The sequence below is a fragment of the Veillonella magna genome, assembly GCF_959600285.1.
GTDB classification, from domain to species: Bacteria; Bacillota; Negativicutes; order Veillonellales; family Veillonellaceae; genus Veillonella_A; species Veillonella_A magna.
In genome coordinates, this window is the sequence record NZ_CAUGKU010000014.1 from 1 (window position 1) to 54,765 (window position 54,765).

Here is a 54,765-nt window from a genome sequence, read left to right on the forward strand (position 1 = left end):
CTCTTCCTTCGCTTTCAAAAACCGTCTGTCGTAAGCGACTTGTATATAATACATGGTCTTCAAATATTCGTCAACTACTTTTTTAAAAATTTTTAATTTTTGGTTAATTGTAAAATGAAACTGAACACATAAAAAATCCATAGTGACTACGCCGTGTTATGATTAAAGTGACAAAACTAGACCAACACACGAGGTATCACTATGGACTACACTAATCATAACACATCATTGCGTACAAACAAACACCTTTCGTATGAAGAACGTTTCTACATTGAAAAGCAGCTGCAGGCTAATGTCTCGAAATCAGCCATTGCCAAAGCACTTGGTCGTTCTAGAACAACGATTCATACTGAAATCAAACGTGGCACCGTAGTACAAATTAAGCAAGGTACATCAGTACTCATGTACTTGGCCGATCGTGGTCAGGGCAGTTACGAAGCATCTAGAAAAGGTTCTTTCAATACCTTGAAGGCCGGTGCTATTGAAGCATTCTTGGCTTGGATAGAAAGTAAAATTGTAAAGGATAGATGGTCATTGGATGCAGCTGTTGGCTATGCTATACGCAATCACCTGTTTGCACGTGATGCAATGGTATCCGCTAAAACGCTATATAACTATGTGCACCAAGGAATACTTCCAATAGCTCCTATTGATTTACCACTTATGGTGCGCCGTTCGACCCGTAAGGATAGAATACGTAAGCACAAAAAGCACTTGGGAAAGTCCATTGATTTACGAGATACGTCTATCTTACGCCGTGAAGAATTTGGTCATTGGGAGTTAGATACGGTACGAGGCAGCAAAGACAAGCAAGATGAGGTAATCGTTTCTTTACTTGAACGCAAAACACGAGCCTATGTAACGCTTAGGTCTCCTTCAGCTAAGGCAGCAGATATTACAACTACCTTACAGAGTTGGTTAAGTCGGTGTAGTGACGTCTTAGATAGCAAGAGTTTATGTAAAACGATTACGTCAAATAACGGGCTTGAATTCGCCTCCATTACCAACCTAGAAAATGAGGGACTCCAAATCTTTTTTGCTCATCCCTATGCCGCATGGGAGCGAGGGTCTAATGAAAGACACAATGGATTGTTGCGCCGTTTCATTCCCAAAGGTATTCCTATACATACTGTGTCTGAAGCCGCTCTTAAACGGGCAACAAATTGGTGTAACACATTACCCAGAAAAATTCTTGGCTACCGTACACCACGAGAGGCATTCCTTGACGAAATTAGAAAGCTAACGGATGTAACGAGTGTTCAATTTCATATTGCAATTTAGAAAAAATTTTTAATTTTATTTTTAGTTTTATTAACTTATAGCTTCCACCATCTCCAAAGCTCTCTGTCATGTAAAGTTCCATGTACGTAAAATTACTACTTGAAAAAATAAACTATCAACTCCTTTTCTCCCTGCTATTTTATTAAGATACTTATAAAACAGCGGCCCCCTCTGATATCTTTTACAGATTCAGAGTAGAGCCGCTCTTTTTATAAGCTTACTAACTATCAAACCCTACTTTACGTATTTAAGTATGCTTCCTCTACGTAACGAACCGCACTGAGCGCTGCAATCTGTCCTTCGCCTACCGCCTTCGCTACCTGTAGTGGCTGTCCAGTCATGTCACCTACCGCATACAGTCCCACAATATTTGTTTCCATGCCACGGCCTACCGACACTGCTCCATTAGACATACCCAAGCCCTCTACTAATTTATCAGGAGGATCTGCTTCGCGGAGAATAAATACTCCATCAACAGATAAACGCCCCTTCTTTGTTTCAATAGCTTCTACTTTTTTCTCGCCTATAATAGCATGCCATGGATCGCCAAGATGAAGTGTACAATTTACCGGAATAATGATTTCCTGCAAAGCTCGCTCTGTCGCTACATCAAATGTATACTTCTTTGTACCTACTCCAGTACCTCCATTTTGATTCTCTAATTTTTTACGAACTAGTACAGCCACTTCACCTACAGGGTATATATGTATAGTGCTAGCTAGTTCTGATAGATATTGCACACTACTCCATTCAGCTTTTGAACTTATATGAATAGCAATTTCTTTGTCTTTAAAAAAATTACCATCACAAACGGCGCAATAACTGACACCGCGCCCCAACAGCCGGCTCTCTCCGGCAATCGGTCTGCTCACCGGCACGCCCGTAGCTAAAATGACAGACTTTGCTTGATACACTTCGTCAGCGGCCATCAGGACAAAAGGACGACCTGGAAATACACTTTGAATGCGCTTCTTTACAATCACCGGTTCAAGATTACACACCTGCGCTTGTAAATTATCCATAAATACTTCACCGCTCACCGTTGGCAAACCCGGATAATTATCTATGCGCGGGGCACGCCGTAATTTATCACTAAAATTTGCTCCTTCAAAAACGACGACGGACTGTCCTCTTACTCTGGCTGTCAGTGCGGCCGACAATCCTGCCGGACCTCCTCCTACAATTGCTACATCATAAATCATATAATTCTTTTACTCTTGTATACCTTCTAACTATTACAAACTGCATTTACAAAATTACACTATTTCTGTGGCAAATGAAATTTGAAACCTTGTGCTTCTGCTTGCTCGATAAGATGTTGACGGCTTAATTGCGGATTCTGTAATTTCTTTGCAATTTGTAATGTAAAGGAATCCATCCGACGATTAGCATCACGCAAATCATAATACTCAGTCATCTCTTCATCGTAATCTTCCATCAATTCTAAATAATTATCAAACACGTGATATGTGTCGTCAAACACATTGGCTTCTCGTGCCATACGCGGTTTAAGCTGAGGCTTTTGATCCGATACACCCAAACCAAGACCTACTACTGGGAAAGTAAACTCCGGCAAATCTAACAGTTCAATCATCTTTGGCACATCATTAAGAATACTGCCTAAATACACGGTACCAAAGCCGGCCAACTCAGCAGCACCTACCATATTTTGAGCCGCTAAACAAGCATCGGTCCACCCCTGGAAAAAGCGATCGCTATCACATTCCGCATCATTAAATACACCTTGTTCGCGAGCAATGCGTGAATTTCGATATACGTCAACAATAAAAATAAATAATTCAGGCATACGCGCTACATATGGCTGTGTACAAACTTCTGCAATTTTAGCCTTAAGCTCCGGATTCACAATACGAATAATGCTAAAGCTTTGCATTCCTTGGCTACTAGCGGTTCGCTTCGCTACATCCAACAATATACTTAATTGCTGCGGAGGAACCGGGCTCGACTTAAATTCACGGATACTTTTATGATTTAATAAAATGTCAATAGGATTCATAGAATGACCTCCCAAATCTGTTATATAGACAATTTCTAAATTATATAGACAATTTTTAATCTAAGAGTATTGTAACACAGACCTAAATAAATGCAAAAGTTATCCTACAAGTGTACATTTTCTTATATATTCTGATTCATACAGGCATTTTTAATTAATTTGTTTCCTATGCAAGGAAAAATTATTCATGTGTCCTTCACAGAATGATGATATACTACTATTACAATATGTAATGTATATCAGTTGTGAGGAGGAATTGTAATGACAATCACAAAAAAATTAGCAGCCAAAGCACTTCTTGTTGCCACATTAGCTACAACAACTTTTGGCGGTGCTTCGTTAGCCGCCGCTCCAGCCGGACAGGACGTACCTGAAATCCAAGTGAGCGGTACAGCAACCCGCTCGCTGGCTCCTAGCTATGCAATGCTCACATTGGGAATTACTTCGCAAGACGCTTCGGTGAATACGGCCAAAAATGCCAACGACCGTGTCATGAGTGACTTGATTTCTCGCCTAACTGCCATGGGTATTACTAAAAATAACATTCAAACTTCCAACATTTCTATTAATCCCAATTACGACTATAACGCCAACAATACCCGTAACCGCAATACTATTACCGGCTATACTGTATCCAACACGGTAAATGTAAAAATTACGGACATCAACAAAGTAGGCAAAGTGATTGATGCCGCTGTAGCTAGCGGTGCTACCAATGTCAACTCTCTCAATTTTGAAAATGATATAACCCAAGCATTAAACGATCAGCTTACTACGGAAGCCATCAAGAATGCGCGCCATCAAGCCGAAATTATTGCTGCCGCTCTTGGACGTTCTGTAGGTGGAGTAAAAAACGTATCTATCAGTGGCACACAAAGCTATGAAATGGACAACCTTCCGCGCATGTATAAACTAGCTGCCTCGATGAGTACCGCAACTCCTGTTGAAGGCGGATCTACGACCGTAACCAAAAATGCATCAATTACGTTCTATCTTCAGTAACACTATAAATTAAAAGGCCCTTCTGAACTGAACCCCTTTCGTTAGACACATTTGGGGTTCAGTTCATCGGGGCCTTTTTTATTATAAAAAGATGGCTCCCATCACAGGAACCATCTTAAATACCTCTATACTTCTTCCGGTACAACACCTACATGGACTGCCACAATCCCGCCGGTCAGTTCATAATAGGTGGCTTCTTTATATCCGGCTTCTTCAAACATAGTCAAAACCTGCGACTGGTGAGGATATCTTCGCAACGATTCCGGTAACCACGCATACGATGAATTATCCTTACTCAATTTACCCAATACAGGCAGAATATGTTCAAAATATAGATAATACAGTTGCTTGAATCCAAACGCAGTTGGCTTTGCCAATTCCAACGTGACAACACGCCCGCCCGGCTTAACCACACGTCTCATTTCTTTTAGTGCTTGCATAACATCCGGTACATTACGCAAAGCAAATGCGCTCATAGCACAATCGAAGGAATCTTTATGGTAAGGCAAATTCATCGCATCACCTTCTACCAAATTTACACGATCCAAAAGCCCTGCTTTTGCTAAACGCTGCTCGCCATGTTGTAACATTTCCGGACTAAAATCCAGTGCTTCCACCGATAGCATCGGCTCTTGACGCAGCGCTTCCTTGGTCAGCATGCCCGTGCCGCAAGCCACATCAAGCAAGCGGTTTCCCGGCTGTAGCCCCAACTGCTTCACCGCAAAACGGCGCCAGTATGCATCTTGATGAAAACTTAAAATTGTATTCATTATATCGTAATGTTTCGCAACATTTGAAAAAACACCCTGCACAAAAGCTTCCTTATCCGAATAAGAAGTAAACTTACGTGCCGATAGTTCTCGTTCCACCTTCATAGTAAACCTGCTTTCCAATCAACCTAACCATGTTTACAAAGGACAGGCTTGTTTCCTCACGACAAGCTGTCCCTCGTTCTGTTCCCTATATTATAATTCATGACCATTATTTCTGCTAGTATTCATACAAAAAAATTTTTATATTTTAAAAATTCAATTTTTTCAAATTCCCCCTTGCCAATATTTCTTATCCGTTTTATAATGACATATGTCCTCACAGAGTAGAAACTCAATAATGTATTGTATTCATGTAGTATGTGTAGAACAGAGGAGTGATTAGTATGAAAGCATTCTTACAAAAGCTCAATCGCATGAGCTTGATTAAGCAAATTATCATCGGCTTAATCATAGGTATCGCAGCCGCATTATTTGCACCGGAGGTGGCTGTTGAGTTATCACTGTTAGGTGTTATCTTTGTAGGTGCTTTAAAAGGGATTGCACCTGTATTAGTCTTTTTCTTGGTTGTCGCTGCTGTAAGTAAACATCGCGCCGGACAAAAAACGGGGATGCGACACATTTTATTCATGTATGTATTGGGCACATTCTTATCTGCCGCCGTAGCCGTAATCGCAAGCTTTGCCTTCCCCACCATATTACATTTGGCAGAAGCAGCAGGTGATGCGAAACCTCCGGAAGGGATTGCCGAAGTATTGATAACCGTATTGAAGAACGTAGTCGATAATCCGGTTCATGCCTTAATGACAGGTAATTACATCGGTATTCTCGGTTGGGCCGTGCTCTTTGGTCTAGCTTTACGCGGTGTTGCCGATGATACTAAAGAAATGGTATCCCATATTTCCGAAGCTGTTACTAAAGTAGTTCAATGGGTAATTCGTTTAGCTCCTTTTGGTATTATGGGACTCGTGGCCGAATCTATTGCTACCAATGGTATTGAAGCTTTAATCGGTTATGCTAAACTGTTGGGTGTACTCTTAGGTAGTATGTTCTTTGTAGCTTTAATCGTAAATCCTATTATTGTATTCACTTATTTAAAACGCAATCCATATCCACTGGTATTCAAATGTCTGCGTGAATCCGGTATTACCGCCTTCTTCACTCGCAGCTCTGCCGCTAATATTCCTGTAAATATGGACCTTGCCAAACGGCTCGGTGTTAACCCTGATACATATTCTATTTCTATTCCGTTGGGTGCCACGATTAATATGGGCGGCGCGGCTATTACTATTACGATTATGACGTTAGCCGCTGTAAATACGTTACATATCCAAGTGGATATTGCCACCGCAATTTTATTAAGCGTTATTGCTACTATCGGTGCTTGCGGAGCATCCGGTGTTGCCGGAGGATCCTTGCTACTAATCCCGCTCGCTTGCAGCTTATTCGGCATTAATAATGATATTGCCATGCAAGTAGTTGGCGTTGGTTTCATTATCGGTGTATTGCAAGACTCTACCGAAACAGCACTTAACTCCTCCACCGATATTCTCTTCACGGCCGCTGCCGACTTTTCTCGCAACGGATATCCGGAAGATATCAATGCTGTAAAAATGAATGTATCCCGTAATGCATAAGCGTACATCAATATATACGCTCTCATTACAAAACTATCTACTTAAGATTTAATACACAATAAAAAAATTCACATATTACATACGAAAAGACCTTGTAACGATAATTACATATCGTTACAAGGTCTTCTTTTTTAGACATCTCAGTTATTACTCATGAATTCGCTCTTCGCCAATATAACTATGTTCGGCATTAATCGTTACATGATAGTACGGATTCATTGCTTCTAATATTCTCTTAATGGATTGACTTATTTCATCCTTACGTTGCTTTTCCGTATATGGCACAACCATATCAAATAACACATTCAGATGATCATCCGATTCAATAGCACGTAAGTCATGAATACTGATACGATCGTCATACGCCTTCACCACACTGCGAATTTGTTCATAAATAGCCATAGTTTGTTCATCACGTAACAGAGGATCCATATGAATAGTTAATTTTAAATGTAATTCTTCCAATGCCTTTCGTTCTATATGATCAATCATATTATGGCTCTTAATGATATCTTGATTAGCATCCACTTCTACATGAATACTGGCAAATTCATGCCCCGGACCATAATCATGAATCATCAAATCATGAACGCCTAATACTCCATCAAAGCTTTGTACAAAATCAGCAATTTCACGAACTCGTTCCGGTGTCGGTTCATTACCGAGCAAACGACTTGTAGATTCTTTAAATACATGATAGCCGGCACGACCAATCATCAATGCTACGATAGCTCCCAGATATCCATCAATAGGATATTCTAGAAAACTGCCTGCCAGCAAACCGATCGTAATCCCCGCTGTAGCCCATACATCGGATAAGCATTCCAATGCATTAGCCCGTAAGATTGGGGAATCAATTCTGTTTCCCATATACTTAAGAAAAGAAGCCAACCATATTTTTAATCCCATAGCTACAAGCATAACAATAATGGCTACTGCCGATACATCAACAATTTCCGGATGCATAATACGATTGACGGCTTCAATCATCAACTGAATGGCTAATACAAACAGAATGATAGAAAATCCGATAGAGAATAAATACTCCATCCTGCCATGCCCGTACGGATGCTCTTGATCCGGCTTTTTCGCAGCCAAGCGAAAGCTTAAAAACGATATAGCCGAACCACCGGCATCCGCCACATTATGAATACCATCGCTAATCATAGCTATAGAGCCAATGAGCCAGCCAACAATCAACTCACCTAGGCACACTAATAAATTAACAATCACCCCGGTGATACTGGCTACATTACCATACTGAGTGCGAACACTTGGCACCTTTATCATATCGTGATTCTTTATAAACTGCTCAATCAAAAATTCTCTCATAGATACCTCTCCCTATTTGTTGTTCATTATTCTCAATAGATTATCATTATTTTATTGATTAGTTTATTGTACTCTTTTTATCGACAAACTGCAAGTAGTGAGAATAAAAAAATATACGCTTACTATCAGCTCCTTCGCTAACCGTAAGCGTATATATCAATTTACATAAGCAATACCACTTCAAGGTATCTGTCACGAACAACGTACCCGGTATTCATCCTAAATTATCTATTAGATAACGACTTACCAGCGATGTTCGTAGTATACCTGTGTCCACATAATGATTTCCGATAATGTCGGGTGTGGTGTCATAGTTTCTCCTACGGTAATAACCGAATGCGGATCCATTTTACGTACCAACCCTTTAGCGCGCAACTTCTTCGTTAACGCGGAACCTATTTCTTCATTAATTGCCTGCAATGGCGTATCACCACTATTCAACAAATTAACAAACGGTTGGAACAAAATGGATGCTTGCGGCCCGATAACATGAACCCCGAGAATATAATTGGTTTCTTTATCCACCACAATTTTTACAAAGCCATCATGCTCATCACCCGGATCAAATCCCATGGCAAACCCTTTTGCCGAGGCGGAATAAAAATTCTTCCCCGTACCTACATCATAGCCCTTTTCTATTGCCTCTGCTTCCGTCAATCCTACATGTCCCACCTGTGGGTACGTAAAAGTAACGGCCGGAACAAGATCGTAACGAGCCCATCTAAAATCCTCCGGAGACGATGCATGATATAAATTATGGGCCAAAATATCAGCTTCATAATTTGCCTTATGACGGAACGGTGCTTCCCCATTGACGTCACCTAACGCATACACTCCGTCAACGGAGGTTTCCAAAAATTCATTGGTCATAATCCAACCGCCACGCTTTGTCTTAATTGACGTATTTTCTAAGTGAAGTTCTTCTGTTGCCGGAACAATACCGGAAGCCATCAGAATTTCCTCACCCCGTATTTCCTGAAGCTCTCCGGTGGCTCGATCACGAATAACAACTACTTTTTCACCGTTTTCCACGCGCACTTCTTCAGGTTCCTGATTCAGGATAACACGTATACCCAATTTAGTAATGTCTTTATAAATTTGTGCCGAAATCTCTTCATCTTCTTTGGGTAACAATCGACGATTATGCTGAATCAATGTTACCTCTGTTCCTGCCGCAGCAAATACATGGGCAAACTCGGTTCCGATAGGACCGCCCCCCATAACGATAAGTCGTTTAAAAGGTGCCTTCGGATATTTTTCACCGAATAAACTTTCACTGCTCATATAACCGGCCTCTTCCAAACCGGGAATAGTGTTGATTTTAGTGTGTCCTCCCACACCCAAAACAATAATCGGTGCCGTCAATTCATCAGTGACCGTACCATCCTTCATCGTTACCATAATTACTTTATCACGTACGAAGGACGCCGCGCCGCGATACACATCTACATTTTCAAAACCATCATAATAAGATTCAACGCCTTTGCTCTCGTCAATTTTATGCCATACACGTTTACTCATTATATCCCAATCAATGGTAGCCGGAGTTACCTTTACACCAATTTTAGGCAATTCCTCTATCTCACGAACTGCATCGGCTACGGTAACCATTACCTTTGTAGGAATGCATCCGCGAGTAAGACATGTACCACCGAATTTTCCTTTTTCTATAATGGCTACTTTTTTACCTTTAGCAATAGCCGCGTCAGCTACAATAGTAGCACCGCCGGTACCTACTACGATAATATCATAGGTCTTCATAGTTACATCCTTTCTTGAAACTATAATAGTCTGCGTTTGTAATACACCCTTTTTCCCGCATATATTATACCATATCGAAAATGATAAATATAGTAAATATGCTATTGCTGATTGTGCAACTCCCCCATCATACATAGTCCTATGTATCAATTATGCATTACTCTGCCTACTTAGATCCCTTTTTTCTTGAGGTCTATACGAGCATAGGTTATAATGGCTACATGTATATATAGTATACGTACCAAATAAACGCATACTCCATTACATAAGTCTTTCTACAGCAAAGGAGGGTCACCTATGAAGGTTTCCCCACATTTAGCACAAAACATCGTCGAAAGTATGAAGTCTATTATTAAACAAGATATCAACTTCATCGATTCCGATGGCACTATAATAGCCAGTACAGATCCGGCCCGTATCGGTACTTTCCATGAAGCCGGTCGTACCGTATACCAATTAAAACGTGTCTTGGTCATCTCCGAAAGCGATAGTTACGAAGGTACCCGCCCGGGAATTAACCTTCCCGTCCATATAAATGGCGAAGTCATTGCCGTAATTGGTATTACAGGCACACCGGAACAAGTAATTACCTTTGGCAATATTATTCGTAAAATGACAGAAATTCTAATTTTGGAAGAAGAATTTAGAAATGTCAAACAACGCGAAGTCGATCGCAATCGTATGCTACTGGAGGATTTAATTTTCTATCCGCAAAACTTTGCCGAACGTTGGGACGAGGCAACTCTTTCCTTTTGGCGGTCCGATGACGATTACAAACGCATCGTACTCATTCGTTCCGATACATCTCAATTCAATTTTCTCAAAGATGTTCGTCGTCTGCTAGAACAGTATATAGAACAACTCCCTCCATTAGTAAAAAGTAGTATTCTTTGGACTGAGCACGAACAAATGATGGTTCTTCTCTATAAAGAAAAAACTACCTCTCAGCTCCTACCTTGTTTGCAACAAATCGAAGAACTAAAGTTTAACTATCCCTCTATGGTTGTTGCCATCGGAAGTCGCGTTCACCGTGATTTCCGTACCTCTTATCGCGATGCTCAACTAGTACAAGATACCTACACAGCACGACCGGAAGTTTCATGCATCGTTAACTATGATGACTTAACGATAGAACTTTTATTTAATCCGGAAAATACATATCGCCAACAACAACTACAAGAAAAGGTACTCGGACAATTAACCGATAAAGAGTTAGAAGAGTTCTACCACATCTTACAACTCTTTGAAACTCATAACGGATCTATTTCCAGTATTGCCGATGAACTCTTTATTCACAAAAATACATTGCAATACCAAATTCAAAAGCTCCGTCGCATTACCGGTTATGACTTGCGAAACTACCATGATTTTATGGTTCTGCGCTTAGCGTTTACGTTATATCATCACACAACACAACATGTATCCGAAACTAAAGCTAGTGATTCAGATACCGATGAGCAATAATCTATATTCGGTGCTTTGTTTTCCTGTTAAAGAACTATAAAATAAAAAGGCTGTAACGCCTTGAGGTTATCCCTCATGACGTTACAGCCTTTTTTATTTCTATACATCCATTATCACAGCGTTTTCTACTGCTTCAAGCAAAGTACCGTCTTCCAAAATGCCCGTAATCTTTTCTAATTCCTTAAACATTTCAATATCCTTATCGTAATCGATAAATGCATTGCTCTTGCGAATAGCATCATAAGCGGCTTTAGTGCCTTTACCTAACGTTGCCTGTTCCTCCCGCAAATCAATAGCCTGACAGGCAGCTAATAATTCTGTAGCGACTACACGCCGTACATTTTCCACAATTTCACCGGCTTTTCTGGCTGCATGAGCTCCCATACTAACCAAATCTTCTTGGTTTTCACAAGATGGAATGGAATCTACCGATGCCGGATGCGCCAATACTTTGTTTTCACTTACTAAAGCTGCTGCCGCATACTGCGTAATCATAAACCCGGAGTTTAATCCGGAATGCTTAACCAAGAATGACGGGAATCCGCTGAGAGAGTTATTAAGCAAGCGTTCCAAACGGCGTTCCGATACATTAGCAATTTCCGCTAATCCTATTCCTAAGAAATCAAACGGTAACGCCATCGGTTCTCCGTGGAAATTGCCACCGGAAATTACATCACCATCCGGCAATACTATTGGATTGTCCGTGACAGAATTAATTTCAATATCAACCTTTTCCTTAACAAAGGCTAATGCATCCTTAGAAGCTCCGTGAATTTGCGGTACACAGCGCAATGAATACGGATCCTGCACGCGCAATTCACCTTGCTTTGTTACATATGTACTCCCCTTTAATAAAGTTCGTAAGTTACGTGCCGTATCAAGCTGCCCTTTATGAGGACGGATACTATGAATACGTTCATCAAATGCATCGATGATACCTCTCATAGCTTCCAGCGACAAGGCTGCTGCCACATCACTTAACTTGAGAAGGCAAATACCTTCCCACAACGCCAACGCGCCTACCGCCGTCAATACCGGTGTACCATTAATTAATGCCAAGCCTTCTTTCGCTTGTAAAGCAATAACAGGTATATCTGCTCTCTCCATAGCTTCTTTTCCCGGCAATAACTGTCCTTCGTATTCTGCATCACCTAATCCCAACATAGGTAGCACCATATGAGCCAGCGGAGCCAAATCACCGGAAGCCCCCAATGAACCCTTTTCGGGAATATACGGATGAACACCTTTATTAATCATAGCAATTAACGTTTCCAGTGTTTCTAAGCGAATACCAGAATAACCTTTGACTAGCGCATTTGCTCTGATAAGCATCATGGCACGCGTTAATTCACGGCTAAAGGGTTTGCCAAATCCGCAAGAATGCGTACGAATTAAGTTTTCTTGCAACTGTGAGCAATCTTCCTTTGAAATATGTACGCGGCATAAGGATCCAAAACCTGTGGTAATGCCATACACTACGGCTTCGCTATTTACAATAGAATCCACTATAGCACGGGAATCTACAATCTGCTGTACTGCTTCTTCACTAATACGAACCGTTGCATCGTAACGTGCCACCGCTACTAACTCTTCCAACGTCAAGTCATGTCCGGTTAATACAACCTCTTTAATCGCTTTCACACTGTAAGTCATAATTGCCTCCTATCTGTCCTAGCCTAGTAAAATGGCACCGATAACGCCACCGATAAAGAGCGGGATATCGTAGAATATAAATGTCGGAACACAAGTGTCCCAAATATGATTATGCTGTCCATCCGCATTAAGACCGGATGTTGGTCCCAATGTGGAGTCCGATGCCGGCGAACCAGCATCGCCAAGAGCTGCGGCAATACCGATTAAGAGAATAATAGACGGTACGGAGAAGCCAATTTCAATCCCCATCGGAATATAGATGGAAGCAATAACCGGAATTGTACCAAAAGAAGTACCAATCCCCATGGTAATCAACAAGCCTACTGCCAACATCAAGCAAGCTCCGGCAAACTTAGAATCAATAACGGAAGTAGTAGCTGCTACTAAACTCTGAACCGACTGTGTTTCACGAAGTACATTAGCATAGCCGGCTGCAATGAGCATAACAAAAGCTATAAAGCCCATCATGCGAACCCCACCGTCAACAGTCGTATCCATTTCTTTCCAACGAATGCAACCGGTAAGGAGCATAACTGCCAAGCCACAAATAGCGCCAATAGGAAGCGATTCAAAATAAAGCTGTGCTACAAAAGCAACGGCAGCACCCAATAATGCCATCCAGCATTCCTTTGTCATCTGTGTATCTTCCGGATTTTCATCGGCACCGATTACCGGCAAGTCCTCATAATCACGCTTACGACTATACGCAATCGTCGCTAACACAAGGCCAACTAACATGGAGGCACCGCCAATCCACATAACCGCTGAAATATCGCTGATGCCTACATCAACACCGTTCGCTACCATCTGATCTTTAATAATTGTCATAAATAATAGCCCAAAACCAACCGGCAATGATACATATGGTGCTTTCAAACCAAAGGTCAACGCACAAGCTACGGCTCTCCGGTCGAGCTTCATCTTATTCATCAAAATCAGCAGTGGCGGAATAAGTATTGGAATAAATGCAATATGTACCGGAATTAAGTTCTGCGAGAAACAAGCAATAAAGGCGATCAAGAATACAAATGCTGTTTTCTTTCCGCCGATTACCTTCGTAATCTTACGCGATACAACGCCGGCCAGTCCCGACCGTCCGATAGCAACCGCTAAAATACCTAACAAAATGTAGCTGAGAGCTGTTTCTGAGTTACCACCCATACCATTGATCAAGGATCCTATGGTATCCGGCAACGACATTCCGCCGCTAAGTCCGGCCACAATACCGGCGACCACAATAGCTAAGAGGACGTTCATCTTCAGCAAACACAGCACTGACATAACAATGACCGAAATCACTATAGGATTCGCCAAAATTTCCATACACGCTCAACTCCTTTACACTAAACCACTAAACCTAGTACCTTACTGCGGATATATAGAATACTGTATATCCTTTATATTATGTAAATAGTATAGCTTGCAGTAGCCTTAAAAGTGTCAAAATTCTACTTGATTTTCAAGCTTGATTTTTTTGACTCTTCGTCACGAAAAAATAAAAAGAAGGTCTCACTGTCGATAATTCATCGATAGTAGACCTTCTTTGGACGTTTTTTATTTGACTAAAGAGGTAAATAAATAAACATAAAAACCAATCTCTCAATTTTGTTATTCATTAACCATAGATTCTATCGTTTTACGTTCATGCGTATCACGATAGACATCTAAATATCGCAATGCCCGACCTCCGTACATAGAAGCACTGCCACGATAGTGACGGCTGATTTCTGTAGACGGATATTCTTTCTTAATAAGCGCAATGGCCATATTCACATAACCTATTTCTTGCGGATTATTCATCATAGCCAATTTAGCCATAGCATCATCTAAAAATTGGATAGCTTTCTTTTCGTCCCCTTCCTTCATAGCTAGCAATGCCATATACGACTCTACGATAGGACGGCGCCAATAAAAATCGTAACGATTAAAGAAATTATAGGCCTGTTCAAAATATTCCTTAGCCTTATTATATCGCCCCAAGCTGTAAGCGGCAATACCTGCATTACAGGAGAACACCACCCAAGAGCTGTACGCTTGTTGATTTTTACAAATCTCCAACGCCTTATCATAATATTCAATAGCTTCTTCAAACCGTCCCGAACCACGCCTTATCTCACCGATATAATTATAGGCAGCCGCAATATTAAGTGCATAACGTCGTGCCACAGTCTGTGTCACCATAAACGTGGCAATAGATTCATTTAAAAGTCGTTCCGCTTCTACAAAATCGCCTTGCATAATCATATTCAATCCTTTAAGGCGCAACAAAATTCCTACTTCCTTATGGTAATTGCATTCCACCGCCAAATCCAATGCAATTTCCAAATAGTTTTTCATTTCCTCGGCATTGCCAATCTGAATATCATAATAAATCATCTGCTTATATCCCATAAGGGCATAATCACGATTATTCATTTCCAGGGATTGTTCAATAAGATCAAGAATATAGCGAACGCCTTTTTCATATTTACCTTCGCGAATAAAGTAACGTCCGATAAGGTGTAAATATACCAATTCTAGGTTACGCACCTCCGGTGTCGCGCCGTACGTCTGACGAATACGTTCCATCATTGCCTCAACACTTTCTAAATATTGCAACGTATCCGCTTCCGTAAAGTAGCTGGCACCACCTGTCTGCATCGGTTCAGCTGTTCCCAGCACAGGGAATAGTTCATGACTGAAGTTCAAATAATACATTAAACTCTTCAATTTATAGCGTCCCATCATAACAAGATCACCGGCTTGTTCAAAATGATATTCTAAGTGCTGATAAATATATATATCCTGTTTAGAATGCGTCAAACGCTTTTCCCATAACCCGGCTAAATAACCATGTAAAATTTTCCATTTTTCCGGCGATAACTGCTTTTGAATAAACTCTTTCAACTTCTGCTGCGTTACTTCATAGATGACTTCCGTCTGCTGTGGAATCGGCGAAATTAAATTTTTACCCTCCAGCACCTCCAAACGATCCAACAGCTGGAGATTATCCATCTGCATGTACTCGGATATCATTGCTAACGGGGCTCCGCCGTAGAAAAGTGAAATAAAATCTAAAATCTTTTGTTGTTCTTCTGTCAGCGATAAACAGGTCGCTTTAAAAATAGTCTGCATATTATTCGTCAAGCTATCAAAGCGCCCCGTAGATTCCAGTGCATGCAAACATTCCATTAATAAAAATAGATTTCCTTCTGTTTCAAGCTGCAATCTCTGTATAAGATTATCATCTACCTCTATAGGTAGATGTCTGGATTCTACCAAGCGCCGAATATCCTTTTTGGTCAGCGGATTCAATACAGTAATATGCAGCCGCTTATACATAGCTACAGAAGTAACAAAATGCTGGAAATCCTTTTCCCGCGAATCCCTACCGGTCAACAAGAAAATAAGGCGATCTGACTGTTTTCGCAAAATTAAACTATTTAGCAGTGATAAACTGAGTGGATCCATCCATTGTATATCTTCAAACACAATGACCAACTTTTTCTCGGCCGACGCAATGTCAAGTACTGACGAAAGTGTATGGAACAGAGAATCGAATTTTAAAATATCTTTAATTTCCATAAGGCCTAAATCGCGGTCAATACTCATATCCATTTGTGGGAATAAAGTATAAATACGATTCAATTCGAAATCAGGCACCTCCGTACCTCGTGAGCGCAATAAATCTACCAAGCCTTCCATAATTCCCGTCCAAGGATGTAATAAGAAGTTGCGTTCCATCTGATAACAATTAGTTTGTATAACTGCCACTTCATCAGTCAACACGCTAAGCGCAGCATCCTTCAAACTGGTTTTGCCACTACCGGCATCCCCCATAATCATCAAAGCCTCACCGGTACGTCCACGCAAAAATGACCACATGTGCGTGCTCAGTTCTTCAAACTCAGTTTCACGACCGATTGGTACTGAAACACCCTTGCTAAATCCAGGCTGTGTATCATCTTTTTGTAACGCCTGCCTGATAATGCTATCAATTTCTTCTGGCACCGAAGCATGCAACTCACGTGTAAAAATATCTTTCATGGATTCGTATAATTCCATGGACTGTTGCATCTTACCTTGTTCACAATAGGCGCGCAATAAAATAGCGTATACACCTTCATCGTAAGGATTATAGTTGAGTAACATCTGTCCATAACGTTCGATGACGGTAAAATCTTTCTTTTCCGCCGCTTCTTCGATTTTAGCGCGCACTGTGTCCATATACAGACCCTTGAGTCGGTTGCGTTCCGACAGATACCAGTCCTCGTATTCCACCGAATCCTTAATGAAAAATCCCTGCAAAAAATCTCCCTTATACAGATCAAGATTTTCTTCCGGATTCTCCTCAAAACGCTTAACATCAATATCAAACTCTACATCCGGATTCACTTTGATAATGGCCTTGCGCGGTGAAATAAAAGTTTCCGAGCCTAGCATTTTCTTTGCTTCATAAATTGCATTACGTAAATTTTTACGTGCTACGGTATCGGGCTTGTCTGCCCATAATATGCCGCTTAATTCATCGCGCATAACCGTACCGCGCACTAAAATGTAATATACCAATGCATTTACTTTGTTATACGAGAAGAACACTTCTTCTCCATCCTTGATAATAACCGGCGTACCTAAGAAGCGCGCTTCTAATTTACATGCCATACCTATCCCTCACTATACACAAAGCAATACTTTCCTTATATCGCTTACACCAATCGTCAAATTATACCGTCAAAAGAAAGCGTCAAATAATTTCGTCAAATAATCTTTCTCTTGATTCCCTATGCCCCTCATATACGCCTATTATAACAACAAATACGATGATATTACATAATTTAATGTCATTTTTCATAAAAATCACTATAACAATTTATCATAATTCTCTCTACTATGCTAAAGTTATGCAATAAAAAAGCGTTCTCCCCTGATATATCAGAGAAGAACGCCTCATTACCATGGCTTATGCACGATGAACAATTTCACCGTTTTTAATTACCGTTTCCACTATATTCACGCCCGTGTGGTACGGTAAGAATTTATAAGAGGGGTATTGCAGAATCACCAAATCTGCCTGTTTTCCCACTTCAACAGAACCTATTCGATCCGCTCTGTCTACGGCAGCAGCACCATTAAGCGTCAATGCCGTAATTGCTTCTTCCGCTGTCATGCCCATATAAATAACAGCCAAAGCAATCATCAGTGGTACGGAGTTTGTAAAGCCGCTGCCCGGATTAAAGTCAGTCGCTAATGCCACCGCACAACCGGAATCAATCATCTTACGCGCAGCCGCATAAGGTTCTTTTAAGCAAAATGCTGTCGTCGGCAACAATGTAGCCACTACTCCGTTGTCGGCCAATGCTTTGATTCCTGCCTCCGATGCATGCAACAAATGATCTGCCGACGTACATTTCAGCTCGCCGGCCAATTCAGAGCCACCAAAAGTAACAATTTCATCAGCATGAATTTTTAACTTAAAGCCCTGCTCTCTGGCAGCTGTTAACAATTTGCGACTTTCTTCAATGGAAAATACACCTTTTTCGCAGAATACATCGCAAAATTCGGCTAACTTTTCCTTTGCTACCGTTGGCATAACATCGCGTAGTAAGAAATCGATAAACTCATCGTTTCTATCTTTGTAGCTTGGAGGTACCGCATGAGCCCCTAAAAATGTCCGCACAATACTCACCGGCTGTAGCTCTTCCAAGCGTTTCATTACACGCAACTGCTTGAGTTCCGTATCATAATCCATGCCATAGCCACTCTTGCCTTCTACGGTGGTAATGCCAAAGGCTAACATCTTCTTTAAGAAATCCAAACTGTGAGTAATTAATTCATCTTCCGACGCTTCTCGAGTTGCTTTCATAGTATTAGCAATGCCACCACCGCGTTCCATGATGTCCATATAGCTCATACCTTCCATGCGCCATAGAAATTCATCGGCCCGATAACCGCCAAACACAAAATGGGTATGTGAATCCACAAATCCCGGTAAAACGGTCTTTTCCTTAGCATCAACCTGCCGCTCCGTAGGAATTTCTTTCTCCCATGCCGGATTATCACCAATAGCAACAATCGTACCATCTTCTATTAAAATCGATTGATTTTCATAGATAGCAACATCTTTCATATCCGCCCCCCGAACGGCTGAATGTCCTTTAGGGGTAACGATTTGCGATGCGTTTTTTATCAATAATCGTTGTGTCATACATCCTCACTTTATCCATTAGATATAACTGTACGAAAGATAGTTGGGAGATACCATCCGCAACTATCTTCCGTCAATTTCAGATTAGTCCTTTACTACTTTTGCCGTAGGATACACTTTGGCTACTGCAGCCTTAACTTTTGCATCATCTGCTACATAAGGAATTGTAATATGACCGATGCCTTCCCGCGTTTTATTAAAAGCAACTGCTGTTTCCATAGCATGTTCGTTACGTGCCCACGAACGGCGAGCTACACCACCGATAACATCCCATGATAATGCAGAACGAATAATTTCATCAACGCGATGGCTACCATCAAGAACAAGACCAAAACCACCGTTAATAGCTTTACCTATACCGGTACCTCCACCATTATGTAAGGCTACTAAACTCATACCACGGGCTGCATTGCCGGCATAGGTTTGAATAGCCATATCCGCCATAACATTAGATCCATCCTTAATATTGGATGTTTCGCGGAACGGCGAATCCGTCCCCGATACATCATGATGGTCACGACCCAACATAACCGGTCCTATTTCACCTTTGCGCACCAATTCGTTAAACTTCAATGCAATGCGTACACGACCTACTTCATCCTGATACAGAATACGTGCCTGTGTACCAACGACCATTTTATTTTTTTCCGCATCACGAATCCAATTATAATTATCGCGATCCTGATAACGGCGATCGACATCAATACATTCCATAGCCGCCATATCTGTCTTATGAAGATCTTCCGGCTTACCGCTAAGGCATACCCAGCGGAACGGTCCATAGCCATAATCAAATAACTGCGGCCCCATAATATCTTCTACATAGCTTGGCCAAATGAATCCATCTTTTTCATCTATCCCATTCTTAGAGATTTCCTTAACTCCGGCATCATATACAGCTTTCATAAAGGAGTTACCATAGTCAAAGAAGTAAATACCTTTTTCCGTTAATCGTTTCAATGCACGGAAATGAGCCTGTAAGGTTTTATCTACGAGTTCTCTGAACTTCACCGGATCATCGGCCAGCATCTGCGTGCGTTCTGCAAAGGTAATTCCCTGTGGACAGTAGCCACCATCATACACATTATGGCAAGAAGTCTGGTCGGAGATTAAATCTACATGAATATCATTGTCCGCGATGTATTCCAATAAATCTACAATATTGCCGTGATATGCATAGGCTTTACCTTCACCGGCTGTCATAGAAGCCTGTGCCATAGCAATCACTTCCGGTAATGATTCGGATACACCTGAAATCCAACCTTGGTCCAAACGCGTTTGGATTCGTGACGAATCCACTTCAGCGATAATAGCCACACAGTTAGCAATTTCTGCAGCCTTACCCTGAGCTCCGCTCATACCGCCAAGACCTGAGGTAACGAACAGCTTACCCGTTAAATCGCCGTCTACCGGAATGCCTAACTTCATGCGGCCGGCATTTAAAATCGTATTGAATGTGCCGTGAACAATTCCCTGCGGTCCGATATACATCCAACCGCCTGCCGTCATTTGTCCGTAGTTGGCTACCCCCATTTCTTCTGCAATTTCCCAATCTCTCAGATTATCAAACATACCGATCATCATACCGTTGGTAATGATAACCCGTGGTGCTTCCGGTTTAGAACGGAACAATCCCACCGGATGACCGGAGGCTACTACCAAGGTCTGATCCTGTGTTACCTCTTCCAAGTACCGTTTAATTAATAGGTATTGCATCCAATCATGGCACACACTTCCTGTTTCACCATAGGTAACCAATTCATACGGATACAAAGCTACCGCAAAATCAAGGTTATTATCAATCATAACCTGAAATGCTTTGCCTTCCACGCATTTGCCTTTGTATTCATCAATCGGCTTGCCGTGAAGATTTCCTTCCGGGCGGAAGCGATATCCGTAAATTCGTCCGCGAGTTGTTAATTCTTCCAAAAACTCTGGAATCAGCTCTTCATGATACTCTTCTGGAATATAGCGCAACGCATTTTTCAATGCAATTTCCGTTTGTTCTTGTGTCAAACGGAACCCTCTATCCGGTGCCCGACGGATACCCTCTTTGAACGGTTTCGGTTGCGGTAATCCATTAGGAAATTCTAGTTTAATCGTCATAGCCTCTGCAATTACTGCATTATTCATTTGGAGCACCTCTCTTTATTACATAAACCATCTATTCCGCGCCATTAGGCATTTCTTATGATTATGGTATCCTCTTTTCATCTGAAAAACGTCTAATACCTTTCAGCTTTACTTGATTTTTAATTTTAAAGCTATTTTTCATCTTATTTCCCATTTCCTAGCAATGACTTATCTCTGACAATCGATGCTCCTTGTCATAACAGTATGAAGTAGCATTTGCTCGTAGAGGCTATTTCGCCATGCCCTATCTTCTATAGTCGATTCGCCTTGTTATTACAGTATGAAGGAGCGGTTGCTCGTAGAGGCTATTCGCAAGACCTAGCCTCCTAGAGCAACCGCTCCTTCATCTGTTCCTAACAAAAGAATTGTCAACTATACCGTTCTCTGTAAATATTCATCCATAGCTGCCGCTGCTTGCTTACCGGCACCCATAGCTAAAATAACTGTAGCCGCACCTGTTACTGCATCACCACCGGCAAAAATTCCTTCCCGCGTAGTTGCTCCGGTCGTTTCATCTACAATAAGACCGCCCCATTTATGTGTATCTAACCCTTTTGTAGTTGAGCGAATTAATGGATTAGGCGATGTTCCCAACGACATAATAACCGTATCGCAAGGAATGATAAATTCCGACCCCGGAATTTCCATCGGACGCCGACGACCCGATGCATCGGCTTCACCAAGCTGCATCTTAATACATTTCACACCGGTAACCCATCCCTTATCATCATGCAAGATTTCCACAGGATTTGTTAAAAGATTAAATTCAACGCCTTCTTCTTTTGCATGATGGACTTCTTCTGCTCTCGCCGGAATCTCATCCTCGCTACGCCGATACACAATCTTTGACTCGGACCCGAGACGCAATGCCGTACGGGCTGCATCCATCGCCACATTACCGGCCCCGACGGTAACACATACCTTACCGATAGCAATCGGTGTATCATACGTATCATCATACGCCTGCATCAAATTCGCCCGCGTTAAGAATTCATTCGCCGATAAAACGCCGTTAGACTGCTCGCCGGGAATGTGCATAAACTTTGGCAGCCCTGCACCGGAGCCGATAAAGACTGCTTTAAAGCCTTCTTTTTCCATCAAGTGATCAATGGTCACCGTACGACCTACAATAACGTCCGTTTCAAATTTCACACCTAAATTTTTAATATTTTCTACTTCCTTATTTACAATGCGGTCCTTCGGCAAGCGGAACTCCGGAATACCATAAGCCAATACACCGCCTAATTTATGCAAGGATTCGAAAACGGTTACATCATACCCTTTTTTCGCTAAATCTCCTGCGCAGGTAAGACCGGCCGGGCCGGAACCGATAACGGCTACTTTAATTCCCTTAGGTGCTTCTTTTTCACCAAAGACCACCCCATTTTGTAGATTTGTATCCGCCACAAAACGTTCAAGCTTCCCGATTGCTACCGGCTCGAATTTAATTCCCATTACACAGGCACCTTCACACTGCTCTTCTTGCGGACATACACGCCCGCAAATAGCCGGCAAGGCACTTTGCTTAGAAATAATACGCCCGGCTTCTTTTATGTTGCCCTCCTTCAAGGCACTTATAAACCCCGGTATATTAATATGTACCGGACAAGCTTGGACACAACGAGGGATTTTACAATTTAGACAACGGTTGGCCTCTAGAATTGCTTCTCGTTCATTATATCCATAGCATACTTCTTCAAAATTGCCGGCGCGGACCTTGGGATCCTGCTCTCGCACCGGTACACGTTTACTTTTGTCACCGGGTACCAATGACTCCACAGGAACATCGGCCTCACAAGTACAATTCGGATTCGGATGGAGGGCATCCATTTCACGTACCAGCTTACGGCCTTCTTCCGTCTTATACATACTTTGTCGCTGCATAGCATTATTAAAGTCAACTAAATATCCATCAAACTCCGGTCCGTCTACACAGGTAAATTTCACTTCATTGCCAATAGTAACGCGACAAGCCCCGCACATCCCTGTACCATCAACCATGATAGAGTTAAGAGATACCACGATAGGTATGCCCAGCTCTTTAGCTGCCAAGGTGGCAAACTTCATCATAATCATCGGACCAATCGCTACAATGTGATTGTACTCTTTGCCATCTGCAATAAGCTGTTTCATACATTGAACAACATTACCATGAAAGCCATAGCTCCCATCATCGGTTGCCAAATATAAATTCTCTGCTACCGACCGCATTTCATCTTCATAAATAATGATATCCTTTGTCCGTGCGCCGATAATTACATCGGCTCCTATGCCGCGCGACTTCAAATATTTAACCTGCGGGTATACCGGTGCCGTGCCCACGCCACCGCACAAGAAAAGAATTTTTTTCTCTCTCAATTCTTCATCATTCAATTCGGTTAAGTCTGTAGGATTCCCTAACGGTCCTACAAAGTCGGTAACAAAATCGCCTGCTTCCAATTTTGCTAACTTCTGTGTGGAATCACCCAAGGTCTGAAATACAATACTTACCGTTCCCTTATCACGATCATAATCAGTAATCGTCAACGGTACACGTTCACCATATTCACCGTGTTTGACAATAACAAATTGTCCCGGCAAAGCCGACTCTGCCAATCTTGGTGCCAAAATATCGAATTGATACATGTTAGTATGAAGCTGTCGTTTCGTTACAATTTTAAACAAGAGAACTCACTCCTTTGTACAGCCCGATAGGGTCCCTAATATGTTCGCTGCATCCCTAACCTCTACCTCTGACACAACAAACGTCATCCGTTATTAATCAAACTCATTGTACAATACATTTACGAATAATTAAAATGATATTTGCTCATAATCCTTCTTGATAATTGAAAGCGTTTGATTTATAATGATGTCATAAGATAATAACTATCTCATACAGTCATAAGCGTGTAATTCCGGCTGTACCGGCTTTGATAGCGATACGACTAGACACGCCTTGAGGTAGATTTTTGTTCTACTTACAGTTAGGAGGTTTCATTATTATGGCTTATTCTACTTTTAGTATCCCTAAACAGGTAATCCATGGCAACAATGCATTGGAGTTTTTATCCACCTTAGAAGGGAAACGTGCCAGTATTGTTACGGGCGGTCATTCCATGAAGCGTTTTGGTTTTCTTGATGAAGCGAAAACCCAATTGGAAAAGGCCGGTATGGAAGTACAAATTATCGACGGTGTCGAACCGGATCCTTCTATAACTACCTGTAAAGCCGGCGGTGCTAAGATGGCCGAATTCCAACCGGATTGGATTATCGCCTTAGGTGGCGGTTCTCCTATGGATGCCGCTAAGGTAATGTGGGTATACTACGAGCATCCGGGATATGATTTCATGGAGCTTGTTCGCTTTAATTTCCCACCGCTTCGTACAAAGGCTAAACTGATTTGCATTCCTTCTACTAGCGGTACTGCTTCGGAAATCACGGCCTTCAGTGTAATCACCGATACGGACAATCACATCAAATATCCGTTGGTCAGCCCGCAAATTGTACCGGATGTAGCCATTTTGGACGATCGTATTCCGGCAAAGATGCCTCCGCTTATTACAGCACAGACCGGTATGGATGTTATGACACATGCTATCGAAGCTTACGTATCAACCGCAGCCGATGATTATACCGACCCGTTAGCTCTTCACGCCATTCAATTAGTTTTCGAATATTTGGAAACAGCTGTGAAAGAACCGACCAATATGGTAGCTCGTCAGAAGATGCACGATGCCTCCACTATGGCAGGCATGGCATTTAGTAACTGCTCACTCGGTATTGTTCACAGCATGGCTCATAAAATCGGCGGCGAGTTCCATCTTACTCACGGAGAAGCCAATGCATTAATGCTTCCTTATATCATTCAATTCAATAAAAAAGCCACTAGCAAATATGCTCGCTTGGAAGGTATCCTCGGTATCGACAACCTAGAGCATGCCATTTGGAACCTCAATGCTCGCATTGGTTTAACGAAAACAATTCAAGAAGGTACGAATACCGTCATTAAAGAAAAAGATTTTCTTGCAGTCCTCGATCGCATGAGTGAACGCGCCGAAGCAGATGCTTGCACCTTGACGAATCCGCGCAAACCATCGGTAGAAGATATTAAGAACATTTATAAAGCTGCTTACTACGGCAAAGATGTAAACTTTTAAGTCCGTAGTTGATATAGCCGTTCCCATGCGCCTGTACACCGCATGGTGATACAAGCCTATAAGCATACAGAAAGGCCACCGTGTAATCATTGATTGCACGGTGGCCTTTCACTATTTTATATTTTATGGTTTATATTTTATAGCAATTAATTACCATAGTTGCCATCTTCGGCAGGGAGTGCTTTACGAGCTACCCCTGTTTTGATAGCCATTTCGGCAACAGCCTTTGCTACTGCCAACGGAACGCGTTCGTCAAATGCATTGGCTACTACATAGTCTTCACGAAGATCTTCATCAGCCACCAAATCTGCTAATGCGTCAGCAGCGGCCAATTTCATTTCATCGTTAATCTTGGACGCATGTACATCAATAGCACCACGGAACAAGCCCGGGAATACGTTTACATTGTTAATCTGGTTCGGAGCATCGCTGCGACCGGTACCGGCAACACGCACACCACAAGCCTTAGCAACATCATACATAGCTTCCGGTACGGGATTAGCCATAGCAAATACGATAGCATCCTTAGCCAGACTCTTAAGAATATCTTCGGTGAATACACCGGCTGCCGATACACCTAACAATACGTCAGCGCCTTTAGCCACTTCCGCAAGCGTACCTGTTTTTTCTTCCTGACCTAACAATTTAATCATTTCTGCCTGCAGGGAGTCGAGGCGTTTGTAGTTTTTATTAAGTACACCAGAGCTTACCATTAAGGTAATATCACGGGCACCAGCTAAGTAAAGAAGACGTGCAATATTAGCACCGGCTGCCCCGGCACCGTTAACTACGATTTTAACCTTGGACAAGTCCTTCTTTACAAAACGAAGGGCCGCTTTAACACCTGCCAAGCAAGCGATGGCAGTACCATGCTGATCATCATGGAATACAGGAATTTCCAATTCTTCCTTTAAGCGGTTTTCAATTTCATAGCATTTCGGGGATGAAATATCTTCCAAATTGATACCGGCATAGTTTTTCTGCACCAATTTAACGGTATGAATGAATTCTTCCGGATCCTTGGTGTCGATAACGAGAGGAACGCAGTCAACATTACCAAATCGTTTGAATAACAGCGCTTTCCCTTCCATAACCGGCATAGCCGCTGCCGCACCGATATCGCCAAGACCGAGTACGCGGGTACCATCGGAAATTACGGCAACCATATTGCTGCGACATGTCAAATCAAAGGATAATTCTTCATTTTCTTTAATGCGCAAGCACGGTTCTGCAACCCCCGGAGTATAGGCAACGGATAAATCATGAGAATCCTTTAACGGATACTTTGTTCCCGTGGTTAAAAAGCCACCCAATTCCAATTTCTTTTGTACTGCTTCTTCTCGTACGTCCATGTTTGATTCCTCCTATCGCTTATTGCTTTAAGGTCGGTAAATTCCTCCCATAAAAAATCTCTGTCATCTCTTGCTTCAACAATTGCTTAATATGTTTGCGTTCCCGTGCGGATAAATCGTCTTCGGTAATGCCGAACAAGTAGTTATTCAGGTCGTACTCTTTAAGCATCATCTTCGTATGGAAGATATTTTCCTGATATACGTTAACATCAATCATATTATAAAGGTTCTTTGTTTTAGCATTAATATAATTCTGAATGGAATTGATGCGGTGATCGATGTAAATTTTCTTACCTGCTACATCTCGCGTAAAACCGCGTACGCGGTAATCGAGACTGATAATATCAGAATCAAAGCTGTCAATTAAATAATTAAGCGCATTCAACGGGGAAATCTGACCGCATGTAGATACGTCGATATCGGCACGGAATGTACTGATACCTCGATACGGATGACTTTCCGGGTAGGTATGAACCGTCAAATGACTTTTATCCAAATGACATACAACATCTTCCTTATGTACTTCTTCTTCGGAAATAAGAATCGTAACACTCGCCCCTTGCGGATCGTAATCCTGCTTGGCCACATTTAAGATATTGGCACCGATGATATGAGATACTTCGGTTAAGATATCCGTCAAGCGCTGGGCATTATACACTTCGTCAATATACTCGATATATTGGCGCTTTTCTTCTTCTGTTCGCGTGTAACAAATGTCATAAATATTAAAGCTTAAAGTTTTTGTCAAATTGTTAAATCCATAGAGCTTCATTTTCTTTATAGGCTTAACGGATGTTTCCATGATGTAATGTACACCTTCCTTATCAATACAAAACTCATTATAGCGAAATTCTTCGATATATTCAAGAGTTTCGATTTATAAAATTATATATACTCATAAAACGACAGGCAGTCATTATAAATCCCTATCTCTGTAAAACAACATGCTATCCTATATTAACTATCTTCTTTGCCTGACAGCATGGTCTTATATCTATTTGACCTACCTACTCATAAATCGCGCAAATAATAAAACTTTACTTTAAAATGCCCGTCTACATATTCAGCAACGGCAAATGTTCCGCCCGATCCATCACGCGGTAACGACGGACTACCGGGATTTACAAATAAACAATCCCCCGCATCAAATGAACCGTGATGATGACTGTGACCGGCTACGGCTAGAGTCGCTCCCATGCCGCGCGCTAACGTAATCATTTCTTGTACCCTGTTATACGGTCTGATTCTGTCACCATGCGTCATATAAATATAGGTATCCTCAAAAGGAATCAATTGTTCTCGCGGTTCCAATGGCTGTACTCTATCGTTATTGCCACGTACCGCAACGACGGGAACACGGGTTCGTTCCATCATATACCGTGCATCATCACCGTAGTCACCGGCGTGCAACCACAATCGTAATCCCATAGAACGCGTATGAGCTAACACTTCGTCAATCCGATTTAAATATCCGTGGGTATCGCTGATAATACCGATACGATGCACCACCTCACTCATGTGTCGCATCCTCCGCACGTAGCTTATCCACCAATAGTCGCAGAGCCAATGCCCGATGACTTCGTTTATTCTTTTCTTCCAAAGAAATATCCGCCATCGTCGTACCTAACTCCGGAACATAAAAATACGGATCATAACCAAAGCCGCCTTCGCCGTTAGCTTCCTTTTGGATTAATCCTTCACAGGCACCTTTTGCCGTCAGATAACGACCGTCAGGATATACCAAGGCTAACGCACAAATATACTTAGCCTTACTTTTTTCAAAAGGCACATCGGCCAACTCCCGGAGCAGCTTTTCATTGTTTTCCTCATCGGTTGCATTTTCTCCGGCATAGCGCGCCGAGTACACGCCGGGTGCTCCATGTAAAGGCTCCACGGCCAAACCCGAATCATCTGCCAAACAAGGAAGACGACAAAATTCCATATAATAGCGCGCTTTTAATAAGGCATTTTCCATAAAGGTCTTACCCGTCTCTTCCGGTTCATTGACTTGGCATAACTCACCGATGCTAACCGCCTCTAAGCCCAGTTCGGACAGCGCAGCTTTAAACTCGCGAATTTTTCCTTGATTATGCGTAGCCAAGACTACTTTATTACATACGGCACCGATTTTGTCAGCCGTTATTCCCAAGGCCTCTTTCTGTGCTTTAAACAGCACCTCTGTTGCCTGTTCGGCCATGTCCATCAATGTATCTAATTCTCTTCGGGTAAATGTGCCGTGCTCGCCCGTCCCCTGTACTTCGATTAGGTTGCCGCGACCGGTGCGCACAACATTCATATCTACAACGGCTTCACTGTCTTCCGCGTAACACAAATCCGTAATCGGTCCTTGCTCTCCGATTCCCACGGATACAGCGGCACAAAAATCTTCTACCGGGAACTTACCGACGCCACCGTAAATGCTATCTACTGCATCAACCAGGGCCACAAACGCACCGGTAATAGCCGCTGTACGCGTACCACCGTCAGCCTGCAATACATCGCAATCCAAGGTAATGGTACGTTCGCCGATTGCCTCCATATCCACGACAGCCCGCAAGGCCCGTCCGATTAAGCGCTGTATTTCAACGGTTCGTCCCGTCTGCCGCCCTTTCGTCGCTTCTCGATTGGTACGAGTAGCCGTTGCCCTTGGTAATAAGGAATACTCTGCAGTAATCCATCCTTTACCTTCCCCCTTCAAAAAGCGAGGGACTTTATTTTCTACCGATGCCGTGCAGAGTACCTTGGTATTACCAAACTCTACCAAGACAGACCCTTCCGCATGCATCGTATAATGTCTCGTTATTTTTACAGGACGCATGTCCGCCTGTGCTCTACCGTCAACGCGCATGTATGTCACTCCTACTATCTTTTCTTATTTCATTCTTATTATACCACAGCTAGATATCTTCCTGTATATCCTTCATCGGGTCTACCACTACATAGCGTGTCGCCTTGCCCTCTTTTTTAGCACGCAACGCTTCATCATAAGCGTCTCTTCGACATATCTCATCTGCTTGCCAAGGAATAAACATCGCATATACACGCTGACTCCCGAAAGGACCGCTTTGACTGGATGAATATATACTGTGCCACCCTAGGCGCTGCGGATATAGGCGTATCTTCTCTTCCCGATGCTCTGTAATACCCGTTTCATCATAATAGAGATGTCGGGTTTCATGCCAATAATCGCCCATACCTACAAGATAATCCGCCTGCATCTGTCGACGCTGCTGCCATTGGCGTTGCCACTGCTTAATCAAGTCATCAATATATGCCGTTACATCTGCTTTTTGACGATACCGCTGCGCATCAAAAGCCGGTTCCACCACACCACTGTAATCGAGGCCGGCCATAGCTAAAATGATACCGGTATTTACGTAGGGCAACGCTTCCTGTACAGAGTAGCCACCTTCCAGTACGGCAATATCCGCTTGCAATGTATCCGCTAATTTGGCATAGCCTTTCGCTGTTATTTGCATATTGGCCAAAGGATCGCTAAAGTGGTTATCCTGTCCGGCTGAGTTAATCACTAATTCCGGTCCAAAATCTGCCAATATAGGCATGACCAATTCTTCCAATACCTTTTGTAGACCTTCGTCTCCCGTTCCCGGCGGTAGCGGAATATTGACTGTACTGCCGATGGCCTGCGGACCACCGTACTCGCTCATGAATCCTGTTCCCGGATACAGCGTCCGACCATCCTGGTGAAAGGAAATATACAATGTGTCCGGATCGTGATAGAACACATCCTGCGAACCGTCACCATGATGTACATCTGTATCGACGACGGCAATTTTTCGAATACCATAATGACGACGAATATGCGCCAACATAACAGCTTCAATATTGATCGTACAAAATCCGCGTATCCCATGGACCATAGTCATCGCATGATGCCCCGGCGGCCGAACCAATGCAAACGCCCTCTTTACCTCACCGCTCATCACTGCTTCGGCTGCGGCAATAGCGCCACCTGCCGATACGCGATGTGCTTCGGTAACCCATGCATCTAGCGATGGGGCACCAACATGCACACGTTCAATGGATCGCCACGAAGCAACCAAAGGATTATATTCGCGAATAAATGGATGATCAAGTAAACCTTCCTCTAATAATTGATCCCTTGTATATAATAATCGCTCCGGTCGTTCCGGATGCGTGGTAGAAATTTTCCAATCAAAGGCAGGAAAAAATACCAATCCCAATGGCACGTTCCCGTCCCCGCCGGTTACTCTTGCCATCATCGATGGATGTCTCTCATTGTCCACTCGATTGCCTTGCATATCTTCAGTCTTCGGCTTGTACATGAACCGTCACCCCCGCCTGTAACTGCAAACATACTGTAATACTATAAAATACATCCTGCCAACCTTTCACCACAGGTACTTCTTCTTCATAGGTAATCTCATACGATGTATCTGCGATTCCCAACGTTTGGGCATAGGCCAGTAAATGTTCCACGGCTCGCTGCCGAACCTCTTCTAAATTACGACAACTAGTACGACTTTGTATTCCTAGTTCGGGAATTACCATCATGTGTGTCTCCGTAGCCACTCGTACGGTAATATCCACAATTTCCTTAGCTACCGCCGCACCTACTGCATTAGCTACCGCTGCCGCTGACGGTATTTGAACCGGAATACCGAGTCCCTTTTCAAGAGCCTTTGCCAAAGAAGGGGCCGTGCCGCCGACGGCAATCCCCACTGTCGGTGTAAATGTTTTCGCTTCTACAATATCCTTGACGACATAAATAGGTCGCTTATTTTGTTCGTCCACGGCGGCTATAATTCCGTCTCTTATTGTTTGCACCGCCTGCTTTACAATACGACGTGCGATTGCTTCCGGCGATACGCTATCCGCTTGATGCGACGCATTCCATTCGTCCGCTAACTCGCCTATAGCTGTCTTAGCTGCGGTTACATCACCGTAACTTGCATAGCCCAACACTATGAGCGCATCCCCCAAAGTAGGAACACTGCCGCCTAACGCCACCGAGGGTCCCAATCGCAACGGGCCCACCGTCAACAAACCGTCTTGGCTAATACGTACCGCCGATTCACCGCCGATACCTACGGAGCGCACCATAAAAGAGCGTACCGCACTAGGGTATTCGCGAATGGCCACGCCACCATGTGCCATTAGCGGTCGGCTGTTTTCCCACAAGGAAATGTCCGTAGTCGTCCCGCCGATATCAAGAGCAACGGCTTGTTCCTGCGGTATTGTTTCCAACGCTTCCATGCCGAGCACACTGGCTGCCGGCCCGGTAAAAACAGTTTCAACCGGACGCTCTTTCAATTGCATCACCGGTAATGCACCACCATCGGCTTTTAAAATATATAGCGGTGCCGTAATGCCTCTGTCCTTAAGTGCCTGTTGGATACTATCAATAAATTGACCGAACACACCATATACGGCACTATTGAAATACGCACTTACCGTGCGACGCGGAAAATTAAGGCGACCACTGAGCGATGACGCCTTCGTCACCTGTTCGTAGCCAACTTCACGTAATACCTTAGCACCGTTCTCTTCACTCTGCGGATTCCGTACCGCAAACTTTGCAGATATAGCAGCCCGTCGAGTACCACACGGATTTTCTATCTTCGGTATCGTCGGTGCCGTCATCACACCGCGGTGATCTGTATAGCCGCTCCAAATAATCGGTGTTACGGGAAACGCATGCAACATATTGCGCCCCGGACCGGGAATAATATATAAGTCTGTCGCTTCTTCCTTATGTTCCACCACCGTATTGGTAATGACCGTCGTCGATAAGGTAACGCGTTCTATATGTTCTGTCTTACGTCCCACCATCACTGCATCTAACGCCGCCAGTACTCCGTCCATAAAACGCGGTTTGGTTGTGCGACGTTTAGCGGATGCCACAATCCGTGTGCCTTCTAAAATAACGGCATCTGTAAAGGTACCGCCCACATCTATACCGATTCGTTGTCCTTTCATTGGCGCCTCCTCGTTTCATATACTCTCTTCTTACGCAAAAAGAGGCCATAGGGCCTCTTTTATTTCGCTTGTACGGCAGCAAAGTTTTTAATGACAACAATCGGTGTCATCTGACTATCGTTACCAAACGGATTATCAATCAAAATACGAGCTATCTTCTTCGGATCCATCCCGCGACTATGTCCAAGGACCGCCGAACGTTTTAAATCATTTACGTCGGCTACCACGGCACCGTAGCATCCCGTGCGGCGTACAATGCGTTCGGCAACCTGATTCGGTTCCTTTGGTCCGTATACGATATGTTTATCGAACGGAGGCATTGTGCCCGTTACATCATCGGTAAGAGAAGCTTGACGTGCCAACTGATAAAACACACCGTTTTTTCGGAACAGCTTAGCAATAGCACCTATGAAAAAGGCACCCATCACCTTCCACTTACCTTCCAGTTCCATAGCGGCCTGCATGCCATACACGGAGCTCATCGATCCTTCTGCCGGTACAAAGCGACATAAGAAACGTGCCTGCCATGTAGGTTTTAGTTCTTCCGGTCGCGTAAAGTGCCCTTGCGTAATGGCCACTACCGATTCAGCTACACACACAATATCTTCCGGTCCGATAATATCCTTCGCATAATGAGCAATTGCTTCTACAATATCGTCCTTATCTGTCAGTATACGAGTATGTATCGGTACTAATTCCAAATTTGCCATAGTCTTTCCTCCTCTACTGACGCATAGCCTGTGCCAACTCTTCTGCAGTCAACACAATTCGTTGCTTACTAATATGCCAATCACTGCGTCCCACTACCTGGTATACGATGTCAATACTCATATCCGGGAAGCCTACTACATCCTTGCGAATGTTACCGGTCTTACCTTCCAAGATGACGCGCAAACGAATAGTACCACCTTTACGAGGTTCAATAATAACAGATTCCCAATAACCATCATGACGTTCGCGATTGGCATCCGTCGTCCAAGACACGATGGACACATTGTCAAACTGTTCCTGAGGAAGCAGATGACGCGGATACACATCCATAATCGTCCCGTTCTGCTTTCCGCGATTAACAAAGGGAATATCGCACACTAAGGTAACCGTTTTAAAGGTCAAGTCCTCTACCTGAAACGGTGTACGGCGTTTGGTAATAAGAACAATTCGTTCGTTGCCTTGGCGCCACGCATAAAAGCGAAACGCTAAGTAGAGAGCCGCAATAATTACGACGATAGTTACGACTACATTGATTAAGGTGTAGAAAAACATAGCAACACTTCCTTATAATTTAATACTGCGAATCGTAAAATCCTTCGGAGGAATCAAGCAAGATGCCATCTTCGATGCCAACTCTACATCCTTCGTAAAACATAAATCCATTTTGCCTGTTGTATGCTTAGTGTTTAACAACTGCTGTTCCGTTAGCACACGTTTTACTTCCGTTGCCGTTTCATAGGACGGATCCACGTACACTACATCATTACCGGTAATGCGCTCCAGCAATCGTTTAAGAAACGGGAAATGAGTACAGCCCAGTACAATCGTATCCGCACCGGCCTCCAAAATAGGTTGAATATACTCTTCAGCCTTCGCCCGCGCTATGTCGTCCGTCAAATGCCCCTCTTCAATGATATGCGCTAAATCAGGGCAGGATTGTTCCCATACCGACACATTCGGATTAAACTTCAGCGCTGATTCCTTGTGCTTATGACTATCAATAGTCGCCTTGGTAGCCATAATAGCAATGGACTTGCGAGGGCTGATATCAATTGCCGTATGTACGCCCTTGCAAACACCTACAATCGGATACGACAATTGGCGACGCAATTCATCTAACGCGACAACTGTAAACGTATTACAAGCCACTACGGCTAGCTTAACCGGTACCTGTTCCAGAAAACGACCAATCCGAACGGCAATATCGGTGATTTCATCATTAGGTTTATTGCCCACCGGATTATTGGCGTTATCTCCTACATATACAAAATCTTCATGGGGAAATACGGTACGCATAACAGTCATCACCGTAAGTCCGCCTACACCAGAGTCAAACACGCCGATAGGCAAACGGCTTCTCTCAATCTGTTTCTCCTTGTTCATGGGCCTCCTCCTTCTTCGCTGCCTTAGCTACCATGGCCTTGTAGAACACGTCCGGCAACCGTATGATTTTGCCTGTTTCCTTATCGATAAATACGTTCTGCGTTTCCCCCGTAGCGATAAGTGCGCCGTCTGCTTCACGTACCAGTCGATAAGTAAACACACATTGTGCCCGCGTTAGCTTTGCTACCGTCACTTCCACCGTAATTATATCATCAAAGCGGGCCGGTTCCTTATATTCACAGCTGACTTTTGTAATAGGAAATACGATTCCCTCATTCATCATGTCCCAGAGACTAATGCCGCAACTGCGGAAGAATTCAACACGCCCCATTTCAAACCAACGCAAATGGTTCGTATGATGAGCTACCTCCATCATATCCGTCTCATAAAACCGAACTTGTAACGATGTGGTAAACATACTGCCTGCCTTTCTTCATCTTCTCTAAAACACAAATAATTCAACGTTCATTTTACTGCACTCTATATAGACTGTCAATAAAGCAGTCCATATCCCGGCATATCGACAAAAGAAATGCTGAAGCAACTCCAGAGAATTACTTCAGCATATGTACCGTCTATATTACAGCGTATCCTCGCCGAACGGCATATATTTTTTAGCCTGTTCGTGATGTGATGCTTTGATATAACGACTGGCCGCCTTAAATGCCAAAGCGATAACCGCCGCATCATCAACCCAACCCAAACCGGGAATTCGATCGGGAATCCCGTCAACGGGTAAAATCAAATAGCCCAATGCGCCGGCAATAATAGCTTTTACATACTTCGGGGTATCCTGATCCTTAAAGCAGAAAAACAATACCATCGCCTTGCGAAGGAACACTACATTTTTCCCCATCTTACCCATAAAATCTAAAAACTTGGCCGACGAAAAAAACTTTACATACTTAACCAGTTTTAACGGATTCATTTGCGTCAACTCCTATTCCGCGTCCACTCACTGCTTATTCAGTCTTCCTTTTTAAGGCCCACTTTACCGGCTGCATCAAACACTACGGACTTGGCCGCCGTTATGGAGGACACGGTAGCACTGTTCACAAAATAAGCAGCAGATTCGGAAATGGATAAAAGTAACGCACCGATACCGCGCAATGCATGCTTTGTATTGCCAAAAGCAGTGGCCGAGTCACCAAGCTGAGATATCAGCGCAGCCAAACCGGAACGTCCGCCGAACAAGCCTGCTACAGCACCGATAGTACTGCCTACCATATCCGTCAAGGAATTCACATTTAACCCTAAGAATTCATCACTTTTCACACCGGCTTCGCCGAGCATATCCCGCCGTTCGTCACCTAACGGCGTATCCTTCATCGGATTCGACATCAACGATTCCACAGTCGTTTTAATATGATCAAAAATCTGTGCCAATCTATCTTGGTATTCAGAAAAATCAGCCGGCATCGGCATACCGTCGCCAATCCACTTTTCCGCCACCTTGCCAATCGCATAGGACATACATACCGCTACAGGAATTTTTACCTTCGGATTTTTCAACAGCGATGTTAACAGCGCTGTTACTACGCTCCCGCCCAATGCACCTAAAAACCCTACAATAGCGCCGGAGGTCAGAGAATGACCATAGGCCTGTGCAATACGCGTTACCATGTACGTATCATTAGCAATTAATGCGGTTGTACTGAACTTAGGTGCCATAGCTAATACGCCGGCTCTGGCGGCTGCCCAACGGCAAATGCTTTCTACTTCTTTATTTCTTTCTTCTGCCGTCATGGCCGTTTCTTCCATCATCATGCCTTTCATTTCTTCCATCTGCATCTTCTCCTCCGACACTTGTACCTATCTTCACATTGTTGTTGCAGTGTATATATATCTATTGTAGTACGCCTACTGCAATTTGTCTACATTATCAAGTCGATTACCAACTCGTTAATCCACCATCAATGGTCCACGCCGCACCGGTAACAAACGATGCCTTTTCACTAAGCAAGAAGGCAATCACCTCACCGATTTCATGAGGCTTAGCAATGCGCCCCAGCGGATAGTGCATAGCCATCTCTTCCATCGCCTCCTCAAAAGGCTGTTCACTGTGTGCCAACTGCTTTGCCACTAATGATGTTTCCACATCACCGGGGCATACACAATTGACGCGCACACTATGCGGTGCCATTTCCAATGCCAATGATTTCGTAAAACTTACAATGGCCCCCTTCGAAGCACCGTATACCGAACAAGCAACGTTCCCCTGCAAGCCAGCATCACTGGATATAGTAACAATACTGCCGTGATTACGCCGTAAATACGGGGCTGCCGCTTGGCATAAAAACACCGTCCCCTTTACATTGGTGCCGATCATTTCATCAAAAGCCTGTTCCGTTACATTGTCCAATAATTCTTCTTCATAAAACCCGGCAGCCGTTACCAACGCACTTACCGTACCAAACAAGCGAACTGTTTCTTCCACGATGCGCCGGCAGTTCATGACCTTACTTACATCGCCTTGCACGAATCGTACGCGCGATGATAAACGACGAAGCTTAACCACCGCTTCTTGACCGTCGCGCTCATTGCGTCCGTTAATCGCTACGCTCCAGCCTTCCTTGAGCAGCAGCTGCGCCGTTGCAAAGCCGATGCCCGATGTGCCGCCGCTGATTAAAGCAACTTGGTTATCACTCATACTTGGCATGCGTATCCTTCCCATCATCCTACAAAATAATCATACATTAACTTAGCCAGCATCGATACCGTCATGACGATAAACACCAGACGCACAAAACCGGTTCCTTTTCGAATTGCCATCCGCGAGCCTATAGTAGCACCTATGATTTGTCCAACCGCCGCCGACAAACCATATACATAATTGACATGATCCATGGCGATAAAAATAAGGAGAGACCCTAGATTACTGGCAAAGTTTAACACCTTTGCATTCCCCGATGCCAATAAAAAATCAAAACCGGCAAAAATAAATCCGAAAATCAAAAACGTACCTGTACCGGGGCCAATGAAGCCATCATAAAAACCAATGCTTAGTGCCATCATTACCAATAACACAAACCGTCGTCCCGTTGCTTTCGTATACGTACTTACCTCCCCCCAGTCCTTTTTGAATAAGACAAAAAGGAGCACCGCAATAAGCAGAAAAATAATAATCGGTTTAAGGTATAGCGGTGGAATACTAATAACCAGTATTGTACCGGCTATGGATCCGACAAAGGTAAACGGTAGCAACCGCTTTACTAACCCTATATCTGCTTTCTTTTGTCGGATAAAATTAATCATAGCCGAAAAGGCGCCAAACACGCTGGCTAACTTATTACTGCCCAAGGCCACACCGGGTGGCAAATTCGTCAGCAGCATCGCCGGTACCGAAATCAGTCCGCCACCACCGACAATAGAATCTACAAATCCAGCAATAGCACCGGCTAAAAATAATAGCAAAGGCACTATCAATGCCGAATCCAAGCCCATCCATTCAAACATGTACTCTCTCCTCTACACGTATAAACTCTCTCGCCTCGCTATTCATACTATAGTGTAAGTACCTTATAATAAGCTAATCCCACACCAATTACAATCTATTGATCCTTCATTCTCGCTAAGACGGTCTTATATCCATCGGCGCCATAAACAAGGCATCGCTTTACACGACTAATGGTAGCCGTACTGGCCCCGGTAGTTTCCACAATCGTGTCGTAGCTTTCGCCATCCTCTAACATGCGTGCCACCTGCAAACGCTGCGATAACGCTTTCAATTCGTTAACGGTGCAAATATCTTCAAAAAACTCATAGCACTCTTCCAGACTTTTCAAAGTCAGTACAGCTCGAAACAGCTGATCATTCATCGGATTACGCAATTTTTCATTTACGCTCATAACTGCCTCCCATGTAACACTACATACAGTTTCTTCCATTATATTACACAGCGTATAAAAACAAAAGACTTTCACACAAAAAAGTGTAAAAGCCTTTCATTAAAGCCATCAACATAGAACATGTAGTATCACATGCCATCTACATGTTACAGCCGTTATATTTCATCTATATTCAATTCTTTTAAATACTCTTTGAAGCCATCGGCTACGATAGGATTACGCAATGCATATTCCACAGTAGCTTTAAGATATCCCAAACGATCGCCGATATCATAGCGAACACCATCATACGCCAATGCATATACCGGTGTTTCTAAGCTGGCCAATGCATCGGTTAACTGTATCTCATTCCCTGCCCCTTGCGGTGTTTTTTCCAATAAATCGAAAATTTCCGGCGGCAAAATGTAACGTCCCAATACAGCTAAATTAGACGGAGCCATATTACGGCTCGGTTTTTCTACCAACCCTTCCACACGATACAAGTTTTCCTCTATAGGTGTCCCGGATACAATACCGTAGGAGCTTACCTTTTCTTCCGGTACAAATTGAGCACCTAAAATCGTACCGCCATGCGTATTATAGCAATCAATCAACTGCTTTAAGCAAGGATATTCCGGATTGTATACTACGTCATCACCGAGCAAAACCGCAAACGGTTCATCACCGATAAATGCCTTGGCACACAGCACTGCATCACCTAGCCCGCGCGGTGCCTTTTGCCGAATAAAATGAACCCGTACGTCCGCTAACTCACGAACCATATCCAGCTGTTTTTTCTTGCCCTGCTGCTGCAACAGCTGTTCCAATTCTACGCTGGTATCGAAATGATCTTCAATGGCCCGTTTATTGCGACCAGTAATAATAAGAATTTCTTCGATTCCCGAATCCAATGCTTCCTGTACAATATATTGAATTGTCGGCGTGTCGACAATCGGTAACATTTCTTTCGGCTGTGCCTTGGTAGCCGGTAAAAAACGTGTACCAAATCCGGCTGCCGGGATAACCGCTTTACGAATTCGTTTCATACGTGTCTCCCCAAACCTTTCCTGCAAAATTAGTATTTACTCATCAATTTATAGGTACCGAATATGCAGCAGTCTTTACAATCCTACTACAACCAAGTAGTCCTAGAAGTCTTTAGCCACCACCATATATTTCCATTCCTTCTGCTTCGACTGATATGTCAGCCAGCCTTCAAAGGAATGCATATCGCGATACCATGTGTAGTCTACATACCGCAATTCACCGGACTGTACATCGCGCTGCGTCGAAACCGTAAAGGAATCAAGGCGCGACAAGCGTACGGTAAAGCCCAGAACGGCATTTCGATGCACATCAATCGTATCAAACGGATACGGCGAATCCTTAAATTGCGGTATATTATACTGTTTGTAACCGCCAAAGAGTGTAAGCCAATCCGTTACATGTTGACTGGCCGATACACCCCAATAGGGGGCCGTACGAGTATAATCGTTATAGCCGTAATGGTCACGCTGATACCCGGCATAGAAGCGTAAATTCATACCGTCCCACGGATGCCACGTATCATGGCTTACCTCTGCATACATCTTATTATGAGACCCTTTTATATAGTCTTCTTTCCAGTAGCCGATGCTGGCACCACCGCGTATAGTAAACGGCGTATCGCCGATATGGTACACATGGGTATCCACGGACAATTCCGGTCTCTTTTCTACCCATACCTGCTGCGCATTCAAAGTAGCCGACTCTCGACTATACGCCAATTGCGCCGTCCCCCAAGGCAGGAAGTGACGATAACCGATACTCGGCTTAAAGCCTCCCTTGGTATACCATTCGTAGCGGAAAAAGGCTTCGTCCGTCGCCCCAATAGGATATTCAATATTACCTTTAAAACCAAATCCATCGGTACTGTCGTACATAGGACGGGGAATCAACGAAAAGATATTCACCTTACTCTTGCGGTCACCGCGCAAAGACACCACATAGCGCGACCGACTGAGAACCTCACCGTTTTTGATAAACAGACGGGCATTGTGAATGATAGCCTTATCGCCGGGATACACTTCAATAAGAGATCCTTCCATTCGATAATCAGGTACGCCCTTGTAGGCCATAGCATGCTTAGTCGTTACCCAACCGTTTTTAATAATTGCCATGTCACCGTCAAAGGTAACATGCTCGCCTTTGATAAAATACGGCGCCGTAAAGCCCATCACATTAGGAGCACTACCTGCATTTGTTCCGGTATTGAAGGATAAATTTTCACCGGTCAAATCCTTAGTAGCCCCTTTATCTTCTAAATAGTGAAAGGTTCCGTCCGTCGTATAATCCTGCGTCTTTACATTGCCTACAATGCGATCGCTGTGAATCTCGCGATTGCCTTGCACCATGTCAACCTTGCCCACGGCAATCACATTGCCGCTTGTATCCCCATAGTACATGCTATCCGCATCTACCTTAATCGGCTGTTCCGATGTGCTCAGTACCGTCTCGGTCGGATTGCCCCGCCGCACTACGCGAATCAGCGCACCATCCGCACCATCCTGTGCTGCCAGCGCTTCCGGGCGTACTTCACCGGTTATCTCCGTCGCATCTTCATACACCAGGCCGTTACTGTCAGCTGCCTGCACGGCAGGAACCAAGGTTCCCGTTATCAGCCCGGCTAACATCGCATACCGCCACTTTTTACCTATCATTTATGTCTCTTCTCTCCTTTAGCTGCGCTTAACTACCACGATAGGCTTAGACGGTGCTGTCGCCGACTGGCTATCTTCGGTGACATGTGTAGTCTCTGCCTTTACTTCCTCCGCATCGGATGACGAAGCAGCCGTATCCTCCGCTGCGGTATCCACCGGTTCTGTTTCTTCTACCTCACCGACTACCGTACCGTTATCGTCCGGCACATACACCGTACCACCCGTTTCCATTGTGGTTTCTTCTACCGGTGCCGTCACCGGCGTAATGGACAACGTATCGTTCGCATGATTAAGTCCGTCACCGCCGATAACAATTCCCTGTACGGTCACCATATCTTCCGGCTGTACATAGATAGCGGCTCCATCGGAAAGCTCTATGTTTTTCCCTTTGACAAAGAAACCGCCCACCAGACCTACCGGTCCCAAGAGAACCGCTCCGGCCACCGATGCACCGGCCGCTTTAAGCTCTTGTTCGGTCTTTTTCTTTGCATCTTCACCTTGTAACGCGGCAAAGGTTGTACCATCAATGGTAGGAATCTTATCGAAACGAAGATCTAATTTACCGTTGCGACCAAAGGAGGAGGCCCGTTTCAATTCTGAAATATGACCGGTTCCCACCGTACCGGCCGGCACGATAAGAACATCGCCGTCCATAACATCTTCTGCCACAGTAAAGGTGAAAGCATCGCCCAATTCATTGGTTTTAGTGCTAATCGGGTCATTTAATGTCACCTTAAACACATGATCGGCCGCTACGGTACCGATTTGCGGTGTCAGCTTAACATCTTTACCGTCAATGGCCTTCTTTAGCGCCGTAATCCGGCTCTGCACCGAACCGGTACCAACCTGTCCCGTTACACTGCGTTCCAACCGATTGAGTCGTTCCAGGAGGGAACCCTGCGTTACAGCTCCTTGATAGCTCCATTCTAATACATCCACTTCCTGTGTAATGGACACACCGCTGTCCGACCCGGCTACCGAACGGTACAACTCATCCACCTTGCTGTTAAGCGTACCCGAACGCGTAGCACCATACACGGTCTGGTCCAACTGGTTTACACGATCCACCAATGCACCAATCTGAACGTCTCCGTATACAGTTGTTTCCAAACTATTTGTCTTTTCTAATACGGTATCCGGGGCCGCCCATACGCTACCTGTCATCAGCGCGGCCGTTACCAATGTCAAAAGCTGTTTTTTCATAGAGCCCTCCTACTGGATATGTGACTTCTCAATCATAATAAAAGCATAGACCGGTACCGATCTATGCTTTTACGCCGTTAAATACGCAAATCAATGATAGCCGATACACCTACGCCTTGAATACGGGAAGCGTTGGTCGGATTTTTACTATCAATCGGCACCAAACCTTTAATACGTGCTACACTGTTAAAGCTGGCCTCAATTTGAGCAACCGCCTGTACGCGTTCTACCTCGGATGCCGGTCCCGTAACCTGCGCAGCCCCAATATAGCCTTTATTGCCTACACTGACGATAGGAACCACCTTTGTCGTGTACGTTGTACTTAAGTTATTTTGTTTTAATACGGAGTTCAAAAAGCTGTTAATCTGCTCGCCGTATTTATCTACGAGGAACCCTACACCGGCTACCTTAACAATACCGCCCAAATCACCGAGACTAAACGCCTGTGTTGTCATAAATAAGCCGGTAGAGGCTACGGACATAGTAACTGCCATAATAGCAGCTGCAATTTTCTTTTTCATACGTCACCCTCCTCATTAATTATTATACATTTTACCAAAATTTCAAATAAAAATCTACGAATAGCCACCGTGAAGATTTACAAACAGCTACCGTAAAGACCCGATCTCCGTTAACAAATACGCGGTACTTGATCTTCACCGAGCATATCTAAAAGACGAACGCCGCCCAAAGCCGTCTCAAGACCTACCTTCCCGGCATTCTTCGCCATAGTTTCACCGATGCACACCGCCTCACGACCGTACGGATGCTGATGCAATCGATGTAAAATTTCTTCGGTTGCCTCTTTTTTTACAAAGAGAATCGCCTTGCCTTCATTAGCCAAATACAACGGATCATAGCCTAGCATATGACAAACCGCCGCCACATCTTCGTGTACGGGAACGGCCGCTTCACGTACGCGAATGCCCACCTGCGCCTGTGTAGCGATTTCTTGCAGCACCGTTGCCACGCCGCCTCGCGTAGGATCGCGCATCAATGCCACCGCATCGCCGAATTCGGAAAGCACCGGTGTCAACATACCGTTAAGCGGTGCGCAATCGGTAACAATACTATCAGGCAAAGTAAATCCGTACCGCGTCCCCATAACAGCCACTGCATGATCACCTAAGGAACCAGTGAGGATTACGTCCATATCCGCCGTTACTCGATCCGGTCCGATGACAATGCCTTCGGGGATATACCCTACGCCGGCCGTATTAATATAAATTCCGTCTACGGCCCCTTTTTCCACGACCTTCGTATCGCCGGTGACAATCTGTACACCTGCTTCTTTGGCCATGGCCGCCATCGTCGTAACGACAGACTCCAATACATCGCTGTCCAGGCCTTCTTCTAAAATAAACCCACAACTCAAATACTGTGGTACGGCACCGTTCATCGTCAAATCATTAACTGTACCGCATACGGCCAATTTGCCGATATTGCCGCCGGGAAAGAACTGAGGCGTCACTACATACGAATCGGTAGTAAACGCCATCCGTCCCGCTTTCACCGTAAACTGTGCACCATCATGCAATGGTGCCAGCAGCGAGTTGGTAAAATGGGGCAGAATATAACGCTCCATCAATTCATGGCTAAATCGTCCGCCGTTACCATGTACTAATCGAATTACTTCACCCATATTCAATCCTCCCACAACTGGCCGCCGCTGGTCCGTCTATACTTGTACCATGCCGCACAGCTGCCTTCTGCCGACACCATGCAAGCCCCGACCGGATGATCGGCAGTACACTCCTTGCCAAACAGAGCACATTCATCGGGACGAATCAAACCTTGCAATACCTTATCACATTGGCAGCCTTTCGGCGGCGTGGCTTCTCCCATGTCACCCAACGGCAATATGCGTTCCGCATCAAATCGCGCATACTCTCCGGCCAAGCGCAAGCCCGACTTTGGAATAACCCCCATACCGCGCCATACATCGTCAGCCGGTTCATACAATTCCTTCATTAATTGGATTGCCACCGGATTACCCGTTTTAGCTACTACCGACTTATACTGATTACCCACGTAATAAGTACCGGACTTACGTTGCCATAGAATATCGCGTACAGCCGCTAAAATTTCCAAGCCATCAAAGCCGGCGATACAAGACGGAATGCCGTACTCTTCCGCCAAGAAACGGTACGGCTCTTCGCCGATAATAACGCTTACATGACCTGGCAACAAAAAGCCATCCAGCTGCCGTTCCTTACGATCCAACAACGCCCGCAACGCCGGCGGCACCAGCTTATGCGACACCAGAAAGAATACATTGTCCAGGCCCGCTTGCGCCACCATTTTAACCGTGGCTGCAATAACCGCTACCGTCGTTTCAAAACCAATCGCCAAAAATACGATTTTCTTATCCGGATGCTGACGACCTAAGGCAACGATTTCCATCGGACTATATATGATATGAATCTGCGCGCCTTCACTTTTGGCTTCCCATAAATTGCCGTCCGTACCGGGCACCTTGAGCATATCGCCGAAGGTAGCGATAATAACATCTTCCCGCGCCGCATAGGCCAATGCCTTATCCATATACGACTGATCGGTAACGCAAACAGGACACCCCGGTCCGCTGATAAGTTCGATACCCTCCGGTAACATCTGACGGATACCTTCGCGGAAAATAGCTACCGTATGCGTACCGCACACCTCCATAATCCGTACCGTTTCCCCCGGAGTGTGAAGGGATTTTATATCCTCCAATAACGCCTTAGCGGCTTGTAGTTTGTTCTCTAAAGTAAGCTTCTTCACGTTCTTCCAACTCCCGGAAAGCGTCCATAGTCGCCTTCGCTTCCTCTTCGTCTACAATCTGAACCGCACAACCTGCATGAACCAATACCCAATCGCCGACTTTGGCTTCCGGCACCAACATGAGATTCACATCACGGGTAACACCGGTGAGGGCAATGGTCCCGACAAATTCATTAACCTGTACTAACTGTGCAGGCACCGCTAAACACATATGATCACTCCTTTTCCGTCAACTGTTTCATAGCCAGCCACCATTGACCGACAGCAAGTCCCCCGTCGTTTACGGGAATTTTTTTAGGTAATATAACTCGATAGGTCGGCTCCATACGCGCCATTTCCGCTAATAGCCGCCTGTTCTGGAATACACCGCCGCCGAGAACAATCGTCTGTATCCCGTATCGGCTACACAAATCTTCGGCTACTTCCGTAATCCCATAGGCTAAGGTGCGATGGAAGGAAGCCGCCAATGTACTCCGTGCCACACCCTTAATGCGTCCTTCGATAATCTGACGCACCAATGGATAAAAATCCAACACCGAGCCGTCATAATAAAAATCGTATAAATTGCCTCGTTTGCTATACGCCAGCTGTTCCAGTGCCATAGCAATCTGGCTGTCATAGCTATGACGATAGCCCAGGCCCAATAAAGACCCTACGGCATCAAACAAGCGTCCTGCACTGGTTGTCCACAACTGCGGCATTTTGCTCTTAAATAATTGGTCTACCAGTTCCCAACCATAGGGGAGATCTTCGCGCCAAGCTTCGTACGGGCCGGACAATGTTTCGCCGCAAGTGCGCCGTAAATACCACAACGCTTGCCGCCACGGCTCTTCCACCGCACGTTCGCCGCCGGGCAAGGGCGTCCTTGCCAAATGCACCAGGCGTTCATAACGACTGCCTTCGCAAAGCATAAACTCGCCGCCCCAAATATCGCCGTCATCACCATAGCCGGTACCATCAAAAGCAACACCTAATACCGGGCCTTCCAATTGATCTTCCGCCATAACGGCAGCAATATGTGCATGATGATGTTGTACCTCAAGATAAGGAATGCCCTTGTCCGACGCATAGGCTCTGCCGTAGCGCGATGAATAATACTGTGGGTTTTTATCTGCTACTACCGCATCCGGTATTAACGTAAATAGCTGTTCATAACGAGCAATCGCACGCTCCATAGCCTCGTTTGTCGCTTCATTGGCAAGGTCTCCGATATGTGGTCCCGGCAATACTTCGCGTCCTTTATTAATAGCAAAGACATGCTTCAAGTCGCCGCCCATGGCCAATATGGTCGGCACCCTGTACGGCTGCGCATCACGCTTCACAGTTTCTTTTTCTGACGAAGGGGCTTGTCCGCCCACTGCCATCGTAAGAGATAACGGCACATAACCGCGACTGCGTCGGAATAATAACGGTTCATCATTCACTACGGCAACGACCGAATCATCCACAGGAGAAACAATGCGCCGATTGTGAACCAAGAACCAGTCGGCTACGCCGGTTAATGTTCTCAGCGCCGCCTCATCCTCATAAATAACCGTATCACCGCTGTAGTTTCCGCTGGTCATTACCCACAGTGCATCCTTCGGCACCAGTAAATGATGCACCGGTGCATAGGGCAGCATAATGCCAATATAATGATTGCCCGGCGCCACTGCTTCCCAAGCTATCCCGCCGGGACCTATCGCATCCATAATGGTTTCTTCACCGGCTCGCATTCGTTCCGGTCGACGACGACAGGCTGTCTTGGAAGCATGCAGGGTTTCCAACAATACAATCGGGCGCTCCGGACCGGTCAATACCGCTTCTTCCGCCTCGCTGATGCAAGCCACCGTCTTTGCCGTAGCTAGCGATCCTGCCATAACCGCCAGCGGTTTATCGGGCCGTCGTTTTCTCTGGCGCAGCCTATCTATTGCCTTCGCATTGCGTGCATCGCACACCAGATGATAACCGCCGATTCCCTTGACGGCCACAATATCACCGTTGGCAATATGATTACGCACTACAGCAAACACATCTTCTTCCGCATTATCAAGACCACATTCCACGGCGTTGCCCTGTGCATCGAGCAATGAATACCGCGGTCCGCATACACCGCACGCCGTAGGTTCCGCATGGTAGCGCCGTCCATGTAAATCATCGTACTCCGCCTGACAGGGAGAGCACATAGTAAACGGAGCCATTGTGGTAAACTGCCTATCATACGGAGCTTTCTCAATGATCGTATACCGCGGCCCGCAGTGAGTACAATTAATAAAACTGTAACCGTAACGTCTATCCTCCGGATCGGTAAGCTCCTTTAGGCATGCCTCGCACGGAGCCGTATCGGCACCGATAAACGTACTCATTGTATCACCGGCCGGTGAAGGTAAAATGAGAAATGCCGTTTCGTCCGCTACGGGATGTACGGTAATCACCGTATCATCAATGCGTGCCGTCGGAGCCTTGCGTGCCTGCACAGCCTCTACAAAGGCACGGAGCAATGTTTCATCCCCCTGCACCTCTACGTACACGCCGGCAGCATCGTTATACACAAAACCTGTAAGACCCAGTTCATGGGCTATAACGGAAACAAGGGGGCGAAAACCGACCCCCTGTACCACGCCCGTAAACCGTATGCCCCATCGAGCCTGTCCCGTTGTTTCTACCGGTTTACGTTCCATATATTCTCCTTATTATCAACAAAACCTTACTTCTGTCGACTCACTTAGTAACGTACTTACGCCTGAACCGCCGTATCCTGATTCATTTCATCAAGCTCGGCCTGAATCATAATGGCGCACTCAATGCGTTTTTTCTGCAATTTACAACCTAATTCATAGGGCTCCTTAATGCTACCGCCAAAGGTTTCATTATTCGCATGACACCCACCGGAGCAGAAGAACTTCGCCCAACATTTTGCACAGGTCGGTTTCGTAAATACATGGGTATTTCTAAATTCTCGAGGAATATCAAAATTCTTCAAGCCTTCAAACACGTTCCCCAATACATAGCCGTCACGGCCGACAAACTGATGACACGGATAAATATCCCCGTTCGGCACAATCGCCATATATTCATGACCGGCACCGCAACCGCGCAAACGCTTTGCCATACATGGTCCGCGATACAAATCCATGCGGAAATGGAAGAAATTAAACTTTTCACCCCAACCGTCTTTTTGACGTTGCAAATACAAGTCGGCTAATTTTTCATATTCCTTTTCCAAAATCGGTAAATCTTCATCGCGAAGCACATATTCCCCTTCTTTGCCCACTACCGGTTCCATGGATAAGTGTTCAAAGCCCAAGTCGGACATGGCGATAACATCCTTGGTGAAGTCCAAATTATTATGCGTATACGTACCGCGTACATAATATTCGCGACCGTCACGCTGTTTTACGGCATTTACCAAATTCTTGGCTACAGTCTTGTATGTATCCGTACCGCCGGCGCTGGGGCGCATGCGGTTATGAACTTCCTCACGACCGTCGATAGACAGTACCAAACTGATGTTGTGTTCGTTGACATAATCAATTTTATCCTGCGTCAACAATACGCCGTTCGTAGTCAACGTCAATTTAAAAATTTTATTGTGCGCTGCCTGAATGGATTCCACATACTCTACCGTCTGTTTAACTACATCCCAATTCAACAGCGGCTCACCGCCGAAGAAATCGATTTCGCAATGTTGCCGCGTACCACTCATAGCAATCAAGAAATCAACGGCCCGCTTTGCTACATCAAAACTCATCAATTCACGTTTTACTCCGCCGTAATCGCCTTGACTGGCAAAGCAATATTTACAAGCCAAGTTGCAGTCGTGAGCAATGTTAAGACACAATGCCTTGACGATAGGCTTTTCTTCCACTACCAGTTTAAACTCTTCGGACATCGGCGCATACAGCATTTCTTCTTTGATGAGTTCATCGATTTCATCCATCAACTCATCAAGCTCCGACGCGTTTTCCGTAGCATCCAACGCTTCGTGTACAGCTTCGCGATTGGACCCATCGTAAATATCGAGTACACGGTCCGTCAATTCATCGATGACATGAATAATACCGCTATTAACATCAAGACAGAAATACTTATCCTTCATCTTGAATTTATGAATCATCGGTTGTAGTTCTAGCATATGTAACAATAGACCTCCATCAAACTTACAAACATCTATACTTATTCTATCACATTTAGTCCTCCGGGACACATATCTGATATAAGTTTATCATGAAAATATTCGTTCATTCTAATGAAAAAAGGCTATAACACAATGCATCGCATCATGTTATAGCCTTTCGCCGTTATCTTATTTCTGTTTGCACACCTGGTTGCCTACAGTGCAGCTTGTTTTGCAAGCGGACTGGCAGGAAGTCTGGCATTCGCCACAACCACCGGTCTTAGCCGTCTTCTGTAAAGATTCTGTATTGATAGTGCGGATATGTTTCATGATAAAGTCCTCCTTCATACACTACTACCTTTTTCTACATTTTAGCATACCAAAGTAAACTTAGGCAAGCGTCTTTCGTGGCAAACCATGCACGCTGCTCTACAATTTTCAAGACACGAATGCCGAAGAAAGTTGTAGACCTGTCCTCGACACCTTACGGCATAGCCTTCTTCAAGGTAGCCAAATTTTCTTCCATCACCGACAGGTACGTTGCGCCCTTGTCCATCTGTTCCTTCGTCAAGCCTTCTACCGGATTGAGCATGTACACCGTAACGCCGGCCTCCTTGGCAATCGCTTCTGCCAATTTAGGATTTACCAATTCTTCACTGAAAATTGCCTTCACTCCATTGGCCTTAACAAAAGCTACGATGCGTGCCATTTTTTCGGGAGTTGGCTCCGCATCCGGTGAGATACCCATGATTCCGAGCTGGTGCAATCCATAGCGATGAGCTAAGTAACCAAAGGCCTCATGTGTAACAACAAGATTTTTTTGCTGTACCCCTTGTGCCCAGTCCTGATACTGCGCATCCAGCTTAGCCAGTTTTTCTTTATAGGCTTCACCATTCTTTTTATAGTACTCCGCATTCGCCGGATCAGCCTCGCTGAACGCCTTTACCACCGCATCGGTTTCTAACATTACATTCGTTGGGTCCAGCCATACATGCGGATCGTTGCCACCGTGATCATGCTCATGCCCATCCGTGCTCTTTTCGACTGTCGGTGACGCGCTCTCCTTCGCCCTCTCTTCTTCGAAAGATTCATCCGGCATCGGCAATACGCGGGCCGCCTTTGAAAGCTCAATCGCTTTGGCATCCCGCAATACATCCTTTGTCACTATCTTTTCCGTAGGCTCTAAACCTGCTCCGTTATACAAGAATAGCTTGGCCTTACCGATGGCCATCAAATCACTGGACGACGGTTCCCAATCATGAGGCTCACTGCCCGGCGGCACTAACAAGGTAAGCGCTATTTTATCGCCACCCACTTGCTTTGCCACATCATATACGGGATACACCGATGCCACTACGGGGAGCTTTCCTTCATTCGTCGGCGCTGAACTCCCGCAGCCACCGATGACTATTCCCATGGCCACACTCATTACACCTATCGCTACGCGTCGCCACCACGAAGTATTACACGTCTTCATACATTCCCTCCTACTTTTTACAGACATACAACACGATATGTATTATACACGATTTCCCCAAAACGTGTTTGAACACATGAACACCCGTCGACATATAATCTGCCTAATTGTCGACGGGTGTTCCTACTCTCTTTCGCAGTAAAGTCCAATCTATCTGTCGGTTCTACGATACCATCCCATCTACCGGACCGACAGTGGCAATACCTCTACGTTGTTTAACCTTCGTGTTTGCTTTCTTCCTCATGGGCCGGTAACGACCGATGGGCTATGGCAACGGCAATTTCATTAAGATGCAAAATACCTACGCCGGCGTAGATGGCTACGCTTAGATGCTCACGATAGCGAGCTACACCAATCTTACCGCCCACATTGAGACCGATGGCTTTCCGCTTCAATTGTTCCAATGCTTCCTGTGTAGCGCCGATAACGGCACCTTCCCCAATGTGATTGTCTGCTACAACGCGCTGCCGCTGAGCCGCCACTACGGCGTGCTCAATAATTTTAGGGATGGACGGTACAAATTGTCCGCCAAAATCAACGGCTACCGATCGAATGCCCTGCTCATGCAACTGTTTTCGCAATTCTTGCTCCGCCTCGCGTGATTCGGTAATGGCTAAGCGAAGTGCCGCCCGACCGATTGCAATACTGTTATACTCCATATATCTCCCGCCTTTATCGTTCCATCAATTGTTCTATCGTTTCTCACTCTACTCATTGCTACATAGAATTATTGTACACTGCCCACGCAAGACGATGCAAGCTGCATTTGAAAACAGCTACTGTACCGCCACAAACATAGATTTTACATCTACTTTTTTATTGGCATCCAACAAACCGGCTTGTACTAAAAAGTCTTGCGCTTTTTCCAAATCTTTAATATCTTCTTCCGTTACCTGCGGATTAAAATCATACCATGGTGCCATGGTAGCTACCTCTTTTTCGGTAAGCCCCGTTTCTTTCGCCGCCAGCGCATAGGCCTGTGTCGGATCCTTTTTGTATGCATCCACTACGCCATAATGAGTCGCCAAAAATCGTTTTACTAACTCCGGATGCTTGTCGAGAAAATCACCGCGCACGGCAATAACAATTGTCGCATTAAGCAGTCCCTGGGCATCGCGCACCACATGGGCACCGCTTTGCAATGCTTTAAGCGCCATCGGTCCTGCCAGCAAAGCTGCATCGGCACTGCCATTTTCCATAGCAGCCGCAGCTTGCGGAATACCACCGGACACAAAATTAACGTCACTAGCATCCATTCCTTTTTCGGCCAATGCCATCAACAGCAGCTGATGCAAATTAGTTCCCTTTGGTCCCATTACGGTTTTCCCTTTCAAATCGGACACCGATGTAATAGACGGATCCTTGGCAACAATAACGAATGCTTTCGGCGCACGGCTATACATGCTAACAATGCGTAAATCCACACCATTCGCCTTAGCCAAAATAGCCGAAGTTCCCCCCAACGCATTAGCAATATCAATATCGCCGGCGGCCATGGCTTCCGTCTGTTTCGGTCCTTCCGTAATCGTCGAATAGCCTACCTTTACCGCATCCTCGGCAAAAGCCTTTTCAAACAAACCTTCCTGCTTTTCCACAATCGACGGAATATTTAACGGTGCTTTCACATAGGTAAGGTGCACCTCCGCCGGCTTAGCCGTCTGTGTTCCCATCGTATCACTACCGCAACCGGAGATGAGAAGAGCTCCGGTCACACATAACAGCGCCATCAGTTTTCGTATTCTGTGTTTCATAACAAACCTCCTATATGCTGCAATATATCTCTCTTTAGCGGTTCCGTGCACGATGTATCGCGCCGTTTATCCCAAGGCAATGGATTGCGTATTTGCTTATGCTCACCATCGGGTCGCAAGCAAATGATGCTGTTTCCTAACAACAAGGCCTCATCCACATCATGTGTAACAAACATTACCGTCTTCTTCATTTGTGTTTGCCAACGATGCAACTCCTCCTGTAACTCGCGCCGGGTAAAATAATCCAATGCGCTAAAAGGCTCATCCATGAGAAGCATCGGCGTATTTGCGCACAACGCTCTACCAATGGCCACACGCTGTGCCATGCCGCCGGACAGCTCTGCCGGTAATCGCTCCGCTGCCGATGCTAACCCCAACTCCTGCAATAGCCGTTCTACCGTATTCGCCTGAACCGAGTGATTGCCATACTGTGCAAACGATATGTTCTCACGTACCGTCAGCCATGGCAATAAACGAGGTTCCTGAAAAACCATCGCCATCGTCGTCTCTTCCCAGCCTTCCTGCCACTCAATCCATCCCATTGAAGGTGGCTCCAGCCTAGCCAATAGTCGAAGTAATGTCGTCTTGCCACATCCGCTCTTGCCGACAACTGTGGTAATCGTACCCAAAGGAATCGCTGCCGTCAAAGGTGCCAATGCCGGCTGCAAATAGCCGGTATAGATTTTACCCAATCCTTGCAAACGTATCACCGGTATTCCTTCATGCAACTCCATCCTTGTCACCTCCCAGGTAACGATGCAACAATCGTTTTCCCAACTGTCGGCCCCCATAGTCCATGACACTACCGCACACACCGATGACCACTACACCGACAATTACACTGGCCGACTTTGCCATTGCCTGCGCATCCAGTACTAAATAACCAACACCCGATGCAGCTGCAATCATCTCTGCACCGATTAGTGAACGCCAACTATAACCAAGGCCTATACGCAATCCCGTGTACATGTATGGCACTGCATAGGGTAACCGAATGCGCCGAACACACTGCCATGAGGACAAACCGTATTGTCGTCCCATCTCAAGAAGCTTGGCATCCGTACATCGTACACCGGTTAACGCATTCAAAAAAATGGGATAGAACGTAGCTAAAAATACAACGGCGGTTTTAGAGGCTTCCCCGATACCCAGCCATAAAATAAGGAGCGGTAGCAATGCCAACGGCGGTACATGCCGAAAAAATTCGATAGTCCCACCCAATACACGATAGGCCGGTTCCCATAAGCCGATAACAATTGCCAAGGGAACGGCTGTAGCGGCAGCAAGTAAAAAACCGACGGCTACTCGTCCCAAACTAACACCGATATGTATTAGCAACGTACCATCGCGAAGCAGCTGCCATCCACTGTCAATAACATCCATCGGTGAAGGCAATACATAGGATGACCATCGACCACTATCCACCGCTATTTGCCAAAGAACAAGAATCCCTAGGGGCAATAACCACCGTACCCAAGCTTGTTTCATAGCGGAGTCCTCCTTTCTGCCTACTGTTGCACATCTGCATTAAGTATACCACATCATTGAGAATTATTCTCTTAATATTTAACGTATCAGTGGCTGCAACTATCATGACCTGCCATGATTTGTTGTTCATCGCTTGCGTTTCATTGCTACAATATTTTTGTTGCTCAACTACTTCAGTGTGTAGCGTTTGTGTTTCATCGCTACATTTTTCTTGGGGCTCTACAAGGATAGCTTCGCTACCTTTCTTTGTACTTTCTTTAGAGATGTCTAGTTTAGTTTTATTTAGTTTAAGTATGCGTTCGGGTAGGCGTTCGGGTAGACGTTCGGGTAGACGTTCGGCTGGGCGTTCGGCTGGGCGTTCGGATAAAAGTTCGCCTAAGCCATCTTTTTTATCTTCGGTTTTCAGAATACTTTGCCCCTCATTTTGCGAAATATTTTGATCTTTGTTTTGCAAATCACATTGATCTTTGTCTTGCAAAATACGTTGATCAGCATTACCTGCGTCCGCAACATCAACTTCTTCACTAATAACTTTTTCACTAACAACTTTTTCACTAACAGTACCTTTAGCATCTTCTTCAGCCAAATTAACTACGCCCGCAATATCAATTTCTTCGCTATCAATATCTTCGCTATCACTCATGTCCACAGCAATCGCAGCACTGTTGCCTGATAAAAAGC

At 44.7% G+C, this 54,765-nt stretch carries 47 protein-coding genes and 1 pseudogene; 5 read left to right on the forward strand and 43 right to left on the reverse strand.

All coding sequences use genetic code 11. The annotated features are described in order from the left end of the window. The first annotated feature begins 201 nt into the window (after window positions 1–201). Window positions 202–1,281, forward strand: a complete 1,080-nt coding sequence (locus Q5873_RS08220) for an IS30 family transposase (RefSeq protein WP_303060143.1) — start codon at window positions 202–204, stop codon at window positions 1,279–1,281. A 239-nt stretch (window positions 1,282–1,520) separates the two neighbouring features. Here Q5873_RS08220 and Q5873_RS08225 read toward each other — a convergent pair whose 3' ends face one another. After that, entirely contained in the window at window positions 1,521–2,483 is a 963-nt protein-coding gene (locus Q5873_RS08225) for an NAD(P)/FAD-dependent oxidoreductase (protein WP_303060374.1), read from the reverse strand. A gap of 59 nt (window positions 2,484–2,542) precedes the next feature. Continuing rightward, window positions 2,543–3,298: an NADPH-dependent oxidoreductase gene (locus Q5873_RS08230; RefSeq protein ID WP_303060375.1), complete on the reverse strand. Its 756-nt coding sequence runs from the start codon at window positions 3,296–3,298 to the stop codon at window positions 2,543–2,545. A 261-nt stretch (window positions 3,299–3,559) separates the two neighbouring features. Here Q5873_RS08230 and Q5873_RS08235 point away from each other — a divergent pair, with 261 nt between their 5' ends. After that, complete coding sequence (locus tag Q5873_RS08235) at window positions 3,560–4,300, forward strand: SIMPL domain-containing protein (RefSeq protein WP_303060377.1); 741 nt, start codon at window positions 3,560–3,562, stop codon at window positions 4,298–4,300. Between the two features lie 125 nt (window positions 4,301–4,425). Here the strand turns inward: Q5873_RS08235 and Q5873_RS08240 are convergent, their stop codons facing one another. Next, window positions 4,426–5,175 (reverse strand): class I SAM-dependent methyltransferase, encoded by a 750-nt coding sequence (locus Q5873_RS08240; protein ID WP_288191177.1) that lies wholly within the window; start codon window positions 5,173–5,175, stop codon window positions 4,426–4,428. A 281-nt stretch (window positions 5,176–5,456) separates the two neighbouring features. On the opposite strand from Q5873_RS08240, the gene sstT reads away from it, so the two are divergent. Further along, window positions 5,457–6,707, forward strand: a complete 1,251-nt coding sequence (gene sstT / locus Q5873_RS08245) for a serine/threonine transporter SstT (RefSeq protein WP_303060380.1) — start codon at window positions 5,457–5,459, stop codon at window positions 6,705–6,707. 147 nt (window positions 6,708–6,854) lie between these two features. Here the strand turns inward: sstT and Q5873_RS08250 are convergent, their stop codons facing one another. Both Q5873_RS08250 and Q5873_RS08255 read right to left on the reverse strand, forming a co-directional pair. Next, entirely contained in the window at window positions 6,855–8,039 is a 1,185-nt protein-coding gene (locus Q5873_RS08250; RefSeq protein ID WP_028255288.1) for a cation diffusion facilitator family transporter, read from the reverse strand. A gap of 243 nt (window positions 8,040–8,282) precedes the next feature. Next, the gene (locus tag Q5873_RS08255; protein ID WP_303060382.1) at window positions 8,283–9,800 is read right to left on the reverse strand and encodes a dihydrolipoyl dehydrogenase family protein; all 1,518 of its coding nucleotides are present in this window, start codon (window positions 9,798–9,800) and stop codon (window positions 8,283–8,285) included. 297 nt (window positions 9,801–10,097) lie between these two features. Here Q5873_RS08255 and Q5873_RS08260 point away from each other — a divergent pair, with 297 nt between their 5' ends. Continuing rightward, window positions 10,098–11,264, forward strand: a complete 1,167-nt coding sequence (locus tag Q5873_RS08260) for a CdaR family transcriptional regulator (RefSeq protein ID WP_303060383.1) — start codon at window positions 10,098–10,100, stop codon at window positions 11,262–11,264. A gap of 99 nt (window positions 11,265–11,363) precedes the next feature. Here the strand turns inward: Q5873_RS08260 and hutH are convergent, their stop codons facing one another. From hutH to Q5873_RS08290, 6 genes are all read right to left on the reverse strand, one after another. Next, window positions 11,364–12,917 carry a histidine ammonia-lyase gene (gene hutH, locus Q5873_RS08265; RefSeq protein ID WP_288760194.1) on the reverse strand — a complete coding sequence of 518 codons (1,554 nt, stop codon included), beginning with the start codon at window positions 12,915–12,917 and terminating at the stop codon, window positions 11,364–11,366. An 18-nt stretch (window positions 12,918–12,935) separates the two neighbouring features. After that, entirely contained in the window at window positions 12,936–14,240 is a 1,305-nt protein-coding gene (locus tag Q5873_RS08270; protein WP_276627136.1) for a Na+/H+ antiporter family protein, read from the reverse strand. Between the two features lie 285 nt (window positions 14,241–14,525). After that, window positions 14,526–17,558, reverse strand: a complete 3,033-nt coding sequence (locus Q5873_RS08275) for an AAA family ATPase (protein WP_303060386.1) — start codon at window positions 17,556–17,558, stop codon at window positions 14,526–14,528. Window positions 17,559–17,856: 298 nt separating this feature from the next. Continuing rightward, the gene (hutI, locus tag Q5873_RS08280) at window positions 17,857–19,101 is read right to left on the reverse strand and encodes an imidazolonepropionase (protein WP_303060388.1); all 1,245 of its coding nucleotides are present in this window, start codon (window positions 19,099–19,101) and stop codon (window positions 17,857–17,859) included. Window positions 19,102–19,185: 84 nt separating this feature from the next. Then, window positions 19,186–21,234 carry a urocanate hydratase gene (locus Q5873_RS08285; protein ID WP_303060390.1) on the reverse strand — a complete coding sequence of 683 codons (2,049 nt, stop codon included), beginning with the start codon at window positions 21,232–21,234 and terminating at the stop codon, window positions 19,186–19,188. 372 nt (window positions 21,235–21,606) lie between these two features. Then, window positions 21,607–23,898 (reverse strand): bifunctional dihydroorotate dehydrogenase B NAD binding subunit/NADPH-dependent glutamate synthase, encoded by a 2,292-nt coding sequence (locus Q5873_RS08290; RefSeq protein WP_303060392.1) that lies wholly within the window; start codon window positions 23,896–23,898, stop codon window positions 21,607–21,609. Window positions 23,899–24,218: 320 nt separating this feature from the next. On the opposite strand from Q5873_RS08290, the gene Q5873_RS08295 reads away from it, so the two are divergent. Further along, the gene (locus Q5873_RS08295; protein WP_205088137.1) at window positions 24,219–25,373 is read left to right on the forward strand and encodes an iron-containing alcohol dehydrogenase; all 1,155 of its coding nucleotides are present in this window, start codon (window positions 24,219–24,221) and stop codon (window positions 25,371–25,373) included. 146 nt (window positions 25,374–25,519) lie between these two features. Here Q5873_RS08295 and Q5873_RS08300 read toward each other — a convergent pair whose 3' ends face one another. The 32 genes and pseudogenes from Q5873_RS08300 to Q5873_RS08455 form a co-directional block, all read right to left on the reverse strand. After that, a complete protein-coding gene (locus Q5873_RS08300) occupies window positions 25,520–26,725 on the reverse strand; it encodes an NAD(P)-dependent malic enzyme (RefSeq protein WP_288190773.1) in 1,206 nt (401 codons plus the stop codon). Between the two features lie 19 nt (window positions 26,726–26,744). After that, window positions 26,745–27,527 (reverse strand): adenosylmethionine decarboxylase, encoded by a 783-nt coding sequence (speD, locus tag Q5873_RS08305; RefSeq protein ID WP_028255277.1) that lies wholly within the window; start codon window positions 27,525–27,527, stop codon window positions 26,745–26,747. Window positions 27,528–27,736: 209 nt separating this feature from the next. Continuing rightward, complete coding sequence (locus tag Q5873_RS08310; protein ID WP_205088156.1) at window positions 27,737–28,231, reverse strand: metallophosphoesterase family protein; 495 nt, start codon at window positions 28,229–28,231, stop codon at window positions 27,737–27,739. Between the two features lie 4 nt (window positions 28,232–28,235). After that, a complete protein-coding gene (locus Q5873_RS08315; RefSeq protein ID WP_276627196.1) occupies window positions 28,236–28,853 on the reverse strand; it encodes an XTP/dITP diphosphatase in 618 nt (205 codons plus the stop codon). A 30-nt stretch (window positions 28,854–28,883) separates the two neighbouring features. Further along, window positions 28,884–29,573, reverse strand: a pseudogene (rph, locus tag Q5873_RS08320) (ribonuclease PH); the annotation flags it as partial. Window positions 29,574–29,622: 49 nt separating this feature from the next. Beyond that, window positions 29,623–30,969, reverse strand: a complete 1,347-nt coding sequence (locus Q5873_RS08325) for a histone deacetylase family protein (RefSeq protein ID WP_303060428.1) — start codon at window positions 30,967–30,969, stop codon at window positions 29,623–29,625. Window positions 30,970–31,012: 43 nt separating this feature from the next. Next, window positions 31,013–32,686, reverse strand: coding sequence for a hydantoinase/oxoprolinase family protein (locus Q5873_RS08330; protein WP_303060396.1), 1,674 nt, complete (start codon window positions 32,684–32,686; stop codon window positions 31,013–31,015). 59 nt (window positions 32,687–32,745) lie between these two features. Then, a complete protein-coding gene (locus Q5873_RS08335) occupies window positions 32,746–33,396 on the reverse strand; it encodes a coenzyme F420-0:L-glutamate ligase (protein WP_028255272.1) in 651 nt (216 codons plus the stop codon). A 13-nt stretch (window positions 33,397–33,409) separates the two neighbouring features. Beyond that, window positions 33,410–33,949 carry a hypothetical protein gene (locus Q5873_RS08340; protein WP_028255271.1) on the reverse strand — a complete coding sequence of 180 codons (540 nt, stop codon included), beginning with the start codon at window positions 33,947–33,949 and terminating at the stop codon, window positions 33,410–33,412. 12 nt (window positions 33,950–33,961) lie between these two features. Further along, window positions 33,962–34,780: a glutamate racemase gene (gene murI, locus Q5873_RS08345; protein WP_288190369.1), complete on the reverse strand. Its 819-nt coding sequence runs from the start codon at window positions 34,778–34,780 to the stop codon at window positions 33,962–33,964. Continuing rightward, window positions 34,758–35,198 carry an acyl-CoA thioesterase gene (locus Q5873_RS08350; protein WP_303060400.1) on the reverse strand — a complete coding sequence of 147 codons (441 nt, stop codon included), beginning with the start codon at window positions 35,196–35,198 and terminating at the stop codon, window positions 34,758–34,760. Before Q5873_RS08350 ends, murI begins: the two co-directional genes overlap by 23 nt. A 162-nt stretch (window positions 35,199–35,360) precedes the next feature. Beyond that, entirely contained in the window at window positions 35,361–35,708 is a 348-nt protein-coding gene (locus Q5873_RS08355; protein WP_303060401.1) for a YkvA family protein, read from the reverse strand. Window positions 35,709–35,746: 38 nt separating this feature from the next. Next, window positions 35,747–36,565 carry a hypothetical protein gene (locus tag Q5873_RS08360; protein ID WP_288190370.1) on the reverse strand — a complete coding sequence of 273 codons (819 nt, stop codon included), beginning with the start codon at window positions 36,563–36,565 and terminating at the stop codon, window positions 35,747–35,749. Between the two features lie 106 nt (window positions 36,566–36,671). Continuing rightward, window positions 36,672–37,439: an SDR family NAD(P)-dependent oxidoreductase gene (locus Q5873_RS08365; RefSeq protein ID WP_028255267.1), complete on the reverse strand. Its 768-nt coding sequence runs from the start codon at window positions 37,437–37,439 to the stop codon at window positions 36,672–36,674. Window positions 37,440–37,453: 14 nt separating this feature from the next. Further along, window positions 37,454–38,236 (reverse strand): TSUP family transporter, encoded by a 783-nt coding sequence (locus tag Q5873_RS08370; RefSeq protein WP_303060404.1) that lies wholly within the window; start codon window positions 38,234–38,236, stop codon window positions 37,454–37,456. Between the two features lie 95 nt (window positions 38,237–38,331). Continuing rightward, window positions 38,332–38,628, reverse strand: a complete 297-nt coding sequence (locus Q5873_RS08375) for a YerC/YecD family TrpR-related protein (protein ID WP_028255265.1) — start codon at window positions 38,626–38,628, stop codon at window positions 38,332–38,334. 155 nt (window positions 38,629–38,783) lie between these two features. Then, entirely contained in the window at window positions 38,784–39,653 is an 870-nt protein-coding gene (gene galU / locus Q5873_RS08380) for a UTP--glucose-1-phosphate uridylyltransferase GalU (RefSeq protein ID WP_302225797.1), read from the reverse strand. Window positions 39,654–39,755: 102 nt separating this feature from the next. Further along, window positions 39,756–41,306: an LptA/OstA family protein gene (locus Q5873_RS08385; RefSeq protein WP_303060408.1), complete on the reverse strand. Its 1,551-nt coding sequence runs from the start codon at window positions 41,304–41,306 to the stop codon at window positions 39,756–39,758. Window positions 41,307–41,324: 18 nt separating this feature from the next. Then, window positions 41,325–42,509 (reverse strand): hypothetical protein, encoded by a 1,185-nt coding sequence (locus Q5873_RS08390; RefSeq protein ID WP_303060409.1) that lies wholly within the window; start codon window positions 42,507–42,509, stop codon window positions 41,325–41,327. A gap of 77 nt (window positions 42,510–42,586) precedes the next feature. Next, the gene (locus Q5873_RS08395; protein ID WP_028255261.1) at window positions 42,587–43,030 is read right to left on the reverse strand and encodes a hypothetical protein; all 444 of its coding nucleotides are present in this window, start codon (window positions 43,028–43,030) and stop codon (window positions 42,587–42,589) included. Window positions 43,031–43,140: 110 nt separating this feature from the next. Next, window positions 43,141–44,151 carry a hydrogenase expression/formation protein HypE gene (gene hypE / locus Q5873_RS08400; RefSeq protein ID WP_303060411.1) on the reverse strand — a complete coding sequence of 337 codons (1,011 nt, stop codon included), beginning with the start codon at window positions 44,149–44,151 and terminating at the stop codon, window positions 43,141–43,143. Between the two features lie 2 nt (window positions 44,152–44,153). Further along, window positions 44,154–45,272 (reverse strand): hydrogenase formation protein HypD, encoded by a 1,119-nt coding sequence (gene hypD, locus Q5873_RS08405; protein ID WP_303060413.1) that lies wholly within the window; start codon window positions 45,270–45,272, stop codon window positions 44,154–44,156. Then, the gene (locus tag Q5873_RS08410; protein ID WP_028255258.1) at window positions 45,232–45,483 is read right to left on the reverse strand and encodes a HypC/HybG/HupF family hydrogenase formation chaperone; all 252 of its coding nucleotides are present in this window, start codon (window positions 45,481–45,483) and stop codon (window positions 45,232–45,234) included. The genes hypD and Q5873_RS08410 overlap by 41 nt, the downstream gene beginning before the upstream one ends. 4 nt (window positions 45,484–45,487) lie before the next feature. Next, window positions 45,488–47,932, reverse strand: a complete 2,445-nt coding sequence (locus Q5873_RS08415; protein WP_303060416.1) for a carbamoyltransferase HypF — start codon at window positions 47,930–47,932, stop codon at window positions 45,488–45,490. 56 nt (window positions 47,933–47,988) lie between these two features. Further along, complete coding sequence (scfB, locus tag Q5873_RS08420; protein ID WP_028255256.1) at window positions 47,989–49,386, reverse strand: thioether cross-link-forming SCIFF peptide maturase; 1,398 nt, start codon at window positions 49,384–49,386, stop codon at window positions 47,989–47,991. A gap of 171 nt (window positions 49,387–49,557) precedes the next feature. Further along, window positions 49,558–49,701 (reverse strand): six-cysteine ranthipeptide SCIFF, encoded by a 144-nt coding sequence (scfA, locus tag Q5873_RS08425; RefSeq protein WP_205088158.1) that lies wholly within the window; start codon window positions 49,699–49,701, stop codon window positions 49,558–49,560. 151 nt (window positions 49,702–49,852) lie between these two features. Beyond that, window positions 49,853–50,845 (reverse strand): metal ABC transporter solute-binding protein, Zn/Mn family, encoded by a 993-nt coding sequence (locus tag Q5873_RS08430; protein WP_303060419.1) that lies wholly within the window; start codon window positions 50,843–50,845, stop codon window positions 49,853–49,855. 215 nt (window positions 50,846–51,060) lie between these two features. Next, entirely contained in the window at window positions 51,061–51,504 is a 444-nt protein-coding gene (locus Q5873_RS08435) for a HutP family protein (protein WP_028255254.1), read from the reverse strand. A 117-nt stretch (window positions 51,505–51,621) separates the two neighbouring features. Then, window positions 51,622–52,596 carry an ABC transporter substrate-binding protein gene (locus tag Q5873_RS08440; protein ID WP_303060420.1) on the reverse strand — a complete coding sequence of 325 codons (975 nt, stop codon included), beginning with the start codon at window positions 52,594–52,596 and terminating at the stop codon, window positions 51,622–51,624. After that, window positions 52,593–53,330: an ABC transporter ATP-binding protein gene (locus Q5873_RS08445; RefSeq protein WP_303060422.1), complete on the reverse strand. Its 738-nt coding sequence runs from the start codon at window positions 53,328–53,330 to the stop codon at window positions 52,593–52,595. The genes Q5873_RS08440 and Q5873_RS08445 overlap by 4 nt, the downstream gene beginning before the upstream one ends. Then, window positions 53,317–54,084: an ABC transporter permease gene (locus tag Q5873_RS08450; protein WP_303060424.1), complete on the reverse strand. Its 768-nt coding sequence runs from the start codon at window positions 54,082–54,084 to the stop codon at window positions 53,317–53,319. Before Q5873_RS08450 ends, Q5873_RS08445 begins: the two co-directional genes overlap by 14 nt. Continuing rightward, window positions 54,014–54,765: hypothetical protein (locus Q5873_RS08455; protein WP_303060426.1), on the reverse strand; the 752-nt coding region annotated here is incomplete at its 5' end. The genes Q5873_RS08455 and Q5873_RS08450, both read right to left, overlap by 71 nt.

Coding starts and splice junctions, on each gene's coding strand:
- Q5873_RS08260 (WP_303060383.1), top strand. CDS start 10,098: ATGAAGGTTTCCCCACATTTAGCACAAAACATCGTCGAAAGTATGAAG.
- Q5873_RS08335 (WP_028255272.1), bottom strand. CDS start 33,396: ATGGCAAATTTGGAATTAGTACCGATACATACTCGTATACTGACAGAT.
- Q5873_RS08225 (WP_303060374.1), bottom strand. CDS start 2,483: ATGATTTATGATGTAGCAATTGTAGGAGGAGGTCCGGCAGGATTGTCG.
- Q5873_RS08410 (WP_028255258.1), bottom strand. CDS start 45,483: ATGTGTTTAGCGGTGCCTGCACAGTTAGTACAGGTTAATGAATTTGTC.
- hutH (WP_288760194.1), bottom strand. CDS start 12,917: ATGACTTACAGTGTGAAAGCGATTAAAGAGGTTGTATTAACCGGACAT.
- Q5873_RS08330 (WP_303060396.1), bottom strand. CDS start 32,686: ATGAAAGGACAACGAATCGGTATAGATGTGGGCGGTACCTTTACAGAT.
- Q5873_RS08435 (WP_028255254.1), bottom strand. CDS start 51,504: ATGGAGTATAACAGTATTGCAATCGGTCGGGCGGCACTTCGCTTAGCC.
- Q5873_RS08255 (WP_303060382.1), bottom strand. CDS start 9,800: ATGAAGACCTATGATATTATCGTAGTAGGTACCGGCGGTGCTACTATT.
- Q5873_RS08230 (WP_303060375.1), bottom strand. CDS start 3,298: ATGAATCCTATTGACATTTTATTAAATCATAAAAGTATCCGTGAATTT.
- Q5873_RS08350 (WP_303060400.1), bottom strand. CDS start 35,198: ATGTTTACCACATCGTTACAAGTTCGGTTTTATGAGACGGATATGATG.
- scfB (WP_028255256.1), bottom strand. CDS start 49,386: ATGCTAGAACTACAACCGATGATTCATAAATTCAAGATGAAGGATAAG.
- Q5873_RS08385 (WP_303060408.1), bottom strand. CDS start 41,306: ATGATAGGTAAAAAGTGGCGGTATGCGATGTTAGCCGGGCTGATAACG.
- Q5873_RS08370 (WP_303060404.1), bottom strand. CDS start 38,236: ATGTTTGAATGGATGGGCTTGGATTCGGCATTGATAGTGCCTTTGCTA.
- sstT (WP_303060380.1), top strand. CDS start 5,457: ATGAAAGCATTCTTACAAAAGCTCAATCGCATGAGCTTGATTAAGCAA.
- Q5873_RS08355 (WP_303060401.1), bottom strand. CDS start 35,708: ATGAATCCGTTAAAACTGGTTAAGTATGTAAAGTTTTTTTCGTCGGCC.
- Q5873_RS08365 (WP_028255267.1), bottom strand. CDS start 37,439: ATGCCAAGTATGAGTGATAACCAAGTTGCTTTAATCAGCGGCGGCACA.
- Q5873_RS08390 (WP_303060409.1), bottom strand. CDS start 42,509: ATGAAAAAACAGCTTTTGACATTGGTAACGGCCGCGCTGATGACAGGT.
- murI (WP_288190369.1), bottom strand. CDS start 34,780: ATGAACAAGGAGAAACAGATTGAGAGAAGCCGTTTGCCTATCGGCGTG.
- Q5873_RS08240 (WP_288191177.1), bottom strand. CDS start 5,175: ATGAAGGTGGAACGAGAACTATCGGCACGTAAGTTTACTTCTTATTCG.
- Q5873_RS08285 (WP_303060390.1), bottom strand. CDS start 21,234: ATGAATAATGCAGTAATTGCAGAGGCTATGACGATTAAACTAGAATTT.
- Q5873_RS08450 (WP_303060424.1), bottom strand. CDS start 54,084: ATGAAACAAGCTTGGGTACGGTGGTTATTGCCCCTAGGGATTCTTGTT.
- Q5873_RS08440 (WP_303060420.1), bottom strand. CDS start 52,596: ATGAAACACAGAATACGAAAACTGATGGCGCTGTTATGTGTGACCGGA.
- hypE (WP_303060411.1), bottom strand. CDS start 44,151: ATGGGTGAAGTAATTCGATTAGTACATGGTAACGGCGGACGATTTAGC.
- Q5873_RS08395 (WP_028255261.1), bottom strand. CDS start 43,030: ATGAAAAAGAAAATTGCAGCTGCTATTATGGCAGTTACTATGTCCGTA.
- Q5873_RS08325 (WP_303060428.1), bottom strand. CDS start 30,969: ATGATGGCAAGAGTAACCGGCGGGGACGGGAACGTGCCATTGGGATTG.
- Q5873_RS08360 (WP_288190370.1), bottom strand. CDS start 36,565: ATGGAAGAAATGAAAGGCATGATGATGGAAGAAACGGCCATGACGGCA.
- speD (WP_028255277.1), bottom strand. CDS start 27,527: ATGGAAACATCCGTTAAGCCTATAAAGAAAATGAAGCTCTATGGATTT.
- Q5873_RS08220 (WP_303060143.1), top strand. CDS start 202: ATGGACTACACTAATCATAACACATCATTGCGTACAAACAAACACCTT.
- Q5873_RS08295 (WP_205088137.1), top strand. CDS start 24,219: ATGGCTTATTCTACTTTTAGTATCCCTAAACAGGTAATCCATGGCAAC.
- Q5873_RS08340 (WP_028255271.1), bottom strand. CDS start 33,949: ATGTTTTTCTACACCTTAATCAATGTAGTCGTAACTATCGTCGTAATT.
- hutI (WP_303060388.1), bottom strand. CDS start 19,101: ATGACACAACGATTATTGATAAAAAACGCATCGCAAATCGTTACCCCT.
- Q5873_RS08270 (WP_276627136.1), bottom strand. CDS start 14,240: ATGGAAATTTTGGCGAATCCTATAGTGATTTCGGTCATTGTTATGTCA.
- Q5873_RS08375 (WP_028255265.1), bottom strand. CDS start 38,628: ATGAGCGTAAATGAAAAATTGCGTAATCCGATGAATGATCAGCTGTTT.
- galU (WP_302225797.1), bottom strand. CDS start 39,653: ATGAAACGAATTCGTAAAGCGGTTATCCCGGCAGCCGGATTTGGTACA.
- Q5873_RS08430 (WP_303060419.1), bottom strand. CDS start 50,845: ATGAAGACGTGTAATACTTCGTGGTGGCGACGCGTAGCGATAGGTGTA.
- Q5873_RS08235 (WP_303060377.1), top strand. CDS start 3,560: ATGACAATCACAAAAAAATTAGCAGCCAAAGCACTTCTTGTTGCCACA.
- Q5873_RS08445 (WP_303060422.1), bottom strand. CDS start 53,330: ATGGAGTTGCATGAAGGAATACCGGTGATACGTTTGCAAGGATTGGGT.
- Q5873_RS08415 (WP_303060416.1), bottom strand. CDS start 47,932: ATGGAACGTAAACCGGTAGAAACAACGGGACAGGCTCGATGGGGCATA.
- Q5873_RS08275 (WP_303060386.1), bottom strand. CDS start 17,558: ATGGCATGTAAATTAGAAGCGCGCTTCTTAGGTACGCCGGTTATTATC.
- Q5873_RS08300 (WP_288190773.1), bottom strand. CDS start 26,725: ATGGACGTACGAGAAGAAGCAGTACAAAAGAAATTGGAATTGGGTGGC.
- Q5873_RS08250 (WP_028255288.1), bottom strand. CDS start 8,039: ATGAGAGAATTTTTGATTGAGCAGTTTATAAAGAATCACGATATGATA.